A 57,671-nucleotide genomic window follows, 5' to 3' on the forward strand; every position below is an offset into this window, starting at 1 on the left:
GAGCCACTATGCGGATGTTCGGGTCGCACTCGCCTTGTCGCAACAGGAGGCGCGCGAACTGGTCGCCCGCGAAACCTTCCATTTTTTCGTGATTTCAGGCCAGTTGCCGGATGGCGATGGTATCGAACTGGCCAGAGCCTTGCGTGCCGATGGGCGGGCCAAGGTCGAACCGATCGTCTTGCTGACATCGAGTGCTAGTTCCGAATTGGCTGCGCAGGCGACCCGCTCTGGTGTGACCGAGCTTTTTCGCAAGCAGGATATCGACGAACTGCTCCGCTTCATGCGGCATTACGTCGAATTGCTGCAACCGATGCGCTGCCGGATTCTTTATGTCGAGGATGCCAGGGATCAGCGTGCCCTGCTGGAGGCCCAGTTGCGCGAATGGGGCATGACGGTCGATGCCATTGCCTCGGCTGACGAGGCGTGGCTGGCTTTCGAAGCGAACGATTACGATCTGGTGTTGTGCGATGTCGTTCTCGGTGGGCACATGACCGGCACACGGCTGATCAACCGGATTCGTCGCCTGCCTTTGCCCAAGGGCGGTACGCCGGTCCTCGCGGTGACTGCCTTCGATAATCCGCTGCGGCGGATCGAGTTGTTCCAGCTCGGGGTCGATGATTATGTCCAGAAGCCGATCCTGGCCGAGGAAATGCGTGCCCGCTTGCATAACCTGCTGGCCCGGAAGCGTGCCGTCGAGCGCAGCCAGATGTTGCTGGCAGCAACGGCGCTCGGTGTGGTGGTGGTTGGCACGGACGGGGTCATCGTGTCGATGGATGACAACTCCCTCGAGATGTTCCGGCCCAGAATGCAAACCATGCGCGGCCAGCCTTTGTCGGCGTTGCTGCCTGAAGAAAAGAATCCGGCCTTGCTCGGCCAGTTGATGCAGCGCGTCATGGCCGGCGAACGCGTTTCCGGCCTCAAGGCGGTGGGTTTGCATGGCGAAGGTGAGTATTTCCCGGTCGAATTGACGGTGGTCGAAATCAATTCAGGTGACGGGGTTCGTCATTTCGCCCTGTTGGCGCGCGACATCAGCGAAGAGCAGGCGCTGGCGACTTATCTGACGCGAGCCTCGGAGGCGGCTGAGCGGGCGGAGCAGATCAAGACGGCGTTCCTGGCCAACATGAGCCACGAAATTCGCACCCCGCTCAATGCCATCATCGGCATGGCCCATATTCTTTCGCGGACCGAACTGGATGATGCCCAGCGCAAGTATGTCGGGCATATCGATGCGGCGGGCCAGCACCTGCTCGGCCTGATCACGAATGTGCTTGATCTGTCCAAAATCGAGGCGGGTCGGCTGGAGCTGGAGCATATTCCGCTGGCGACCGAGAACATCGTTTGCGAAGTTCTGTCGATGATCGCCGAATCGGCTGCGGAGAAGGGGCTAGATGTACGGATTGGGGATCTGGATTCGCCGTCCGGTCTGGTCGGTGACCCGGTCAGGCTCCGGCAGGCTTTGCTCAACTATGTTTCAAACGCCATCAAGTTCACCGCCGAAGGCAGCGTTGAGGTCCGGGTTGTCACGCAGGAAGCCAGCGAGGATTCGGTCCTGCTCCGCTTCGAGGTGGCTGACACTGGCATCGGCATCAGTGCGGACGCCATGGATGAGATATTTTCGGCATTCCGCCAGGCCGACAATTCGACCACCCGTCGTTATGGCGGGTCCGGCCTCGGCCTCTCCATCACGCGCCAGCTGGCCGAGTTGATGGGGGGCGAGGCGGGGGTTTCCAGTACGCTTGGGCAAGGTAGTGTGTTCTGGTTTACTGCGTCCTTGAAGCGCAACACCGTACTTGCCGCACGGCCGACGGCACCCCTGCCGGCGACCGAGAGCGCCGAGACTGTTCTGGCCAGGGATTACGCGGGTTGTCGCTTCTTGCTCGTCGATGACGAGATCGTCAATCGACAGGTCGCCGAGGCCATCCTCTCCCGCTTGAACTGCGAGATCGATACCGCCAACGATGGTCGCGAGGCCGTCGATATGGCTGGGCGCAACGACTACGCGCTGATCCTGATGGACATGCTCATGCCCAACATGGGCGGCGTGGAGGCCGCGCAACGCATTCGGCTTTTGCCGGGGGGCGAGAGGGTGCCGATTGTCGCTCTGACAGCCAATGCCTTTGCCGACGAAAAGCAGCGCTGTCTGGATGCGGGAATGAACGACTTCATCTCCAAGCCGATCCGGCCCGAGGTGCTGTTCGAGACCATGCTGCGTTGCCTGGCTGGCTGAACTGCTCAGGCGTTTGGACGGTGGATCGCTAGCCAGATGGTCTGCGTGTCTGGCGCCGTCCATTCGACACGGTGCCGGCGACCGGCGGCGATGTCGATATAGCTGCCCGGTTGCAGCAGTCGGGCTTCGCTTTCGTCCTCGAAGCGCAAGCTTGCTTCGCCGCTGATCAACAATACCCATTCGGCTTCGGGCTGCTCGTACCAGAATCCCGGCGGGCTGGAGTGGCCGGTCGAGACGATGCGTTGAACAACCAGTCCGGGTTCGGCCAGCAAGGTGGCGAATGCTTCGTCTTCGGTGCCGAGGGGCGGGAGATTGGCGAACAGGTTGTCGAGCATGGTGGCTGATTACCGATAGAGCGGGAGGGTGTCCAGGCGGCGTTCGATCTCATGGGTCATGGCCTTGAACTGCGGGCTTTCATGGCTGGCGAAACGGCGCTTGAATTCAGGTTCGTGCAGGTATTCCGGAAGGTCGCCGACAGCCGGGAGAAGTTGCTCATCGGATAGCCCCCCTTTTATTTTTTTCTGCAGCGCTTCGGGGTTCCTGAGCAAGGTTTCGCCAAAGCGGGTGCCCGCCCGGTCGGCAGCCAGATCAATGAAGGAAAAGCCGCTACCGCGCCTGGCGTCTTCCAGTTCCTTATAGAGGCCGATGGCATCGGCCACCGGCTCGCCGGTCCAAGCGGCGAAGGCGGCCGAGATGACGAAATGCTGGGCCAGATCGTGGCGCCCGGCCAGGGTGATATTGACCCAGCGCACGCGCGGCCAGTTTCGGGCGGCGGGCACCAGGGCCGCCAGATCCTTGTCGGCCAGATGGCTGCTCAGAACCAGCAGAGTGGCTCGTCCCTGTTTGAGCGGGTCGCCGGACGCAGGAAGCATGGCCTTGAGAACGTCGGACAGGATGATTCGCGAGCCTGGCGCGCGATGGGCAACGAGCGCTGCCAGCGAGCCCCGGGCTTCGCGCAGGCGGGCAATGTCGTCCGGCGACAAGGCCACCGCACGCGCCCGGTCGAGGATGCCCGGTTCCCAGATGTAGGTAATCGATACCGTGGCTTGTGACTGGTTGAAGGAAATGTGCTGAATGGCGTTTTCGGCCATCAGCCATTCACGGTCGAAGCCAAGCGCAGCCACTGCCTTGGTGAAAACAAATTCGACCAAGGCGGGCGGCACAGCAATGGCGCCTAGCCTGGCATCGACGATGCGCAGCTTGCCATCGACCGTATGGGCCAGCGCGCGCAGGTTCAGGAAGCGCTTGCCGGGCAGCGTGAAGGTGATGCGAACCTCTCCGGTATCGTCGATCAGAGCCAGGGCGCCGCGGGCATGCAGATACCGGCTGGCCGCATAGTTGATGCCTTCGTCGATCAGGGCGGCGGGAATCGCCAGGGTGCGGATTTCGCCGGCTTGCTGGCGCCGCGGATCGTTGGCGGCGAGGAGGTGTTTTGCCTGAGCCACCGAAGCCGGAGAGATTACTTCGCCGCGGTCGACCAGCGCTTGCGGGTCGGTGGCAAAAAGAATCAGCGCTGCCGCTACGCTGAGCGGCAGCAACAGGGTGATTACCAGCCATTTGAGGAAGCGCCTCATCGGCTGGCAATCACTGCCTTAAACGCCTTGCTTCAGGCTGGCCTCGATGAAGGGATCGAGGTCGCCATCGAGCACGGCCTGGGTGTTGCCGGTTTCGTGGTTGGTGCGCAGATCCTTGATGCGCGACTGGTCGAGCACGTAGGAGCGGATCTGGTGGCCCCAGCCGATGTCGGACTTGGCGTCTTCCAGCTTCTGCTGCTCGGCCTGCTGCTTGCGCAGTTCGAACTCGTAGATGCGGGCGCGCAGCATCTGCCAGGCTTCGTCGCGGTTGCGGTGCTGCGAACGGTCGTTCTGGCACTGCACAACGATGCCGGTCGGGACGTGGGTCAGACGCACGGCGGAGTCGGTCTTGTTGATGTGCTGACCGCCGGCGCCGGAAGCGCGGTAGGTGTCGGTGCGCACGTCGGCCGGGTTGATGTTGATCTCGATCGAGTCATCGACTTCCGGGAAGACGAAAACGCTGGTAAACGACGTATGGCGGCGGGCGTTGGAGTCGAACGGCGACTTGCGAACCAGGCGATGGATGCCGGTTTCGGTGCGCAGCGTGCCGTAGGCGTAATCGCCGGTGAACTTGACGGTGGCACTCTTCAGGCCGGCGACGTCGCCTTCGGATTCTTCCATCACCTCGACGGTGAACCCCTTCTTCTCGCCGTACTTCAAGTACATGCGCAGCAGCATCGAGGCCCAGTCCTGGGCTTCGGTACCACCCGCGCCGGCCTGGATTTCCAGAAAGCAGGGCATCGGGTCGGACGGGTTGTTGAACATGCGGCGGAATTCGAGGGCGGCGACCTTGGCTTCGATCTCGGCGTTATCGGCCTCGACGGCGAGCAGGGTGTCTTCGTCGCCATCTTCCTTGCCCATGTCGAACAGCTCGCGGCCGTCGTTGAGGCCGGTGGCGACTTCTTCCAGCACCAGCACGATGTTTTCCAGCGATTTCTTCTCGCGCCCGAGCTCTTGGGCGCGCTTGGCGTCGTCCCAGATCTTCGGGTCTTCCATCTCCTGGGTGAGGAGGGTCAGGCGCTCGCGTTTCTGATCGTAGTCAAAGATACCTCCGCAGCTCGGCGGCGCGCTGCGCCAGATCGTCGAGCTTGTTGGAGATGCTGTTGATGTGTTCGGCTTCCATGATGGGGCGTCCAGATACTTGAAAACCGGACATTATAAAGGTTTAGGGCAGGTCATCGCATGGCAACATGCGGCCGCATATTTTTCATTCCGGATGGCTGAAATGCTTGCTGCGCGGGCGTAGAATCAAGGTGCTGCGCCGCAACAAAATCAAGTGGAAGCAATCACCTCCCAGGGCGGCACACCTTTCAGGGCAGGATTGAACATGAACAAGATGTTGACCATCGACGGTAACGAAGCCGTCGCCAACGTGGCTTACCGCGTTTCTGAAGTGATCGCCATTTACCCGATCACACCGTCGTCCGGCATGGGCGAGCTGTCCGATGAATGGGCAGCGCAAGGCAAGACCAACGTCTGGGGCTGCGTTCCCCGCGTCGTCGAGCTGCAGTCTGAAGGTGGTGCTGCCGGTACTGTCCATGGCGCACTGCAGGCTGGGTCGCTGGCGACGACCTTCACGGCTTCGCAGGGCCTGCTGCTGATGATTCCCAACATGTACAAGATTGCCGGCGAACTGACGCCGACGGTTTTCCATGTAGCGGCCCGCGCCATCGCTACCCACGCCTTGTCGATCTTCGGCGACCATTCCGATGTGATGGCGACGCGTGGTACTGGCTTCGCACTGCTTGCCTCGAATTCGGTGCAGGAGGCGCAGGACATGGCGGCCATCGCCTCGGCGGCAACGCTGTCCGGGCGCCTGCCGGTGCTGCATTTTTTTGACGGTTTCCGCACCTCGCACGAAGTGGCCAAGATTACGGCGGTGGGCGATGACGTCTTGCGCAAAATGCTGCCGCCGGAGTTGATCGCCGCCCAGCGCCACCGTTCGCTGTCGCCGGAACATCCGGTACTGCGCGGCAGTTCGCAGAATCCCGATGTCTTCTTTCAGGCTCGCGAGGCGCAGAACCCGTGGTTCGATGCCTTCCCGGGCATCGTCCAGCAGGCCATGGACGAGTTCGGCGCGGCGACTGGTCGGCAATACAGGCTGTTCGATTACGTCGGTGCGCCCGATGCCGAACGCGTCATCATCCTGATGGGCTCGGGGGCGGAAACCGCGCAGGAAACGGTCGAGCACATGAACCGGCAAGGTGAAAAGGTCGGCCTGCTCAAGGTTCGGCTCTACCGGCCGTGGGCGCCGGAGGCGCTGCTCGCGGCGCTGCCGACGACAACCCGGTCGATTGCCGTGCTCGACCGCTGCAAGGAGCCGGGTGCCGATGGCGAGCCGCTGTTCAAGGATGTGCTTGTCGCGCTGGCCGAGAATGCGGCCGGTGAGTCGCCACGTTTCGCCACGCTGCCCAAAGTGGTTGGTGGGCGTTACGGGCTGGCCTCCAAGGAATTCAACCCGGCCATGGTTTGTGCCGTGTTCGAGGCCTTGAACAAAACCTTGCCGCAACGTCGTTTCACCGTGGGCATCAACGACGATGTGACGCATCTGTCGCTGCCCTATGACTCGACTTTCCGTAGCGATGCCGTGCGCGAAACCTTCGGTGCGGTTTTCTACGGCTTGGGTTCGGACGGCACGGTGTCGGCCAACAAGAATTCGATCAAGATCATTGGTGACGAAACCGAACTCTTTGCCCAGGGCTATTTTGTCTACGACTCCAAGAAATCCGGCGCGATGACCGTCTCGCACCTGCGCTTCGGGCCGCAGCCGATTCGTTCGACCTACCTGACCGGCGAAGGCGATGCCAAGTTCATCGCCTGCCACCAGCCGCTCTTCCTCGAAACCCACGACCTGCTGGCGCACGCCGCACCGGGCGCGGTTTTCCTGCTCAACACCTCGGTACCTGCCGACGGGGTTTGGGCCACGCTGTCGGCTGCGATGCAGCAGCAGATGATCGCCAAGCGCATCCACTTTTACGTCATCGATGCCTATCAGGTCGCACTGGAGGCCGACATGGGCCGGCGCATCAATACCGTGATGCAGACCTGCTTCTTCGCCATCTCCGGCATCCTGCCGCAGGACGAAGCCATCGCGGCGATCAAGCATGCCGTCGAAAAGACCTATGGCCGCAAGGGCCGGCGCATCGCCGAACTGAACTACAAGGCCATCGACAAGACGCTGGTCTGCCTGCATGAAGTGCCGGTGCCGGCCGAGTTTGCTGCGTCTGAAATTCGCATCCCCCAACGCACCGTCCAGCAAGCCTCCGAATTCGTCCGCAAGCTGACCTTGCCGATGATCGCCGGCAAGGGTGACAGCCTGCCGGTCTCGGTCTTCCCGGTCGACGGCACCTTCCCGACCGGTACGGCCAAGTACGAGAAACGCAATCTGGCGCTTGAAATTCCGGTTCTCGAAACCGACCTCTGCACCCAGTGCGGCAAGTGCGTTTTTGTCTGCCCGCATTCCGCCATCCGCGCCAAGGCTTTCCCGCCCGAGCTGCTGGCCGAAGCGCCGGCCACCTTCAAGACCATGGCGATCCGCAGCAAGGATTACCCGGCCGGCTGGAAGATGAGCTACCAGGTGGCGCCCGAGGATTGCACCGGCTGCACGCTGTGCGTCGAGGTCTGCCCGATCCGCGACAAGTCCAACGTCTCGCGCAAGGCGATCAACATGGCCGAACAGCCGCCGCTGCGCGCGCCGGAAGCGGAGAACTGGGATTTCTTCCTGAAACTGCCCGCCTACGATCGCACTGTCGCCAAGCGCAACACCATCCCGGGTTCGATGCTGTTGCAGCCGATGTTCGAGTTTTCCGGCGCCTGTGTCGGCTGTGGCGAAACGCCTTACATCCGGCTCGCCACGCAGTTGTTCGGCGACCGCATGCTGGTTGCCAACGCCACCGGCTGCTCGTCGATCTACGGCGGCAATCTGCCGACCACGCCGTACACCACCGATGCCAACGGCCGCGGCCCGGCCTGGAGCAATTCGCTGTTCGAGGACAACGCCGAGTTCGGCCTCGGCATGCGCATTGCCACCAACCAGCTGGCCGAAGCAGCCCGCGTGCAACTGCGGGCCATGGCGCTGGAGATCGGCGATGCCCAGGTGCAAGCGCTGCTGAACGCCGATCAGAGCAGCGAAGCCGGCATTCACGACCAACGTGAACGGGTCGCCCAGTTGCAGGCCAAGCTGTCGGCGATCGGCACACCCGCCGCCGACCAGCTGGCTGCCGTGGCCGAATACCTGATCCGGCGCAGCGTGTGGATCATCGGTGGCGATGGCTGGGCCTACGATATCGGTTTCGGCGGCCTCGACCACGTGCTGTCGTCCGGCGAGGACGTCAATATTCTCGTCCTCGATACCGAGGTCTATTCCAACACCGGTGGCCAGAATTCCAAGGCCACGCCGCGCGGTGCCGTCGCCAAGTTCGCTGCTGGCGGCCAGCCGAACCGCAAGAAGGATCTGGCCCGCATCGCCATGGACTACGAGAACGTCTATGTCGCCCAAGTCGCCTACGGCGCCAAGGATGTCCATACGCTCAAGGCCTTCCTCGATGCCGAAAGCTACCCCGGCGTCTCGATCATCATCGCCTACAGCCCGTGCATCGCGCATGGCGTCGATCTGTCGAACAATCATCGCCAGCAGGATCTGGCCGTGAAATCAGGTCACTGGCCCTTGCTCCGCTACGACCCGCGCCGGCGTCAGCAGGGCGAGAATCCGCTAACGGTCGACAGCGCGGCGCCGAGCATTCCGTTCAGCGATTTCGCCCGCAACGAGGCGCGCTTTACCATCCTTGAGCGGCTGAAGCCCGACGCTTCGGTCTACTTCATGGCGCAAGCCGGCAAGGATGCCCGCCTGCGCCATCAGGAATATGTCGAACTGTCGGAAATGGTGCTGCCCGAAGCGGCCATCGACGAGAAAGTGAAAGAGGCCCAGGCGGCCGCAGACAACAAGGAAGAGCCCAATGCCTGATCTGTCAACGACCTACCTCGGCCTGTCGCTGAAAAATCCGCTGGTGCCGTCATCAACCCCGCTCAGCCACGATCTGGATGCCGTGCTGCATCTCGAAGATGCCGGTGCCGCAGCCATCGTCATGCATTCACTGTTTGAAGAGGATGTGCGCCACGACGAGCAGATGATCGACCGTTTCCTGGTGCACCCCGACACTTTCGGCGAGGCCGCCGGCCATCTGCCTTTCGGCCACGACTACCAGAGCCGGCTCGATAGCTATCTCGAACAGATCCAGCGCCTCAAGTCGCGCCTGTCCATCCCGGTGATCGCCAGCCTGAATGGCTCATCGCTGAGCGGCTGGGTTGAGCTGGGCAAGGAAATGCAGGGGGCAGGGGCCGATGCCCTTGAACTGAACGCCTGGTACATGCCGAGCGATCCGAAAGTTTCCTGCGAGGCCATCGAGGATCACCACCTCTCCTTGCTGCAGGAGTTGAAGACGACGGTCAGCATTCCAATCGGCATGAAGCTCTCGCCCTTCTTCTCTTCTCTGCCGCATTTCGTCCATCAGATCGAAAACGCCGGAGCGGCGGGGGTTTCGCTGTTCAACCGCTTTTTCCAGCCCGATATCGATCTCGAAACCTTGAGTGTGGTCGATCGCGTGCAACTGTCGTCGTCGGCCGACACCCTGCTGGCCATGCGCTGGATCGCCATCCTGCGTGGCAGCACCAGGCTGTCGCTTGCCGCTACCGGTGGCGTTCATGCCGCGGAAGATGCCTTGAAAATGCTGCTGGCCGGCGCCGACGTGGTGCACATGGCCAGCGCCCTGCTCAAACGCGGCCCCCAGGCGCTGAGCGAGGTCCTCGCGGGTATGGCGCGCTGGCTCGATGAGCGTGAATACACTTCGGTGGCGCAGATGAAAGGCTCGATGAGCCAGCAGAATTCACCGAACCCGAGTGCCTTTGCGCGGGCTGCTTATTTGCATGCGCTGGATTCGTTCACGCCGCCGGCGGGCGTGCGTTACTGATCGGATAAGGCAGTGATCCGCTACAAGGGGGCGTGCCGCCCCCTTTTTTATTCCAGATGCTCAACCATCAGTTGCGGGCTTTCGACGCCCATGTATTCGTTGATCGCCAGCCGGTAGGCGACGCGGGTGCGGCTGCCCGGTTGGGTGCTGAAGTTGAACTGGATGGCATCGATCCGGGTGTCGCCTTTGCGCAGGCGCAGCTTGAGGTGCTTTTCCTTGAGCACGCGCTGCTGTTCGACGTCGAAATCGTCCATGAACAACGGCGCCGGGAAGCCTTGGCCCCAGATTTCGTTTTCCAGCAGGCGGGCGGTTTCCAGCGAGATGTAGCCGCCTTCTAGGTTGCCGTCAGTTTCCAGCGTGCGGGTGAGGTCGGCCGGGGCGAGCAGTTCAGCCGCAACTTCCGCGAAGAGCTGGCTGAATCGCTCGAAGTCTTCTTCCTTGAGTGTTGCGCCGGCTGCCATGGCGTGGCCGCCAAAGCGGACGAGCAGGCCGGGGGCGCGCTTGGCGACGAGATCGAGCGCATCGCGCAGGTGCAGGCCGGGAATCGAGCGACCGGAACCCTTGACGATACCGCCTTCGCCCGGGGCGAAGGCGAAGACCGGGCGGTGCAGCTTGTCCTTGATGCGCGAAGCGAGGATGCCGACCACGCCTTCGTGCCAGCTCGCGTCGAACAGGGCGATACCGGGGGCGGCGTTGGCGACGTCCAGCGATTCGAGCAGGATTAGCGCCTGCTCCTGCATGCCGGCTTCGATTTCGCGACGTTCGCGGTTCAACGTGTCGAGTTCCTGGGCGATTTGCAGGGCGCGGCTCGGGTCATCGGTGAGCAGGCATTCAACGCCGAGGCGCATGTCGGCCAGCCGGCCGGCGGCGTTCAGCCGGGGGCCGAGCAGGAAGCCGAGGTCGAAGGCGGTGGCGCGCTTCGGGTCGCGGGCGGCGGCCTTGAACAGGGCGGCGATGCCGGGCTGCATCTGGCCAGCGCGCATCCGCTTCAGGCCCTGGCTGACCAGGATGCGGTTGTTGCGATCCAGTTTGACGACGTCGGCGACGGTGCCGAGGGCGACGAGGTCGAGCAGGTTGGCGAAATTGGGTTCCGGGCGATCGGCAAAATAACCGCGTTCGCGCAACTCGGCGCGCAGGGCGAGCATGACGTAGAACATGACGCCGACACCGGCGATGCATTTCGACGGGAAATCGCAGCCGGGCTGGTTCGGGTTCACGATGCAGTCGGCGTCAGGCAGCGTTGCCGCCGGCAGATGATGGTCGGTAATCAGCGTCGCGATGCCGTGCTGCTGGGCGCGGGCGACGCCTTCGAGGCTGGCGATGCCGTTGTCGACGGTGATGATCAGGTCGGGCGACTGCTCGGCGGCGACGTCGACGATTTCCGGCGACAGGCCGTAGCCCAGCTTGAAACGATCGGGCAGCAGAAAATCGACATCGGCACCCAGCGATTTCAGTGCACGTATGCCGACGGCCGTGGCGGTGGCGCCATCGCAATCGTAGTCGCCGATGATTAGCATCTTCGCTTCGGCCTCGATGGCATCGGCCAGTAATTGGGCGGCATCGGTGGCGTGAGTCAGCGCCGTGGGCGGAATCAGCGATTTCAGTTCGTAATCGAGTTCCGACTTGTCCTTGATACCGCGGGCGGCATAAAGCCGGGCAAGCAGCGGGTGCAGGCCTTGCTGCTCGAGCTGCCAGACGACGCGGGGCGAGCTGCTGCGGGTGGTGATATTGGTCACGTGGGGGTTCCTTCGGCCAGATCCTTGGCAAGCGTGGCGAGCGGGTGCGGCTTGCGCCAGAATTTCCAGCGGTCCTTGCCGTGCAGTGTCCAGGTCAACTGGCCGTAGATGGTCGGGGCAACGATGGTCAGTGTTTCGACCTGACGGCTGAGTGCAGCACGTAGCGGTACGAACCAGTCGCTGTCCAGCTTTTGCCAGGCATCCCGCCAGCCCGGGCCATCTTCGTAAAGCACGGGGGGCAACAGACTGTCGAGGACAACGAGCTGGTTTTGTTCGGCTGCAGCGTTCGCCAGGAGGGCGGCCAGTCCGTTCGGGCAAGGCTGGGTCGGCGTGCCACTGGCACAGGCCAGGCCGGTGGCCAGCGGGTTGCTGCTCCAGACGGTGGAATAGTCGGGTTTCGCCAAGGTCGGCAAAGTGCCGCCGCCCCACAGCCACAGGCTGTTGACGGCCGGTTTGCCTTCCGCTTGCCGCCGTTCGTTGACCGGGTGGCCGTGCAGGTACATCTGGACTTCGTTCAGCCAGCGCGTCAGTACGCCATTTTTGTCCGTCAGTTCGTTGTCCAGGCGACGGCCGGCGATGGTGGAAAGTGGCTCGGCATGGTGATCGACCGGCGTATTCAGCCGCAGATACCAGCGCCGGGCCGTGCTGACGTGAAACTGGCCGATGTCGGCAAACTCGGCATTGAGCGAGGCAACGATGGCGTGCGCTTCATCCTCTTCCAGATCGAAGGCGCCGGCATCGGCCAGAATTATCCGTTCGTGATGAAAGCGCAGGTGCACCGGGTCGGCGCACAGCCAGTGGCCGTCGCCGGCGGGCTGGCTAGCGGTTTCCCCGAGCCGGCGCAGGGCGCCAAAGGGGGCGTTGTCGAGACCAAACTGGCGGGCGAGGGCGGTTTCGAAAGGCAGTTTGGCCTGGCGCTCGAAAGCGGCACGGGCGGCCAGCCATTCGAATCCCGGGGCAGCGAGTTTCCCGAGCGTCAGTTGGTCATTCGGTTCAGGCCAGATTAGTTCTGGGACAAGCAGGGTGAGGCGCACGGGCAGCAGGCAAGGGGTTGGCAACCAAAAAGTGTACCATAGCGACTTTCCCCGCCCGGTGTTATACGCATGGCATTGCCTTACGAGCTGTTGATCGGCCTGCGCTATACGCGCGCCAAACGACGCAATCATTTCATTTCATTCATTTCGCTGATCTCGATGCTCGGCATTGGCCTCGGTGTGGCCGCGCTGATCGTCGTGCTGTCGGTGATGAACGGCTTCCAGAAAGAATTGCGGACACGCATTCTCGGGGTCGCTTCGCACATCCAGATCACGGGTATCAGCGGCGAACTGCCCAACTGGCCGGCGGTGGCCGAGCAGGCGATGAAGCATCCGGAAGTCAGGGCGAGCGCGCCTTTCGTGCAGTCGCAGGGGATGTTCACCGTTGATGGCACGGTCAAGGGAACGATCGTCCGCGGCATCCTGCCCGATCAGGAAGATCGGGTGGCTGATTTCCGCAAGACCATCCAGAGCGGCAGCCTCGACGATCTGCGGCCGGGTGAGTTCGGCGTCGTGCTCGGTGCTGATCTGGCCCGTTCTCTGCGTGTCTTTACCGGCGACAAGGTGACCCTGATTGCGCCGCAGGGCACGGTGACGCCGGCTGGCGTCGTGCCGCGCCTGAAATCGTTCAAAGTGGTCGGCATCTTCGAGGTCGGCATGTATGAGTACGACTCGGGGCTGGCGCTGATCAACCTTGAAGATGCGCAGAAGCTTTACCAGATGGAAGACCGGGTCAGTGGCGTGCGGCTGAAGGTTGACGATCTCTTCCAGGCGCCGCGTATTGCCCGCGAACTCGTCCGTTACATCGATGCCGATGCCTACCTGAACGACTGGACCAAGAGCCACGCCAATTTCTTCCGCGCCGTGCAGATCGAGAAGAACATGATGTTCATCATCCTGTCGCTGATCGTTGCCGTCGCAGCCTTCAACCTTGTGTCGACGCTGGTCATGGCGGTGACCGACAAACAGGCCGACATCGCCATCCTGCGCACGCTGGGGGCGCGGCCACTGTCGATCATGGGAATTTTTGTCATCCAGGGGGCGCTGGTCGGTTTCATCGGGCTGGGCCTGGGGATCGTTGGCGGCGTGCTGCTGGCGCTGAATATCGATGTCGTGGTGCCGTTTATCGAAAGAATGCTCGGCGTGCATTTCCTCTCGAAAGAGGTTTATTACATTTCCGACCTACCTTCCGAGTTGTTGTGGAGCGATGTCTGGGGCGTGACGCTGATTGCCTTCGTGCTGGCGCTGCTCGCCACGCTGTACCCCAGCTGGAAGGCATCGCGGGTCAATCCGGCGGAGGCGCTGCGCTATGAGTGAGCCCATTCTGATCGCCCGCGGGGTGTCCAAGGTGTTTCGCGGTGGCGGGCTGGAAGTGCCTGTCCTGTCCGGCATTGATCTGGTCGTTCAACCCGGCGAAACGGTGGCCATCATCGGCGCTTCCGGTTCCGGGAAAAGCACCCTGCTGCACCTGCTGGGTGGGCTGGATACGCCGTCGGCCGGTAGTGTGACGCTGATGGGGCGCGATTTTTCGTCGCTTGGCGAGGTGGATCGAGGCGACTGGCGCAACCGGCATCTTGGCTTCGTCTATCAGTTTCACCATTTGCTGGCCGAGTTTTCAGCCCTTGAAAATGTGGCCATGCCCTTGCTGATTCGCCGCATGGAGCGTCATGCGGCACTGGCCCAGGCGGCTGAAATCCTGACGGCGGTCGGCCTGGGGCATCGGCTGGAACACCGGCCCGGCGAGCTATCCGGTGGCGAACGTCAGCGTGCCGCCATTGCCCGTGCCCTGGTCAGCGATCCATCGTGTTTGCTGGCCGATGAACCAACAGGCAACCTGGATAGTCATACGGCATCAGTCGTCTTCGGTTTGCTGATAGAACGGGTTCGTCAGCAGCAGGTCAGCCTGATTGTGGTGACGCACGACCAGCAACTGGCGGCCAAGGCCGACCGGATACTCAATTTGAATGACGGCGTTCTCTGCGAATAATTTAATAAATGTTAGATTGAAGAAAACTGTTTCAAATTAAAATCAACTATCGCCACTAGCACCTCCAGGTGAGGAGACCGTAAATGCAAGCCTTATTTTCCCCAGCCGTCGCACTGATGAACCGCCTTCGCTACAACAGCAAGTTCCTGCTGCTTGGTGCAGCAGTCTCGGTGGTCATGCTTGTCTTGTTGTACTCCGTGTTTACGAATCTGAGTCGCGATATCGAAACTGCCCGGAATGAGCTGAGTGGTGTCCAGATGCTCAAGCCGATGAACCGCATGGTTCAGTACATCCAGCAACACCGTGGTCTTTCTGCTGGCGTTCTGGGTGGCAACGAGGCGATGAAGGACAAGCGGGGAGCCAAGGAAAAGGAAGTGCAGGAAGCTCAGGCGGCTACCGAGGCGGCTCTGAACGCTAACCTGCGCCAGATGCCAGCCTGGCAAAAGATTCGCACGGATATTGAAACTTTGCGGGCCCAAGGCCTGACATGGAGCGTCGCGGAAAATATCGCTTTCCACAATCGACTGATCGACCAAGTCCTTCTGTTCATGGTCGATGTGGCTGACAGCACCGAGTTGACCCTGGATCCGGTGATGGATACGTATTACATGATGGATACCGTGGTCATCAAGATGCCAGCGATGCTGGAGCGTCTGGGGCAGACGAGAGCACGGGGTACCGGTGTGCTGGCGAAGAAAGAAATTTCACCGGCGATGAAGATCGACATGGCTTCGACCTTGGCTGAAATGTCCAGCACCTTGCGTGCACAGAACATCAATCTGGATAAGGTGGCGCAATATGCGCCGACGATTCGGGGCAACCTCTCCGGCCCTCAGCAGGCATTTACTTCCGATGTTCAAAAGATATTCGCCCTGGTGCGCGAAGATATTCTTAGCGAGCGTTTCCAGACGCCAGCCCAGGAATATTTTGCCTCGACAACAGCGCTGATCGATCAGGGTTACAAGATGATGTTCGATACGCTGATCCCCCAGTTTGAACAGCAATTGCAGGGGCGGATGAATCAGGCCCGCAAGGTGTTGATGTTCGAAGTCGGCTTGTCGGTGCTCGTCGCCTTGGTCGTCGGCTATCTTGGTTTCGGCACCTATTATTCGGTGATCAACAGCGTCGGAGATTTCTCCCAGGGTGCCCGACGTCTGGCCGATGGCGATCTGACGGCTGAATTCGATGCCAACGGTGCCGATGAGCTGCATGCTGCCGGCAAGGATTTCAACGGCATGGCCGCTTCATTCCGCAAACTGCTTGGCGGCATTCAGGGCGATGTTCGGCAACTCAATCAGGCGGCCGAGCAACTGGCTTCTTCCAGCCAGCAGATTTCCGCCGGTACATCGGCGCAAAGCGATTCGGCATCGAGCATGGCGGCAGCCGTCGAGCAGATGACGGTCGGCGTCGATCACATTGCCAAGAATGCGCAGGATGCGCAGATCTATTCTCGTGAGTCCGACCAGCTGGCAGCGCATGGCGGTCGTATCGTCGAGGGCGTGGTCAATGAAATTCAGGGCATCGCCCAGACCGTCAATCAGTCGGCGGCGGCGGTCGAGGCGCTGGGCCAGCAATCGGAACAGATTTCGGCGATCGTCGGCACCATCAAGGATATTGCCGACCAGACCAATCTTTTAGCGCTCAACGCGGCCATCGAAGCGGCGCGGGCCGGTGAGTCGGGGCGCGGCTTTGCCGTTGTTGCCGACGAAGTCAGGAAGCTGGCCGAGCGGACTGCGAAATCAACGCAGGAAATTTCTGCCATGATCCTTGCCGTCCAGACCGGTACGGCCACCGCGGTGTCCAGCATGAAAGAGGGCGTCCACCGGGTATCTTCCGGCGTCGAGCAAGCCCAGCTGGCTGGTGAGGCGATCAGTCAGGTGCAGGCGCAGTCGCGTCAGGTGCTGGATGCCGTGTCCGAAATCTCCGTTGCCTTGCGCGAACAGGCGGCGGCCAGCACGGAAATTGCCCAGAACGTCGAGCGCATTGCGCAAATGGCCGAGGAGAACAGTGCGGCTGCCAATGGCAACGCAACAACCGCCGACACCCTGCGCACTCTGTCGAACGGCCTGACTGCTGCTATCGCCCGTTTCCGGACCTGAGTGCCCTGCGCCGCCGCCAGGCGGTGAGCAGGTAGATACGCCAGGCGGCTCGAGTGGCGACGTAGCCGAGAGCCGCCAATGCTGCCGCGAGCAGCACCAGGCCAATGCCCAGCGGTTTGGCGACAGCCAGCATCCAGGTTTGCATGGCTGTCGTCCACGCCACCATATCGGTGGGGTTGAATGCCGGTGGCGTGATGAAGCCGTTGCCATCCCCCAGAAACAGCCGTCCGATTTGATACGCCAGCAAATACAGCGGCACGATGGTGAATGGGTTGGTGTAGAGCGTCACCAGCATTGCCAGCGGCAGGTTGACGCGGAAGACCGAGGCGCAGATCGCCGCACCGAGCATTTGCAACGGCCCCGGGATCAAGCCGCAAAACAGGCCGGCGGCTACCGCGCCGGCGGCCGAGTGGCGATTCAGATGCCATAAACGCGGGTGCAGCAGCGACGACTCGAACGGCTTCAGCCAAGGGTTCCGGCGTATCGTTTCGTGATCGGGCAGGTATTTTTTCAGGGTGCGGCGCATGCCCTTATTATTGCAGCATGCGCCTGAATATTCTCGCCTTTGCCATCGGTGTGCTCGGTCTGCAGATGCAGCCGGAACTGCCTGCCTGGATGGCTTGGGCGATGGCGGGCCTGCTGTTGGTGCTGCCGGCATTGCGCTGGAAAAACTGGTCGGTGCATCTGCTGGCGATGCTCGGATGCTTCGCGCTCGGCTTCGCCTGGGCTGGCTGGCGGGCTGATATTCGGCTGGCAGATCATCTTGATGCGGGCTGGGAAGGGCGCGATGTCGAGGTGATCGGCGTCATTGCCGGGCTGTCGCAGGATTTCAGCAACGGCACCCGTTTCGAGTTCGACGTATCCAGCGTGTCGCCCAAGGCGGCCATCGTGCCGCAAAGAATCATGCTGTCCTGGTATCAGGGGCGGCGCGATGAAGAGCTGTTCGCGCGCCTGCCGGTGCTGCCCGGCGAGCAGTGGCGCTTTACCGTGCGCCTGAAACGGCCGCACGGCAACGCCAATCCCGGTGGCTTCGACTACGAAGCCTGGTTGCTCGAACGCAATATCCGGGCAAGCGGTTATGTTCGGCCCAATCCTCCGCAGCGACTGGCAGACATGGTCTGGCAACCCGGCTACGCGATCGAACGCTTGCGTTACGCGGTCCGCGCTTCTTTCGCCCGCCTGCTACCTGAGGAGAATCATCCATGGGCCGGTGTCCTGGTCGCCCTGGTCATCGGCGACCAGAAGGCGATCAACGGAGATCTATGGACGATCTTCAACCGGACTGGCACCACACATTTGATGTCGATATCGGGTTTGCATGTAACGATGGTCGCTGCCTTGTTTGGTTGGCTGGTCTCTTTCGGCTGGCGGCGGGTTCCCGCTTTGGTGCTGCGCCTGCCGGCGCAAAAAGCGGGTTTGCTCGCGGCCTGCCTGGCCGCGCTGGCTTATGCCCTGCTGGCGGGTTTTGCCGTGCCGGCCCAGCGCACGCTCTACATGCTGCTGGTTGCTGCCGCCGCCATGCTGTCCGGGCGCCTCGTTGCACCGAGCCGAACCTTGGCGCTGGCCCTGCTGGTGGTGCTCTTGTTCGATCCATGGGCTGTTTTGGCTGCCGGTTTCTGGCTGTCTTTCGGCGCCGTCGGTGCCTTGCTCTATGTCGGATCGGCGCAGGTGGGCGTAGCGCAGGGCTGGCGCCTCCATTTGCAGTCGTGGGGCACTGTCCAGTGGGTGGCGACGCTCGCTTCACTGCCGATACTGTTGCTGGTCTTCCAGCAATTCTCGCTGGTCTCCCCGCTGGCCAATGCACTGGCCATTCCGGTGATCAGCTTTGTCGTCACGCCACTTGCCCTGCTCGGTGCGGTCATCCCGTGGTGGCCCATCCTTGGGTTGGCGCATCAGGTCATGGCCTGGCTTATGCTTTTTTTGGAATGGTGCGCCAGTTGGCCGGTCTGGCAGGTTCCGGCGCCCCCGCTCTGGTTGGCGATTGCGGGCGGCCTGGGGGTTGGCATCTGTTTGTTGCCACGTGGTCTGCCCGGGCGCTGGCTGGGCATGTTTCTGATTCTGCCAGCCCTGTTTGGGAGCACGGAAAAGCCTGCTGAAGGTGAAGCCTGGATCGATATTCTCGATGTCGGTCAGGGCTTGGCGACGGTAATCCGGACCCGCGAGCACACGCTGATCTACGATCCCGGGCCGCTCTACAGCGCCGAGTCGGATGCCGGGCAGCGGGTCGTCGTGCCCTACCTGCGTTTTCTCGGCATCGACAAGGTCGACATGCTGATGGTGACCCACCGCGATACCGACCATTCCGGCGGAACGACCTCGGTTCGCGCCGCGTTGAATGTGGGCGAACTCCGCTCCTCGGTGGTCGGAATGGATGGTGATCGTTGCGTTGCGGGGCAGCGCTGGGTATGGGATGGCGTGGCTTTCGAGGTGCTGCATCCGGCTGCGGAGGCCTATTCGGTCGATACGAAATCGAATCACCTGTCCTGTGTGCTGCGCGTTGAAGCCGGTGGCCGGCGGATGCTTTTGACCTCGGATATCGAGGCGCCCGATGAGGCCGAATTGCTCAAACGCTATCCGGCCGGGCTGCAGGCCGATGTCCTGCTGATGCCGCACCACGGCTCGAAAACTTCATCGACACCCGCTTTCCTGCAGGCCGTCGGCGCCAGCGAGGCGGTCATCCCGGTGGGCTATCGCAGTCGTTTCGGCCACCCGAAACCTGAGGTGGTGGCGCGCCACGAGGCGATGGGCAGCCGTATCTGGCGGACTGATCGGGATGGCGCCGTGCAGGTGGTGTTGGGCGAGCGGGATGTCGCCATGTCGGCGTGGCGGCAAGCGCGCGCCCGTTATTGGTTCGGCCGGTGATACATTGGCGAGGAGGAGGCAATATGCAATTCAAACAACAAACCGTGCAGTGCATCGGACCATCGGGTTTGCACCGGATGGCCTACACCGAGTGGGGCGCCCGCGATAATCCGCGCGTGCTGGTCTGCGTTCATGGCCTGACCCGCAATGGCCGCGATTTCGATGCGCTGGCCGAGGCCATGTCGGCGCATTACCGGGTGATCTGCCCGGATGTCGTCGGCCGTGGCAAGAGCGCCCATCTGCGCGACCCAGCCGCCTATGGCATCCCGCAGTACGTCGCCGACATGGTGACGCTGATCGCCCGGCTGAACGTTGATACCGTGCATTGGGTCGGCACCTCGATGGGTGGGCTGATCGGCATGGCGCTGGCGGCGCAGGACGGCACGCCGATCCGCAAACTGGTGCTCAACGACGTCGGGCCGCTGATCACCGTCGAATCACTGCAGCGCATTGCCACCTATGTCGGGGTTGATCCGGTCTGGGCAACTTTCGACGAGGCGCTGGCCTTCGTCAAGCTGGTCAGCGCCCCGTTCGGTGCGCTGACCGAGGCCCAGTGGCACCATCTGACCGAAACCAGCATTACGCAGCGGGCTGACGGCCGCTGGGCCTTCCGTTACGATCCGCGGATTGCCGAGCCGTTCAAGGCGGCATTCGTCGACAAGGACATCGACCTGTGGCCGGTCTACGAGCAGATTGCCTGCCCGACGCTGGCGATCCGTGGCGCCGAATCCGATCTGCTGACCCGCGCTACCTGGCAAAAAATGTCGTCCTGTGGCCCGCACGCCAAGCTGGCAGAAATTCCCGGCGTTGGCCATGCCCCCATGTTCCAGTCGGATGAGCAGATTGCCGTCGTCCGCGAATTTCTTTTGAGCGCATGAAACACGTTACTGTCAAAGGCCTGAAACTCGAATATCGCGATTACCCGGCTACCGCCGAAGGGCGGCCGACATTGTTGCTGCTCCATGAAGGTCTGGGCAGCGTCGTCATGTGGCGGCATTTTCCGGAAAAGCTGGCGGCGGCAACCGGTTGTCGACTCATCGTCTGGTCACGGGCTGGCTATGGTGGTTCGGAACCCTATCCTGAGCCACGCACGCCACGCTACATGCACCGCGAGGGCGAGGAAATGTTGCCGGCCTTGCTCGCAGCGTTGAATATCGAGCGGCCAATCCTGATCGGCCATAGTGACGGCGGCAGCATTGCGCTGATTTTCGCCGGGGCTTTTCCCGAGGTGCCGCTCGGTGTGGCCGTCATGGCGCCGCATGAATTCGTCGAGGCCGAAACGCTGGCCGGAATCCGGGTCGCCCGCCAGGTCTGGGACGACACCGACTGGCCGCACAAACTGGCCCGCTACCATCGCGATGCACCGCGAGTGTTCAGCGACTGGAACGATTGCTGGCTGTCGCCGCCATTCCGCGACTGGAACATCGAGGAATACCTGCCGAAAATCCGCTGCCCGGTGCTGGCTATCCAGGGCGAGGACGACGAGTACGCGACGATGCGCCAGATTGAGGTGATTGCCGAGCAGGTGCCGGGCACTGAGCTGTTGAAGCTGCCGAAATGCGGCCATTCGCCGCAGCGCGATCAGGAGGCGCTGGTACTCGATGCGTTGGCGGCCTTCGTCAGCCGGGCCAGCGGGTCCTGCCGGTAGTAGCGGCTGAGCAGTTCGTACAGGGCCGGGTATTCCTCGGTCACCACATCCGGGATTTCGAAGAAGCTCTCGGTCAGTACCGCGAAAAATTCGGCCGGGGCTTCGCTGGCATAGGGGTCGATGGCGGTTTCCTCGCCGCTGTCGACCCGCTGGCAAAAGTCCTCGTAGGCCGCGAAAAAGATTTCCTCCCACTCGGCCTCGGTCATGCCGCTGTGCAGGGCCGGCATGCCGTCGGCGTCACCGTTCAGCATGTCCAGCTTGTGGGCGAATTCGTGGATGACCACGTTGTAGCCGTCACCGGCCATCTGGATGTCGTGCCATGACACGATCAGCGGGCCGCCTTCCCAGGCTTCGCCGGAAAGCACGTCGTCGTATTCGTGCACGATGCCGGATTCATCCTCGATGCGGCGTGGCACGACGAACTCGTCGGGATAAACGACGATACCAATCCAGTCGCGGTAGGCGGTGAGACCGAGCTTCAGGATGGGCAGACAGCCCTGAGCGGCGATGGAAACGCAGATTTCGTCGCTCAGTTCGAGCCCGCCGGCCGTGCTGAATTCCTTTTCGGCGAGAAAGGCCTCGGCCAGCGCCTTCAGCTGTTTCTGCTCGTCGAGCGACAGGACATCGAGAAAGGGTAGTGACGTGACGGTCACTGCCCACAGGGTGTCGGGGATCAGCGTTTGCTTCTTGCCGCGCAGGCGGTCGAGCAGTTCTCTCATTTTTTCGTGGTCAGCCAGATGCCGGTGAAAATCAGTCCGATGCCCAGATAGTGGTACCAGAACGGTATTTCGCCGAGGAACATGAAAGAGAGCAGGGTGCCGAAAACCGGCATCAGGTGGATGAACAGACTGGCCTTGTTGGGGCCGACTTCCGCCACGCCCTTGTTGTAGAAAATGTAGCCGAGGAAGCTGGGGAAGATGCCGACGTAGGCCAGCGCCGAAAGCGAGCCGAAGTTAACGTTCATGAACCGCCCCTGGGCCATTTCCCAAGCGTAGGCCGGGGCCAGTGCGCAGAGGCCGATCACGGTCGTTGCGCCGAGCATCAGCATCGGATGGACACCGGCCGGGCGCCAGGCGAGGGCGACGGTATAGATCGCCCAGTCGAGCACGGCAACCAGCATCCAGACGTCGCCGATGTTGAGATTGAGGTGGGCCAGAACAGCGGGGTCACCCCGCGAGATGATGGTCATCGCGCCGCACAGCGAGACGACGACCCCGATGCCTTCGATCCGACGCAGGTGCTTGCCGAGAAAGGCCCACGAAATGGCGATAGTGGCGATCGGGATGAAGGAATTCAGCAGCGCGGCGTTGGTTGCCGTGGTGTCCTGCAGCGCGATGTAGGCGAAGGTGTTGTAGCCGCCGACACCAAGCAGGCCGAGCACCAGCAGGGGTTTCCAGCCTTTTTTCAGCAGCGGCCACTGCGCTTTCAGGTGCGGCAGGGCCAGCGGCAGGATCAGGGCGAAGGCAATGACCCAGCGCCAGAAGGCAAAGGTCAGCGGCGGAATGTCGCCACGAACGCCGCGGCCGATGACCATGTTGCCGGACCACGAAAGCACGGTCAGGGTCAGCAGCAGATAGGGATTGGCGAACAGATTTTTCATGGTCGCCGGATTATGCCTGAAGGCGTACTGCTTGCTGCGTCGGCTTTCCCTAACGCGCTGCCGTTGGCGAATTGCTGTTGGCCGAGCCGATGTCGGCATGGATCACGGCCTGTCTTAGGGCCCCCAGGCTGGCAAGGAGTTTGTCGCGGAGCTGGAATATTTCGCCCAGCCGCTGGCGGGCAGCCGGTGGGTTGTCGGCATACAGGTGCACCAACTCAGCGCCGCAGCGATGGACCTCGTCGTGGATGGGAACAATTTTCTGAACCGCCTGCAGATGGGCGTAGCGCAGGAAATCGTCGCTATCCAGCCATTGTCCGAAACGGCAGGCGTGTGCATCAAGCGGCGGGACCGGCAGGCCGCTGTCCGGCTCGGCGTTGATCAGCGCTTCGAACTGGCGCACCCAGCGAATATGATCGACCTCGACCGTCAGCAGCGGCAGGTCTTCCGGCGGCCAGCGGATGGCGTCGTGCCATTCGGGCGGGGCACGCCAGCGCTTGATCCAGGCTGGAAGGTCGGCGGCTGGCATCGGCCGGGAAATTCCGTAGCCCTGGCCCCATTCGCAACCGAGATGCAGGAGCAGGGTGCCGTGGGCGACCGTTTCGACGCCTTCGGCAATGACGCGGCGCCGGAAGGCCGAGGCCAGACCGACCACGCCATCGACAATGGCCAGGTCGTCCGGATCATCCAGCATGTCATGAACGAACGAGCGGTCGATCTTCAGCGTCTGCATCGGCAGTTGCTTGAGATAGGAGAGCGATGAATAGCCGGTACCAAAATCGTCGATGGCAAACTGCACGCCGAGTTTGCGGCATTCCGAAATGCGCTCGGAAACCTGCGACAGATCCTGCAGGGCGGCAGTTTCGACGATTTCCAGCTCGAGCAGTTGTGGCGAAACGGTCGGGTGGCGTTGGAGTATGTCTTGCAGATGGCAGGCAAAATCCGGGCGTTGTAGGTGCTGGGCATCGATATTGACGCTGATGGCCAGGTGCAGCTGCTCGTTGCGAGCCCAGGACGCCATCTGGGTCAGGGCGGCATCGATGACGTATTCGCCCAACTCAAGGTGCAAGCCGGTTTGCTCGAACATGAACAGGAAACTGTCGGGGTAGAGCAGGCCCTTGTCGGGATGCTGCCAGCGCAACAGGGCTTCGGCGCCGATGATGCGACCGGCGCGCATGTCGGCCTTGGGCTGGTAGTGGAGCAGGAATTCCCTGTTCTCCAGGCCGCGCCTGAGTTCGCTCAGGTGTTCGCGATGCTGGCTGGATGAAAAATCGCTTTGCTGGTGATAGAGCTGGAAGCGATGCCGGCCGGCCTGCTTGGCAGCGTACATGGCCTGGTCGGCATGGCGGAGCAGGGTGTCCGGGTCGGTGCTGTCGGCCGGGTAGATGGTGACACCAAAGCTGGCGGTGACCCCGGCCTGTTCCGAGTCGATGATGAAAGGCACGTTCAGCGCATCGCCGATCCGCTGCAATGCCTGTTCGCATTCGGCAAAACTGCCCAGTTCGCTGATCAGCAGAACGAACTCGTCGCCGCCCAGGCGGCTCACCGTGTCGTGCTGGCGGAGGCATTGCGTCAGGCGCCGGGCAACCTCGACCAACAGGCGATCGCCGGCCTGATGCCCCCAGCGGTCATTGATCGGCTTGAAGTTATCGAGGTCGAGGTAGCAGACGGCCAGCAGGTCGCCGCGTCGGTTGCTTTGGGCGATGGCCTGCTTGAGGCGGTCGGCCAGCAGTAGGCGATTGGGCAGGCCGGTCAGTGCGTCGTAGTAGGCCAGTTTTTCCAGCTGGTCCTGGCTCTGCTTGAGTTCGGTAATGTCGTAGAAAAGACCGATGAAATGGGTAATCATCCCGTCGCGGTCGCGAATCGACGAGATGCTGGTCCGCTGCGCATAGATCGTCCCATCCTTGCGCTGGTTCCAGATTTCACCCCGCCAGGCACCGTTGGAGAGCAGTACTTTCCACAGCTCGTCATAAAAATCGCTGCTCTGGCGCGACGAGCGGAACAGGCGAGGTGTCTGGCCGATCAGTTCGGCGTGGCTGTAGCCCGTCATGCTGCAGACGCTGTCGTTGGCCCGCACGATGTGACCCGCTGCATCGGTGATCAGGATGCCTTCCTCGGCATGCTTGAAGACACCGGCAGAGAGGCGTGACGAGGCTTCGCTGTCATGCAGTATCCGGTTGCTGCGCAACATCAGGCCGAGTGCCAGCAGGAGGGAAAGAAGCGCCGCGATGGTGCCGCCCATCAATTCCACGCCATGCCGGGCCATGATGTCGGACCAGGTGATGTCCTGCCTGGCGTAGGGGCCAAGGCGGGCCTCGCGGAAAAGGTCGAGTACCGGCTGGTAATTCTGCGGCAGGGTCCAGCCGGCAATATGGGCCTGTTGCGCTGCCGCATCGTCGGGACTCATCGCCAGCAGGGCGACCAGAATGGCCTTGCTGATGTCTTCCGGAAAGTCTCCAACCCGGGCCAGCGGCCATTCCGGATACAGTCGCGTGCTGTGCAGGTAGGGATAGCCGGCTGTGTTGCGGGCGTCGATCACTTTCAGGGCGCCGGGCTGGAGTGTGCCCTTGGTAATCATCGCTTCGATCAGGTCCGAGCGAACGAAGCCGGCATCGGCATCGCCGGCCAGGACGCCATGCACCACCTTTTCATGGTTGGCGGTTTCGATCAGCGCTGAGACTGTGTTCTCCAGTTGAATCTTCTGGTCCAGCGCTTCACGGAGGTGGACCTGCCAGCCGCCAAGACTCGATTTGTCGGGAATCAGCAGGCGCTTGCCCTTCAGGTCGCGATAGTGCGCGATGTCCGTACGGCTGGCGAGGGTGATGGCGGTACCGCCAAAACTCTTGAGCGGTCCACTCGGGCTGGCGATCAAGCGGGTAGCGATGCGCGAGACATTGCCCGTGGTTTCGAGTTCGGTGTAGTGACCGGTGTTGGTGATCAGCAGTTCGATCGAGCGGGTACGAACGGCTTCGTCGATTTCAGCATAACCAAGCGGGACGATTTCGAAGCGCCTGCCCGGGAGTCTGGCACCGAGATAATCGGCATGTCCTTGCCATTCCTGAATGGCCTGCTGGGTGCCTCGGTAGGCCAGGACGCCGATGCGGACCGACTGAATTCGATCACTCTCGGCATGGGCTGTACCGGTCAGGAACAGGACAAGCAGAAATCCGAGAAAGCGGCGAATGATGGGGGGCACCCAATCCATGAGGATCGCATCTATTTTTAGTAAGAACATCATATAGCAACAATCGCCGATCAGGCATGCCTTGCCGAATGCTGACTGGATGTTCGGTGGTTTTTGCTAGCGTTACCGGATGCTGATCCGCCTTATAATCGCTTCCATGGTTTCCGTCGTCCATTCCGTCGCCGCCACGAGCGACTTCGAACAGTTCCTCGTCACGCTGACAGACGGGGTGCCTCCTGCAGATGCCGAGCGCCTGAAAAAGGCCGTCGAATACGCCTGGGAAGTCTATGGCGACCGAACGCTGGGCAGTGGCGAGCGCATCTGGTCCCACGCCTTGGGCATGGCCGTCATCATTGCCGGCCTCAAGCTCGATGTGGAATCGCGCATTGCCGCCGTCCTATTCGCCATTCCGGCCCACGACGAACACGGCATTGCCAGCATCGAAACCCGTTTCGGCAAGCCGGCAGCGCATCTGGTGCATGGCATTTCGCGGCTGAACCGCTTGCGGCCGATCACCAAGGGCTTCGTCGCCACCAATATCGAGGCCGGCGAGGTCAATCCGGCCGAGATGAAGGCCCAGGTCGAAGTGCTGCGCAAGATGCTGCTCGCCATGGTCGAGGACATTCGCGTCGTCCTGCTGCGCCTGGCCAGCCGGACGCAAACCCTGCGCTTCTACGCCGCCAACCCGGACGACCTGCGCGTGCAGGTGGCCCGGGAAACGCTGGAACTTTATTCGCCGCTGGCCAACCGGCTCGGGGTCTGGGAACTGAAGTGGGAACTGGAGGACTTGTCCTTCCGCTTCATCCACCCGGATATCTACAAGAAAATCGCCAAGATGCTGGACGAGAAGCGTAGCGAGCGCGAACAGTTCATCGTCGATGCCGTGGTGCGGGTTCGTGGCGAACTGGCGCTGGCCGGCGTGCTGTCGGCCGAGGTCTATGGCCGGCCGAAGCACATCTATAGCATCTGGAACAAGATGCGGAAGAAGGACGTCGAGTTCTCCGAGGTCTACGACGTGCGCGCCCTGCGCATCATCGTCGATGACCTGAAGGACTGCTACACGGCGCTCGGCATCGTGCACAACCTGTGGCAGCCGATTCCCAAGGAGTTCGACGACTACATCTCGAATCCCAAGGGTAACTACTATCGCTCGCTGCATACGGCCGTGCGCTGCCCGGATGGGCGCAGCCTGGAGATCCAGATTCGTACCGTCGAGATGCACAAGCACGCCGAACTCGGCGTCGCCGCGCACTGGCGCTACAAGGAAGGCAGCAAGCGGACGAGCGAGGACGATTACGACGAGAAGATCGCCTGGCTGCGCCAGCTGCTGACCTGGAAGGACGAAGTCGCCGACAGCTCGGACTGGGTCAAGCATTACAAGCAGGCGGCGCTTGACGAGACGATCTACGTCATCACCCCGCAGGGCAAGGTCGTCGACCTGCCGGCCGGCTCGACGCCGGTCGATTTCGCCTATCGCGTGCATACCGACCTCGGTCATCGTTGCCGGGGCGCCAAGGTTGGTGGCCAATTGGTGCCGCTCAATACCTCGCTTGAAACCGGGCAGGAGGTCGAGATCGTCACCGCCAAGGTGGGCGGACCGTCACGCGACTGGCTGAATCCCGGCCTCGGCTACATCCATACCAAGAGCGCCCGGGTCAAGGTGCGGGGCTGGTTCTCCAACCTGGCCCTGGAAGAAACGCTGTCCGAAGGACGCGGCCTGATCGGCAAGGAGTTGCAGCGGGCCGGGCAGACCGGGGCGAATATCGAGGAACTGTCGCACAAGCTGGGCTTTGCCAAGGCCGATGACCTGTACATCGCCGCGGCGCGTGGCGACCTGAACCAGCGGCAATTCCAGGCCGTGGCCAAGGGCGGCGACCTGCTGGCCGAAACGCAATTGCCCGATGAAGTGATCGCCAAGCCGAGCAAGCCGGTGGCCGGCAATCAGGGCATCCTGATCGTTGGCGTCGACAAGCTGCTGACCCAGTTGGCCCGTTGCTGCAAGCCGGCCCCGCCGGACGAGATCCAGGGCTTCATTACCCGGGGCAAGGGTATTTCGATCCACCGCATGGATTGCCCCAACTTTGCCAATCTCGCTGCCCTGCATCCCGAGCGGGTCATCGAGACCGACTGGGGCCTGCAGACCACCGGTGTTTTTGCCTGCGACATCATTGTCGATGCACACGATCGCCAGGGCCTGCTGCGCGATATTTCCGAAATCTTCACCCGCGAAAGACTCAATGTCGTCGGCGTCAACACCCAGTCCAAACAGGGCAAGGCGCACATGAGCTTTACCGTCGAAATTACCAACCTGCAGCAATTGCAGCGCACGTTGACGCTGGTCCACGACGTCGAAGGCGTCGTCGGCGTGCGCCGCGCCTGATTACCGGAGAGAACGCATGAAAGGCCATTTCGCTGCCATTGCCCTGATCGTCATCGGCGCCATTGCTCTGGGCGTCAATCTCGACCTGTTCGAACTCGATCTGGTCGCGCTGATCCGGAAGTGGTGGCCGCTGGTGCTGATTGCGCTGGGTGTTGGGCTGTTCTTTACGCCGGACGATTCGGCTCGGCGCAACTGACCTTGTTGCGGCCCGAGTTCTTGGCCGCGTAGAGCGCCGTGTCGGCCTGATGCAGCAGGTTCTCCAGGTCGGTTTTCTGATCTGTCATGGTGGCGACGCCGATCGACAGGGTGCAGTTCAAGGTGCTGCCATCGCCAATGTCGAGCCATGTTTCCGCGACCTGCTTGCGCAGGCGCTCAGCCACGATACTGGCTTGTTCGAGATCGGTTTCCGGTAGCAGGACGGCAAATTCCTCGCCGCCCATGCGCCCGGCAATATCGCTGTCGCGCAAGGCGTCACCGATCTGTTTGCCAACATTGGCGAGTATCAGATCACCGGTTTTATGACCGTGGTGATCATTGATCCGCTTGAAGAAATCGATGTCCAGCATCATGACCGACAACTTGCTGCCATAGCGTGAACTGCGGTTCAGTTCATGCTTGGCGAGGCTGATGAAGTGGCGTCGATTGAACAGATTGGTCAGCTCGTCAAATTGCGACAGGCGTTCGAGTTCCTTCTGGTAGTTCTTGATCGGCGTGATGTCGGTGGAGATGCCGCAAATGCCGGTAATTTCGTTTGAACTGTTCCGCGTCGGGAACTTGACTGACAGGAAGAATGTCTCGCCCTGCTCGTCGTGCAGTGCCTCTTCGGCCTCGATGGTGCTTCCGCTGGCCATCACGTCGAGGTCGACGCGCCGGTAGGCTTCGGCGGCGGCGGCCGGAAATATTTCAGCGTCCGTCTTGCCCAGCGTCTCTGCCCGCAATTTGCCGGTCACCTCTTCATGTTTACGGTTCACCAGCAGGTAGCGTCCTTCGCGACTCTTGACGTAAGTGGCCGCAGGGCTGTTTTCGATGACGTCGGCCAGGAAGTTTCGGCTTTCCGCCAGCCGCTTGCGCAGCGTCTTTTCGACGGTCAGGTCGCGGATCAGTCCGACAAAAAACCGGTCGTCCGGGGTCTCGACATCGGTGACGCCCAGATGCATCGGGAATATCTCGCCATTCTTGCGCTGTCCGCTGACCTCGCGGCCCATGCCAATGATCTTGCGTTGGCCGGTCGCCGCATAGTTGCCCAGATAGTCGTCGTGCTCTTCCCGGTAAGGCGAAGGCATCAGCATGTTCACATTTTTGCCCAGCACCTCGCTGGCCGCGTAGCCGAAAATGTTCTCGGCCGCTTTGTTGAAGGCCGAGATTCGGCCAACGCGGTCGATCCGGATGACACCTTCGATCATGTTGTCGATCATGGCGGCCGACGAGCGCTGCACCGAGACAATACGCATCATCGCCTGGATACGGATATCGAGGAGCAGGGGCTGGATCGGCTTGATGATGTAGTCGTCAGCGCCGGCCATGAAACTGCTTAGCAGGCTGGTTTCATCGGTGTGGCTGGTGACGGTGATGATCGGCACCCTGAGCGGCGCCGGAATTTTCCGGATCTGCTTGATCGCTTCGAGGCCGCCCATGCCGGGCATTTCGATGTCCATCAGAATCAGTTCGGGCAGCGATTCCCGATAGGAGGCAATCGCATCTTCGCCGCTGCGCACAAAAGTGACGAGGTGCCCGTTGCTTCGGAGTTGTTCGCCGATCAGCGTGCCAACGGCAAGGCTGTCGTCGACCAGGAGTATCCGTAGTGGGTTCATTGATTTTAGTTTGCTGACTTTGGCAAGAAATCCAAATTTAGCCAAAACTATAACCGGAACACGCGGGAAACGGTGGGTCGGGGCGTGTTATTCCGCCCGATTTGAAATGCGGGTGGCCATCTTGACGGGCCACACCGCATTTTTCCGGACTGACTGGTTCAGCTGTTGCCGACGGTAACCATCAGTTCGCCTTGCGCGTTGTGCGGCTTGCTGCGGGTCGAGCGCCGCCGCTGGTAAACGCCTTGGCTGTTCATTTCCCAGCCCTGCTGGTTGTCGGCCAGATAGAACTTGAGACCTTCGGTAATGACGCGCTTCTTCAACTTGGGGTCGAGGATGGGGAAGGCCAGCTCGATGCGCTTGAAGAAATTTCTGTCCATCCAGTCGGCGCTCGACAGATAGACGTTTTCCTTGCCGCCGGCCAGGAAGTAGAAAATGCGATGGTGTTCGAGGAAGCGGCCAATGATCGAGCGGACGCGGATGTTGTCGGACAGGCCGGGAACGCCGGGGCGCAGCGCACAGACGCCACGCACGATCAGGTCGATTTCGACGCCGGCCTGCGAGGCCTTGTACAGCGCATCGATCACTTCGGATTCAAGCAGCGAGTTCATCTTGGCGACGATGCGCGTCTTGCCGCCGGATCGAGCGATTTCCGCTTCGGCCAGAATGCCGGCAACCACGTTCTGCTGCAAGGTGAAGGGCGCCTGCCACAGGTGCTTCAGCGTGCGTGCCTTGCCCAGTCCGGTCAGTTGCTTGAATACTTCGGCGACGTCGTGCGTGACTTCCTCGTTGGCGGTCATCAGGCCAAAGTCGGTATAGAGACGGGCGGTGCGCGGATGGTAGTTGCCGGTGCCGAGGTGGGCATAACGCTTCAGGCCGCCATCCTCGCGGCGCACGATCAGCAAAGCCTTGGCATGCGTCTTGTAGCCGACGACGCCATAGACGACATGAGCGCCGACCTGTTCCAGCTTGGTCGCCCAGCTGATGTTGGCTTCTTCGTCGAAACGAGCCATCAGTTCGACGACGACGGTCACTTCCTTGCCATTCTGGGCGGCGCGGATCAGCGATTCCATCAATACCGAATCGGTACCCGTCCGATAGACGGTCATCTTGATGGCGACGACGCTCGGGTCGGTGGCCGCCTGGCTGAGAAACTCGATAACCGGTGCGAAGGACTGGTAAGGGTGGTGCAGCAGGATGTCGTTCTTGCGGATGCTGTCGAAGATATTGGCACCCTTGGCCAGTCCCTTCGGCGTGCCGGGGACAAAGGGGCGGAACTTCATGTCGGGACGGTCGACCCAGTCCGGCACCTGCATCAGGCGGACGAGGTTCACCGGGCCATTGACGCGGTAAAGATCGGCTGGCTTGAGGTCGAACTGGGCGAGCAGGAATTCGGTCATCGCCTCCGAGCAGTTGTTGGCGACTTCGAGGCGGACGGCGTTGCCGAAGTGGCGCTGCGGCAGTTCGCCCTGCAGCTTGGTGCGCAGGTTGGTGACTTCTTCCTCATCGACGAAGAGGTCGGAATTGCGCGTGGCGCGGAACTGGTAGCAGCCGAGCACGGTCATGCCGGTGAACAGTTCGCCGACGAACTCGTGCAGGATGGACGACAGGAAAACGAAGCCGTATTCATAGCCCGCCAGTTCTTCCGGCAGGCGAATGACGCGCGGCAGGACGCGTGGTGCCTGGACGATGGCAGCGTTGGAACTGCGGCCGAAGGCATCCTTGCCTTCGAGTTCGATGGCGAAATTGAGACTCTTGTTCAGGACGCGCGGGAAGGGGTGCGAGGGGTCGAGCCCGATCGGTGTCAGCACCGGCACCATTTCGCGGATGAAGTAGTTGCGTATCCATTCGCGCTGCGCTTCGTTCCAGGTCGAGCGGCGCAGGAAGCGGATGCCCTCTTCGGCCAGGGCCGGCAGGATGACCTCATTCAGATGCTGGTACTGCTCGGTGACCATGGCGTGGGCTTCGGCCGAAACCAGGCGGTAGGCCTCCTGCGCGGTCTTGCCGTCGGTCGTGACCACGGTAGCATGCGCCTTGACCTGTTCTTTCAAACCGGCCATGCGGATCTCGAAGAACTCGTCGAGATTGCTCGAAACGATGCACAGGAAGCGCAGTCGTTCGAGCAGGGGCATCCGTTCGTCTTGCGCCTGGGCAAGAACGCGGCGATTGAAAGCCAGCAGGCCAAGTTCCCGGTTGAGATAGTTCTCGGGCGGGAAGCGGGGTTTTAGTTGGGGGTGGGTCATCGCGCGCGCTCCATGTGATCCTTGAAGTATAGGCTTTAAGACCATCATTTTGTTGCACTAATGTTTCAGCGGGATGACAGTGAGCCGCTCTGGCTGTGCCGGAAAATGGCAAAACCGGGCAGGTTTTCAGGCGCTGATACTGTTGCTGGATTTTTTAGTGGAAGAAATCGCGGCGAGCAGGGTGCCCAGCTTGGCTTCGGTTTCGGCCAGTTCATGCTGCGGGTCGGAACCGGCGACGATGCCGGCGCCGGCCTGCAGTTCGGCAAGCTTGCCGTCGATCAGGGCGGAACGCAGTGCGACGGAAAATTCGCCGTCGCCCTCCGGTGTCAGGATGCCGAAACCACCGCTGTACCAGCCACTGCGTATTTCGCCATGAGTGGCCAGCCAGCTTTGGGCAGCGGCAGACGGAAAACCACCAACGGCGGGTGTCGGATGCAGGGTGCGAACCAGATCGAACAGGCTGGTCCCGGCCTGGACATCGGCGGTAATCCGGTTGCGCCAATGCGCCAAGCGGCCGGCCAGGTGTTCCTCGATTGGACCGACGCTCGGCGCCGCTTCGCACAGCGGGGAAAGCGCATCGCAGATCGCGCGGACGACGAGGGATTGCTCGTGCCGGTTCTTGCTCTCGGAAAGGGCCAGCGAGCCGGGCCACGCCGTGCCGGCCAGCGCATCGACATTGATTTGCCGGCCATGCAGGCGCACCAGCCGTTCCGGGGTGGCGCCAAGGAAGGTCTGCTGGCCGTTGCCGTAGGCGTAGATCAGGCCGGATGGTTGTTGTTCGATCAGCCGGGCCAGGATGCCGGCTGGCGAAAATGGCCCGTCCGCTTCGAATTTTCGGCTGCGGCTGAGCACGACCTTGTCGACACTGCCTGCTGCGATGTCGCGCAGGGCGCCGTTGACGCGGGCGATCCAGGCACGTTCGGCGAGCGGCTCGGGGCGAGCGGGCAACAGACGCGGTGTTTCGATGGCCGGCGAGGGGTTCAGCCAATTGGCCCATTCCGCCGCTGCCTGGGCAAGCCGGCCGGCGGCACCGGTCAGCGTGACCGAACAGTCGCTGGCAACGTTTTCGAGCAGGATGGCAGGGATGGATAGCAGCGCGTTGGGCAACGGGGTGTTGTTGGCGGCGTCAAAGGCAAATCCGGCAAAGGCCAGGGCCGGGCCGTTGCGGCGCCAGTGCTGGCAAAAGCCGCTGAAGGCATTGTCCAGTGCGGCAAAGCGGTTGGGACCGGCGGTGCCGACATGCAGGGCATGACCGATGCCCAGGCGGAATTCATGGTGGTCCGGCCGGGCCCGGTACCAGTTGGGCAAATGGCCGGGCAGGAGGTGCAGCCAGTCGGTGCTGGAACGGCCAAGTTCAAGACGCAGGCTGACCGGTGCCGAGGCCGGGGCACCCTCGGCGAGTGCCTGAAGTCTGGATAGCGTATCCGGCGAGGCCAGACGACTGCGCAGCGCGTAGATCATGGTCTGAGCTCGGCGGCGAGGCGCCGCAGGGCAGCGCGTTCCAGCTTGCCGGTGGCGTTGCGCGGCAGGTGGGCGAGATGGCGAATCTGGCGCGGCAGGGCAGCCGACGGCAGATGAGCGCGGGCGTGGGCGAGCAGATTTTCCGGTGCGACCGGACCAACCACCAGGGCGACGATCAGATCGCCCCAGACCGGGTCGGGCAGGCCGGTGACGGCAATATCTTCGACCCCTGGGCAGGCGGCGAGGCAGGATTCGATTTCCTGCGGATGAACGTTGCGGCCACCGCTGATCAGCATGTCGTCGGCACGACCAAGCACGGTCAGATTCCCGTTTGCATCGATCGTGCCGAGGTCGCCGGTGAGCAACCAGCCATCGCCATCGAGGCCGCTGCCGTCGAGATAGCCGAGCATCACTTGCGGGCCACGTATCCGGATTCGGCCGTCGTCACCGACGCGGATTTCGTGGCCGGGCATCGGCCGGCCGACCAGGCCTTCATGCCACGGACCATCGGCCGGGTCGAAGGTGGCGCATTGGGCGGCAGTCTCGCTCATGCCGTAGCTGGGATAGAGCGGCCAGCCAGCCGCCGTCGCCCTTTCGTAGAGTGGGCGGGAGAGCGCGGCGCCGCCGATCAGCGTGACGCGTAGCGTCGGCGGCGGCCGGATGCCGAGATCGAGCAGGCGGGCGAGCATGGCCGGGACCAGCGAGATGTGGCTGACCGGCTGGCTGGCCAGATCGCCGGCCACGCTGGCGGCGTCGAAGCCGTCGTGCAGCCGTACCGCGGCACCGGCGCTGGCGCAGCGCCACAGGATGCTCTGGCCGCCGATGTGGTAGAGCGGCAGGCAGTTCAGCCACAGGTCGCCGGGGCCGAGCGGCAGGAGCAAATTCGAAGCGGCCGCTGCGGCGTCGAGTTGCGCCTTGCCGAGCAGCACGGCGCGTGGTTTTCCCTCGCTGCCGCTGGTCGAAATGATCAGCGCAACGTCGTGACGCGTCCGATCAAGCTCGAAGGAAGTCTTTTGCAGGGATGAGCTGCGATCAATCGGGAAAAAAGCCAGATTCCGGATACTGCAGGCGCCCGCGTGGCGGGCAAGTTCAAGGCTATTCCCCGACCACATGAGCGGGGAGTCCCTGGGGGGTAGCGTGCTGGCTAGCAGCCTAATCTCGGCCAGCCACTCGGCAAAGCTCCAGGTTTGCTCGCCGTAGTGCAAAGCCAGGCTGGTTGGCGTTTTTCGGGCGGCTAGCTGGAGGTGGTCGGCGAGTGAGGCGGGGATGCTCATAAGCCGACGATTATACGCAGCGGCGAGTTTTCATCCGGGTGAGACAAATCAAGAATGGAAAAATTTTAGCCGGGAGGCGGCCGGCCGTGTTCCGCCCGGCCGCCTCCCGCTCAAAGCACCATCAGACGCGGAAACCGGATACCGCCGCTTTCAAGCGATCCGATACCGAGACCAGGGCGCTCGCCGTGCTGGCCACCGAAGCGACGGCGGCCGAGTTTTCCTCGGACATCTGGGCGATCGATTCGACATTGCGCGACAGTTCCGTCGAGGCACTGCGCTGCTCGCGCATGGCTTCGGAGATGCCGGTGATCGCATCGCACACCATTTCGGTCGCGTCGCGGATGCCTGACATGGAATTGCTGGCGGATTGCGAGGCGACGACCACTTCGGCGACCTGCTTGCAGTTTTCCTGCATGCTGGAAACCGTGTCCGAAACCCCTGCCTGAATGGTCGAGATGACAGAGCTGATTTCGCGGACGGACAGGGTGGTTCGTTCTGCCAGCTTGCGTACTTCATCGGCCACCACGGCAAAACCGCGGCCCTGTTCGCCGGCTCGTGCCGCCTCGATGGCGGCGTTGAGGGCAAGCAGGTTGGTCTGGTCGGCCACATCGCGGATGACGGTGGTGATGTTGCCGATCTGCTTGACGTGCTCGGACAGGGTCTGAATTTTTTGCGCCGTTTCATCAACGCTGGCAGCCACCTTGTTGATTTCCATGGTGGCCGTTTCGACACCCGAACCGCTTTCGATAGCCAGTTTGCCGGCCTCGCCGGCCTGGTGACTGGCATCGTCGGCACTGGAGCCGACGTGGTCGATGCTGACCGTCAGCTGTTCAACGGCAGCCGCGGAAGCCGACGTGGCGCTGGACTGACTCTGGGTGCTGGCCGAAACCTGCTGGGCCGTGATCGACAATTGGGCGGCCGACGAGGAGAGCTCGTCGCTGCTGGCAACGATCTGCCCAACCGTCCTCGCCAGGTCCTGGCGCATTTTTTCCATGGCCTGGATGAGTTGCCCGGCCTCGTCACCGGAAACCGATTTCGGCGCATTGCGGTTGGAGAGGTCGCCGGCGGCGATTGCAGCGGCCAGATGATTGGCTTCCTGCAGGCGGGATGTCAGGCTGGCGCGAATCTGCATCGCCAGGCCACCAACGATCAGGATGGCCAGCCCGGAGATTCCCAGCGAGAGCCAGATGGCCAGCTGTTTGGTGGCGGCTGCTTCGTCAGCGGTTTTTTTGCCGAGTTCGGCGTTGAACTTCATGTGCGCTTCGAGCGCTTCGTTCAGATGCCGCGCGATACTGCCGACCTCGTCGAGCTTTGTCTTGGCTTCTACGTTGCGGTTCTGGCGGGATAGCTCGAGCAGCGGCCTGATGGCTTCCGAATACTTGGCAAACATGGCCTTTTCTTCGTCAAGCAGGCGCTTGTCCTCGGCATTGATAAGCAAGGGCTCGTAGGCCTTGAGCGCGTCAGCGAACCCGGTTTTTGCCTTTTCGATGGTGGTTTCGATCTCCGCCATCGCTTTTTCGTCAGTATTGAGGATGTGACGGTAGATGCGGATGCGCATCTGGCTGAGTTTAAGCAGCGCGTCATCCAGTACCAGGATGCTGGGGACAACATTCTCGTTGCCAAAATTTGCCGCCGTGTATACCCGCCCCATTTGCAGCAGGTTCAGACCGGCAACGAGAATCAGGGCCAGGACGGAGGTGGCCATCAGAAGCAGCATACGTTTGGACAGGGTCATTGGATTCTCCAGTTATTCCCCTGCAATATATTACCAAGCTGCGACAAAGTATATATGGTAAGTGTAAAAAAAATGGTAAAACTATGTGCTGGTGTAAAAAAGCCACAGGGCTTGCCATCGTGATGGAAGGGGTCAGTCTACTTTTTTGTCCTGGCGCCCGACCCACAGGCCGTGCAGGCCCGCTCCGGCAAAAATGCTGGCCAGCGCCGGGCCTGGGCAAATGCCCCTGCCCAGGCCGAACAGCAGACCGCCGATCAGGTAGCGTTCCAGGCCGTTGGGGAAGTATTCCGAAATCATTTTGCAGGGAAATCGTAAGCGATGAACGGGGGCGGGTTGTCGCACCTACTCGGCGGTGTGGCACCCGGGATGTGGCCGGGGGCTTACGTTTTTCTGCCGCCGGTCCAGGTGCTTGCCCGTTCAGGTGGGCAACGGGTTATCGGCTTTTCCGGATGTCGGGAAAAGCCCGGGAACGACTGAGCTGCGGCCTACGCCGGCAGATGGCAGGGGGTCAGTGGTGCCCGGCCGGTGGCCAGGTAGTTGGCGCAGCGCTCGATGTATTCGCGGGTGCTTTTGGGCATCGCGGTGCGGGCCCGGGAAATGTAGAAAATCAGGTCGCGGCCCTGGCGGATCAGTTGCAGGCCGTCGTGCAGGTTGAAGGTGAAGGGAACGGTGTTGGCGCCCGGGGCGGTGTGCCATTCGATATCGGCCAGTCGCTCGCCGGCAGTGACCATGCGGGCCCAGACGTCGAAAATGTCTTTGTCGGTGCGCAGGGTTTCAGTCTTGATCTTGGCGGCGGTGGCGAGGTCGCAGACCGGCCCCTCGATTTCAGCAAAGGCCGGAATGCCGCTGAAGGTATCGATCATGACCTTGGAAATCTTGTCGATGTCGCGCAGGGTCTGACCGATCTTGATGTAACGGCTCTCGTAGAAATCTTCGAGCGGAATGGAGAAGGCACGGAAAGGTTCGCCCCACAGTTCGTCGATGCCTTCTTCCCCGCTCCGGTGCAGCACGCAACGCCCGAGTTCCATGGCGTCGAGCAGGCATTTGCCGCATTCGCGCATCAAGGGGTTGTCGCTGAGAATTTCGATGCCGCAGGCCTGCAGTTCGACCAGCTTGCGGAAAATGTCGGCCGCCCGGTTGAACAGTGCGCCGGCCAGCATGGCGCCCTTGACCCGCTTGCGGGCCGGGTCGGTCTCGCTTTGATAGCTTTCGCGCGCTTCGCTGAGCCGGGTGCCGGGAATGTTCAGGCCATGTTCGGTGTGGTTGAACAAGCGTCGCGTCAGCGCCTCGATCAGTTTCTTCTTGGCCTCCAGCGTGTCGGCTGGTACCGGGTAGGTCTTGATCCAGTAGCCGTCGTACATGACTCTCTCCAGGCCGTCGATCATCCGGCGCGTGCCTTCCGGCGGAGTGTCCGTGGCAACAGGGGGGGAGGCCAATGTTTGAGCTGTGTTCATGTTGGTGTTACGCCGATGCTTGAATCCGGGTCGGCTTGTTGCTGCCGATCGTTCGCTGCAATGCTATGGTCATGCCGTAGTGCAGCGTGCGGCGAATTGTACTCCTACATCTAGGCCTTTGGTTATAGGTGAACTATCTAGACATAAGGTCGTGCCATGTAGTTCCGCAATGCGGGCGACGATGGCTAAACCCAGGCCGCTGCCCGGCTGGATTCCCTGGTTCAGGCGGTGAAAGCGGCGGAGGACGGATTCGCGTTCTTCAACCGGAATGCCGGGGCCGCTGTCGCTGACCGAGAGGTTGATCGTGCTGCCGTGACGACGGATGAGGACGCGGACCTGACCACCCGCCGGGGTATAACGCACGGCGTTATCGACCAGATTGCGGATCAATACCCGCAGCCATTCGGCTTGCCCGGTGACCACGGTGTTTGGGTCGGCTTCGAGATCGAAATCAAGGTTCCTGGCCAGAATTTGCGGGCCGAGATCGGCACAGACCGCTTCGGCCAGCGCGGCCAGATCGACTGCCTGTGGATCTGGCAGGCCGGATTCAGGATCGAGGCGGGCCAATTGCAGCATCTGATCGACAAGGTGGGAGGCGCGAGTCAGGCCGCTCTGCAGCTGATTCAGCGAGCGGTTGCGCTCATCGTCGTCGCGGGCGCGCAGGGCCACCTGCAACTGGGCCTGCAGCGCGGCGAGTGGCGTACGCAGTTCGTGCGCGGCATCGGCCGTGAAGCGGCGCTCGGCTTCCAGCGTATGTTCGACGCGCTGGAACAGGCCGTTCAGGGATTCGAGCAGGGTGCGGATTTCTTCCGGCGCGGCGGCCGGGTGCAAGGGTTGCAACTGCTGTGGGTCGCGGCTGGCGATCTGGCGGGCGATACCATCCAGCGAAGCAAAGCCGTGCCGGGTGGCGAGCCAGACCCAGAGGCCGATCAGCGGCAGGCCGAAAAGGGCCGGAAAGAGCAGGCGCCAGGCGATATGGCCGATCAGATCGTCGCGGATATGGTGGTTTTCGCTGACTTGAACCTGCAGGCTGCGATCATCATTCCACTGGCTGAAGTGGCGCCAGTGGCCTTCCTCGCCGCGGGTTTCGGAAAAACCGGTGGCCGTCGTCAAGGGCGTTTGCGGCGCATTGTTGGAACGCATCAACAGCTTGCCGTCGGCTCGCCAGATCTGGCAACGCAGGCGGCGCTGGTATTTGTGGGCGGCATCGCCAAGATCCGAAATGTCATCGCCTTCGTCATGGCCAGCCAGGGCGAGCAGGGTCTGGCCGGCCTGGGCAAGCTGGGCATCGAACAGTTCATCGACCTCATGGTGAGCGTCGATGTAGCTGAAAACCATGGTGACCAGCCAGGCTGCCGCCACGCCGCCGAGCAGCAGGCCGAGCAGGCGGCGGCGCAGCGAAAACCAGACAGTCGTTCCCGAGTTGCTCATTTCGGGATGGTGTAGCCGACGCCGCGCAGGGTGCGGATCAGCTCGCTGCCCAGTTTCTTGCGCAGGTGATGGATGTGCACTTCGAGGGCATTGCTGTCCGGTTCGTCGCGCCAGCCGTAAAGCGACTGTTCCAGCTGGGTGCGGGTCAGCACGCGGCCGGCGTTTTCGAGTAACTGCTGCAACAGCGAAAACTCACGGCTGGAGAGTTCGACTTCCTGGCCTGACAGCGTCACGCGGTGGGCTGCCAGGTCAACGCTCAGTTCGCCATGCGTCAGCAGGGGGGCGGCCCGGCCGGCGCTGCGCCGGGTCAGGGCGCGAATGCGGGCGGTCAATTCATCGAGGTCGATCGGCTTGACCAGATAGTCGTCGGCCCCGGCGTCAAGGCCGGATACCTTGTCGCCGGTCGCATCGCGGGCGGTCAGGATCAGAATCGGCATGGCCTGCCCCCGGCCACGGGCGCGATTAAGCACCTCCATGCCGGAGAGGCGAGGCAGTCCGAGGTCGAGCACGACAAAGTCGAAGCTCTCGCTCTGTAGTGCCTGATCCGCACCATGGCCATCGCGCAGCCAATCGACGGCAAAGCCGGCCTGGCGCAGGCCGACGGTCAGGCCGTCGCCCAGTTCGGGGTCATCTTCGACAAGCAGGATACGCATGGCGGGATTCTATCAGCTAGCCAACCACCCGCTGGCCGCGACCACCCAGGCGATCAGCACGATGGCAGCCAACGGCCGGGCCGAGGGAATGGCTTCGTCCGGCGAGCCCTGCTTGTGGCCGGTCAGCATGGCGCGGAGCAGGTTTTCGCCGTGCAGCAGGCTGCCGGAGATGACGCCAGCGACGTGCACGATAACCACCGTCAGCATTGTTGCCGCCAGGCCTTCGTGCAGATCTTCCAGCCACTCGCCGCCGAGTTCGTTGTACATCGCCCAGCCGACCACGCCGGTCAGGATGCTGAGACCGAGCAGCAGCATGATGGCCCAGCCACCGGCCGGGTTGTGGCCGACGTGGTGCGTCGGTTGCAATTTGAGCAGGCTGCCAAGGTAGTCGATGACTGAGGTCGGGCCACGGACGAAATCGGCAAAACGGGCATAGCGCGAACCAATGAAGCCCCAGGGCAGGCGAAACAGCGCCACGGCAATGACGACCGAGCCGGCAAAGGCATGTACCAGCCGGAAGGTTTCGCTATCCGAGGTCAGCCAGGCGAGGCTGAAACCAGCGACCATTAGCCAGTGACCGAGTCGGACCGGCCAGTCCCAGACGAGGATCTTTTGCATGCTTGCTTACTCCCGCAGTTCAGGAATGGCGATGTCGTGCTCGCTGTAGTTGCCGCTGGCGGCGCCACGATGGCAGGCCTCGCAGTTGGCCGCCGATTTGACACGGGGATCGCGCCAGAACCTGGCCGGCACCTCGCGGTGCTTCCGGATGAAACGCTGGGTCTGCGTGATGCGCGGCGGATTGCCGGCGCTGCCCAGGCGACTGAGGTCGCCAGCATTGCGCGTCAGAAAGTTGGTGATTTCCAACCCGGTTTTGCTGTCGACCGTTGCATCGCTGCCGAAGTGGCCTTGCAGGCCGGCCATCAGCTTTCGCCAGTCATCGGCGGCGAGCAAGGCAGGCTGATAGGCGATGTGGCAACTGCTGCATTCCGACTTGAAGCTGGCCGGTGCATTGCCGGGCATCGGCAAACGATCAGCCAGTGCAGGCAGTGAGCAAGCCAGCAGGGTCAGCAGAATCAGTTTTTTCATTTCAGCGCACCTCGCTCATGTAAGTGACGAAATCAGCCTTTTCTGCAGCCATACAAGCCCGGCCAACCACCTCCTTGCAGTTGCGGCCGAACCACTTTTCAACCTTGGCCGGGTCGCTGAAGCGTTCCGCATTGGCGGCAACCGCCAGCGGCCGGATGGTCTTGCCGGTGACCGCATGTTGTCCGGCAGCGAGCGGGTTATCGGTATGGCAAGCGGTGCAGCCCGGCATCTTGTCGTTGAGGGCAAAGCGCTGGCGGAACAGGGCCTCGCCCCGTTTGGCCGACGGGGTGAAGCCGGCCTGCTGGCTACCTGCTTCGGCGGTGTAGGTCTGGCGGATCTGTTGCGGGGTTTCAGCGTAACAGGCCAGGCTGGCGAGCAGCAGGGCGACAGTGCTTGTTGTTCTCATCCTTGTTCTCCTTGGGGTGTCCATGGAAAACAGTGTAGGGAGCGTGTCTTAATGGGGCCTTAGACGAAACTTAAGCGCACATTAAGCCTTGTGATCAGATTGCTGCCCCCCTCGATCAAGCTTGGAATTATAATTTCCAAGGTTTTTGTAATATTCATCATTATTGGCATTGAGAGACTGGCGTGACGTTCGACAGCAAAAAAACCGCATTTTCAAGCAGTCTGGTGCTGACTGTTTTGCTGCTGGTGGTGCTTGTCGCTGCCTTCGGCATCTATGTCAGGGCCGAAAAAGAGATCGATCGAGCCAACGAGCTGCGTTACCAGTCGCTGCATCTGGCCGCCGAGTTGCGCCAGTCGTCGGACGATCTGACACGGATGGCCCGGACCTATGTCGAGACCGGCAAGCCGATCTACAAACAGTATTACCAGGACATTCTCGATATCCGCGACGGCAGGAAGCCGCGGCCGGCGGATTATCACAACGTCTATTGGGATCTGGTCCTCGGGGGGCAGATCAAGCCCTCGGAAGATGGCGGGCAGGGCATCGCCTTGCTGAAATTGATGCAGCAGGCAGGCTTCGGTGACGATGAGTTTGCCAAATTGGTGGGGGCCAAAGCCAACTCGGATCGCCTGACCGCCATCGAATTTGACGCCATGCGCTTGTTCGAGAGGGGTGGGCCGGCGCATGAAGCCAACGTGGCAAAGGCTCGCCTGATGCTGCATGACGAGGCTTATCACGCGGCCAAGATGGGCATCATGCAGCCCATTGGCGAGGTTGGTGTCCTGACCGACAAGCGGACGTCCAGGGCGGTGCAACTTGCCGAGGAGCGGGCGCTATGGCTGCGTGGTTTGCTGATTGTCTGCGGGCTGGCGGCGATCTTCATGCTCTGGCGAGGCTATGCGGCGTTGCGCAAGACGCTCGGCGGTTCGGTTGACGATGTCCATGGCCTGATTGTCCGGCTTGGCAAGGGCGATTTCTCGATCGATGACACCGCCCCGTCCGGCACGAAAAATAGCGTGATTGGCTGGCTGGCGGAGACCCGCCTGAAACTGAATAGCCTGGCCGCAGCTCGCCTGTCGGCAGAGGAGCAACTGGCACGGCGTACGCGCGAACTGTTGCTGAACAACCAGATTTTGAAGCGGATCACGCAAGGCGGCTGCCTCCACGAGATTCTCAACGATCTGGCCCTCGACGTCGAAGCGCTGCATCCCGGCATGCTTTGCTCGATCCTGCTGGTTGATGAAGACGGCAAGCGCCTGCGCCATGGCGCCGCGCCCGGCTTGCCGGATTTCTATTGCCAGGCCATTGAGGGGGTAGTCTTTGGTGATGGTGTCGGCTCCTGCGGCACCGCTGCCTATCGTGGCGAGCGCGTCATCGTCGAGGATATCCAGCAGCATCCCTACTGGACCGCTTTTCGCGATCTGGCCCGACAGGCCGGCGTCCAGGCCTGCTGGTCGCAGCCCTTCAAGAACCGGGAGGGGCGAGTGCTGGGTACTTTCGCCATCTACCATCGCCAGCCGACCAGCCCATCGGCCAACGAAATCGCCCTGATCGAAGACTATGCCAGCCTGGCTGAACTGGCCGTCGAGCGGGCGCAAACAGAAGCTGCCCTGGAGAAGAGCCGGGAGCTCTATCGCCTGATCGCCGAGAACAGCAATGACGTCATCTGGCTGATGGATATCCCGGTGATGAAATTCACCTATGTCAGCCCCTCCGTCCTGCGCATGCGCGGCTGGACTGCCGAGGAAGTCATGGCCCAGCCTGCCTCGGCGGCAGCCACGCCGGAATCGGAGCAGCTGATCAACGCACGATTGAAAAAGAGCCTGGATCGCCTGGCGGCTGGCGACATGTCGCGGCGCTTTGCCGTCACCGAGGTGGATCAGCCATGCAAGGATGGAAGCATCATCCACACCGAGGTGGTGACTACGGTCCTGCTGGATGAGGCCGGTAAGCCCCGGCAGATTCTCGGCATCTCGCGGGATGTGACGGAGCGGAAGCGGAATGAGGCGGAACTGGAGCAGCACCGCCATCATCTCGAAAAAATGGTCGACGAGCGGACCTCGGCCTTGTTGCTGGCCAAGGATGCAGCCGATGCGGCGAATCGGGCCAAGAGCACTTTCCTGACCAACATGAGCCACGAACTGCGGACGCCGATGAACGCCATCATGGGGATGACCGACCTGGCCCTGCGCCGGGCGATCGACGACCGGCAGAAATTGCAGCTGGAGAAAGTGGTGCAGGCATCCCGGCATTTGCTCGGAGTGATCAACGATATTCTCGATCTGTCAAAAATCGAGGCTGAGCGTCTGATGCTTGAGCGCATCCCGTTCCGCTTGTCCGAGGTCGTCGATAACCTGAGCAGCATGGTCAGTTCGCGGGTGGCCGAGAAAGGCCTGGCCTTCACCGTCAAAATTGCCCCCGAACTGGCCGCTTGTACATTCCAGGGAGATCCCCTGCGTCTGGGCCAGATTCTCCTCAATCTGGCCGGCAACGCCATCAAGTTCACCGCGGAAGGCGCGATTTTGGTCACGGTTTCCCCGGCGGAAACGGAGGGGGCGAATGTTCTGCTGCGTTTCGAGGTGCGTGATACCGGCATCGGTATTGCGGCTGGCGATCAGGCAAGGCTATTCACCGCCTTTGAGCAGGCCGATGGATCAACCACGCGGCAGTATGGTGGCAGCGGCCTGGGCCTGGCGATCAGCCGCCGTCTGGCCGAAATGATGGGGGGACAGATCGGGGTGGAGAGCGCGCCTGGCGCGGGCAGCACCTTCTGGTTTACGGCAAGGCTTGAAAAAGCCGAGGCGATGGTCGAGGCCGCCAGCTTGCCATCCTGGCTGCAGGCCGAAACGACGATCATGTCCAAGTATGCCGGTGCCCGTGTCTTGCTGGTCGAGGATGAGCCGATCAACCAGGAGGTGGCGACCGAATTGCTGACGGAAGTCGGGCTGGTCGTCGATCAGGCCAATGACGGAGAACAGGCCATCGAGATGGTTAAAAGCGCTCGCTACGACCTGGTCCTGATGGATCTTCAGATGCCCAGAATGAACGGAATAGAGGCGACCCTGGCAATTCGCCGCTTGCCGGAATGCCAGGAAGTACCGATCCTGGCCATGACGGCGAATGCTTTTAACGAAGATCGGCAGCGCTGCCTGGCGGCGGGGATGAACGATCACATCGGCAAGCCGGTGGAACCCGGCATGTTGTTCGAAACCTTGCTCAAATGGCTGGGCGGAACGAGCGGCGATCAGTCGGCCCGTGCTCCGGAAAAACCGGCTTCGTAAAATGAAACAGGAGCCTGAGGCGCAAGCCTGGCTCCTGTTGCCGTGAGTTGTGCTGCCGGATTACCCGAAGGCAGCGTTGGCGAGGCTCACAGCCCCAAATGCTGCAATACGGTGTGCAGGCGTTCAGCTGCCTTGGCCGCTTCCGGATCGTTCTCCGTCAATTTCAGCACATCCGACCAGCTGATGTAGCGATCAATTCGAGCAAGGGCTTTGGCGCTGACTGCATCCAGCTTGATGTCCAAAGTCAGATCATCTCCGTTACCGTCGAGCTTGTACTCAAACAAACCTTGCATGTTTCGTTCTCCAAATTGTTATGGGATAAGCGCAACCAGTTTATAGATCAGACGCGGGAAATGAAATGCCGGATCGCTTGTCGGGAGAGGTTTTTCTCGATCGATGGCGCTGGTTTTCCCCTCGCGGGGACGGAAGCCCGGAGTGCGTGATAAAATTGACCGCTTTTTCCGGAACAAGCGGAGAGCAAGATGAGCACCCTAACCTCAGGCGATCGTGTGATGCACCCAAACCAGAAGGAATGGGGACTCGGGAAGGTGCTCAGCGCAACCCCCGAAAATCTTGATGTGTTCTTTGTCGGCGCCGGCCGCAAAAAACTGTCGCGGTCATTCATCCAGCTTGAAAAAGCCGAAGGGGCCGCCTCGAAACACCGCCTTCTCGATAATCTGATCGAGACATCGGAAATTGCCAACGATGGCTTCGTGACGCTCCCGATGGCGATCGAACGCTTCGCGGAGACCTACCCGGATGGTTTCGAGGACGCTGCCTTCATCAAGGCGACACGCGATGCCTGCAGTCGTGCTAACAAGTTCTGTGCCCAGTTACTGAGCCAGGAAGAAATCTCCAGCCTTATTCAGGCGGGCAGCTTTGAAGCCGTCTGTGATCGCGCCCGGCACGTCGAGTCGACCGCCAACCTGTTGACGAAGAGCGAGCGCAAGGTTCTGCACGATGCCCTCGATCTGCCGGCGAGCCAAAAGATGTTTGCGCTGGCCTTGGCCGACCTGTTTTATGGCAGCGAAACAGAGGAAGCCCGCTTCAAGCACTTTCTTCGTACCCTGGGCATCCTGCGTCTGAACAAATGGCAGTTTGCGACGCTCTTCAGTTTCATTCGCTTCCCGCGGCAGCATGCCTACCTCAAACCTACCGCGATCCAGAATTCGGCCAAGGCGCTTTGCTGGCGAATCGGCTACAAGCCGGAGCCGAACTGGAAAACCTACGATGCGGTGCTGCGGCTCTACAGCTACGTCCGCACCAATTTGCTCGAAGAAGGCATGATGCCCCGCGACCTGATCGACGTGCAGTCCTTCGTTTGGTCCGTCGGCCAGAAATAAGGCCCGGCCACCGCTGAATCGCCAGCCAGGCCACGGAATATCGTGGTCTTCTCTTGGTGGCCGCCTGTCGCCAGGCATGACGCCGGAATTCAGGGCTTATTGTCGGCAAGCTCGGCCAAGCAGCCGCCCCTTCATTCATAGTGAATATGAGCTGTCCGGCCGGGCCAGATGCCAGCTTGGCGCGCTCAACACAGTCAGGCTCCAACGCGGTATCGTTACGCCAAGGGAGCCTTTCGATGTTGAACAACAAGAATAATTCGCTGCAATATGGGTGGCAGAGACAGTGGTAAAACTCACCGATCTACTCGACATCAGCGAGCTTCAAGGGCTGTGTGAGAGCTATACGGCAGTCACGGGGGCGGTGACGGCGCTCCTCGATCTCGAAGGCAAGATCCTGGTGTCTACCGGGTGGCAGGACATCTGCTCCCGCTTCCATCGAGTCAACCCGCTGACGGCGAAACGCTGCCGGGAGAGCGATACGCTTCTGGCCGGAAAGCTGGCGCATGGCGAACCCTACAACGTCTATAAATGCAAGAACGGCCTGGTGGATGTGGCGGTTCCCATCATCATCGGTGGCGAGCACGTTGCCAACTTTTTCACCGGCCAGTTTTTCTTCGGAACGCCGGACAGGAATTATTTCCAGCAGCAAGCCCGGGAATTCGGGTTTGAGCAGGTCGCTTATCTCGATGCGCTGAATCGGGTACCGACTTTTTCCGAGCAACAGGTCGAGTCGATGATGGCGTTTTTCACCCGGCTGGCCAGGATGATGGGGGAAATGGGGCTTGCCAAGCTGCGCCTGCAGCAGGCCAACGAGGGATTGCAGGCGGGGGCCGCGATCATCCAGTCATCGGAGGACGCCATCATCGGCGAATCAGTCGATGGGATCATCACGATCTGGAATCCCGGGGCGGAAGCCATGTTCGGGTACAGCGCCGGCGAAATGATCGGCAACACGATGCAGGTCCTGCTTCCCCCCGAACGGCTGGGTGAGGAAAGCCTCGTTCTGGCGAGAATTCAGGGCGGCGAGGTGGTCAAGCATTTTGAAAGCGTGCGCTTGTGCAAGGACGGTCGGCGAGTCGACATTTCAGCCACCATTTCGCCGATCCGCGACGGACGCGGAAATATTGTCGGGGTGTCGAAAATCGTGCGGGATATCAGCCTCCAGCGTCAGGCTGAAGCGATCCAGGCCCATGAACGGGCGGTTCAGCGGGCGCTGATCGACACGCTGCCGGATTTGATCTGGCTGAAAAGCCCGGAAGGGGTCTATCTCGGCTGCAATCCGCGCTTCGAGCAGTTTTTCGGTGCCCGCGAAGCGGAGATTCTGGGCAAGACCGACTACGATTTCGTGAGCCGGGAAATGGCGGATTTCTTCCGGATGCATGATCGCCGGGCCATGGAAAAGGACGGACCATCGATCAACGAGGAAAAAATCGCTTTTGCCTCCGATGGCCATCAGGAATTGCTCGAAACCACGAAAATCCCGATGCGCGACGCCCAGGGAAAGCTGATCGGTATCTTGGGTATCGGCCATGACGTTACCCAGCGCCGGGCGGCTGAACAAGAACTCGAACGGCACCGGCAGCACCTGCAGGAACTGGTCGACGAGCGCACTGCGGCCCTTTCCGTGGCCAAGGATGCCGCCGAGGCGGCCAACCGGGCGAAGAGCACCTTCCTTGCCAATATGTCGCATGAACTGCGCACGCCGATGAACGGCATCATGGGCATGGTCGGCATTGCGCTGCGTCAGGTCAGTGATCCGAAACTGCGCCATCAGCTGGAAACCATCGACCATTCATCACAACACCTGCTCGGGGTCATCAACGACATTCTCGATATTTCAAAGATCGAGGCTGGGCGCCTGCCTCTTGAGCAGATCGATTTCAAGTTCGGGGAGGTTCTGGAAAATCTCCAGGCGCTGATCGGCAACAAGGTGGCGGACAAGTCTCTTGAACTGCGCTTCGATGTGCCGGATTCGCTGCGAACGCTGCCGTTGTCGGGCGACCCGTTGCGGCTCGGCCAGGTTCTCCTGAATCTCTCCGGGAATGCCGTCAAATTCACCGAGCACGGCGCGATTGTCGTTTTTGCCCGCATCTTCGACGAAACGGCTGATCGCGTGCGCCTTTGCTGCGAGATCAGGGATTCCGGGATCGGTATTGGCGCGGAGGACCAGAAGCGACTGTTTTCAGCTTTTGAGCAGGCCGACAGTTCGATGACGCGAAAGTATGGCGGTACCGGTCTGGGCCTTGCCATCAGCAAGCGGCTGGTCGAGATGATGGGCGGCGAGATCAGCGTGGAGAGCATGCCGGGGCAGGGCAGCACATTCCGCTTCAGCATGCAGTTGGCGAAGGGGGGCCAGGCCGGGCTGGCCGACGCGGGCAGCGGCTTGCCCGCCGATGTCGCGTTGCTGGCCAGCCATGCTGGCAGCCGCATACTCATGGCGGAAGACGAACCGGTCAATCAGGAGGTTACCTGCAGCCTGCTTGAAGATGTCGGGCTGCTCGTCGATGTCGCCAACGACGGGGTCGAGGCGCTGGCGCTGGCAAGGCAAAACCGCTACGCACTGATCCTGATGGATATGCAGATGCCTAAAATGAACGGGGTCGATGCCACCCGGGCGATCCGCCTCGACTCGCTCAATGTCGATACGCCTATCCTGGCCATGACGGCCAACGCTTTCGAGGAAGACCGGCGGAGATGCCTTGCCGCCGGGATGAACGACTACATCGGCAAGCCGGTCAATCCGGACCTGCTTTTCAGCAAGCTGTTGAGCTGGCTCGAATCGACGCGTCGCTGAACGGATCAGGGTTTGCGCAGCAAATCCACCCGTTGCGGATTGAGAAAAGTGGCGCCTTCCGGGGTCAGGTGGGCCGTAAACTGCGCCCGAACCTGCTGGTAGAGTTCCGGCGAAAGCTGGTGGTTGCTATGGGTGACGCGGATCATTCTGGCGTCGAATTGCTCGAAATCATCGAACTGGCTGCGGGTGTTGAAGAAATACTGTTTCTCCAGCCCCAGTAAACCTTGCTCGACCGCGTGGCTGACGGCGGCGAAGGCTTTTTCCCGGACCACTTTTTCGTCGTGGAACAGGCGAAGAATGTCGTTGAAGTCACCGGCGTAAACCGGCTCGGAAATCCAGGCCAGGCCGCCCGGTTTGAGCACGCGGGCAATTTCCTTCAAAGCCTGGTCCATCTGTTCGACGGGAACATGGTGCAGGGACTTGAACATCAGCACGATGTCGAAGCTGTTGTCGGCGGCCGGAATGGCCTCGGCGCCGCCCTGGCGGAATTCGACATTGGGCAAGGCCGGCGCCGCCAGGTTGCGGGCGTGCTGGATGAGATCTACTTCCAGCGCAACGATATTCCTGACGCGCCCGGTTTCGGCCAGGCTGCGGGTTTTATCGGCCTTGCCGCAACCCAGTTCGAGCACGCTGGCGCCGTCAAGTGGCAGCTCGCCGAGCATCAGCTTCAATTCATTCAGCAGTGTGGTTTGCGTTGGGTCGGCGATTTTCATGGCGGTATCCGAAAGGGTGGTCAGCCGCGAATATTAACAAAGACCGATGTACAGGAGTTTTCAAGCCGGCGGGGGTGCGTGGCCGCAAGGCGCGTTCAGGCGAACTGGAAAACGTGGCTTTCCGGGGCCAGGTCGCGTTGCCAGACGGTCAGGCCGGGCGGCTTGAGCCATAGCGTCCAGCTGTGCTGGACGTTGCGGAAGGCTTCGTCGACGCCTTTGAAGACCTGCGGCGTCAGGATGGCCAGGCAGGTGCCCTCGGGGTGGCGGACGGACTGGTAGCGGATCAGTTCAACGCCGGCCTGGCGAGCGGCGCCGGCGATTTGCTGGGTGGCACTGTAATCGGCCGGGTCGGTCCAGCTGGCGCGGTCGGTGACGAGCGGGGGCTGGGTGAGGTCGAGGGCGTGCGAAGTACTGCCGTGGAATTCGAACAGCGTGATCGGAATCGACGCTTCACGCTCGGCCAGGCCGGCGCTGTCCAGCCAGAAACGCAGGCGCCAGAAGCCGCATTCGGCGCAGGCGGTTTTTTCATCGTCGGCACCGTAGAAGACGCCGGGATCGGTCCGTGCCCGAAAGCGTGAGCCAGCCGGTGGTTTCGGCCAGTAGCGGAAGGGCGTGGCGAGCAGCCAGTGCAGGCCTTCGGCGTCGCGCGGCAGGCGGGGCTTGGCTTCTTCAAGGATGTCTTCAAGCAGGGATTGATCGCCGAGGTCGCCGTGCACCAGCGTCATCGTCGCGACTTTGTGCTGCGCTTCGACGGCGCGCCAGCCCTTGCCCAGCCAGGGCCGGGCTTCAGACGCGAGCGCGGTGGGCGTCCAGGTATTCACAGACATGGAGCAGGCCATCGACGCGTTTGACGACTTCCAGCGGGTGGCGGTTGTCGAAAGCCTGGTTGCCGGACTTGAGCCAGCTGCGGGCGAGTTCGTCGTTGCCGCCGACCAGCGAGGAAATCGAGCGGTAAAGGCGGATGAAATGGGCCGAAAGCTCCCAGGTCTTGCTGCCTTCGGGAATGAAGTATTTGCCGTTGAGCAGCCGCGAGGCCGAGGGCTGGCTGGTGCCGATGATGGCGGTGAGTTCGGTGGAACCCAGCCCGAGGCGTCTGGCGGCTTCAACCACGGCCGTCGACAAAACGCGGGATCGGTCGGAGAGCGGATTGGGTTTCAGGGCGAGGGACATGGCAATCTCCAGAGGCTTTTCTTATTCTATAGAATAAATTAATAAAATATCAAGCCACTTGAATAATTTTGTCGCAAGGGAGGCGAGGCTGCCCCCGTGCCTCCTGATCAGATCAGGCTGGGTTTGTTGGCCTGCTGCGCATAGCACGCGTGGCCAGGAATTCCCCATTGCCGACCGGCACGGTGCAATGGCTGAAGTCGTTATCGGCGCTGATCAATGCAACGAAGGGCGCCATTTCACTGGCATGGGATGTTGCGTTATCGACGACGAGCAGACCTCCTGCGTTCAGAATCCGTTTCAGATGGGCTTGCCAGGCCGGATATTCGGCACGTTCCGAATCCAGGAAAATCAGGTCGTAGCTGGCGTCGGGGTGGGCGTTCAGGAAATCCGCAGCATCTCCTTGTACTTGTGTGATGGCGTGGGCGATACCGGAGCGCTCGAAGTTATTGGCCGCAAGTTTCTGTTTGAAGTCTGATCGTTCGATTGTCGTGACATGCCCGCCAATCGCTATGGCTGCCTGGGCCAGCCATAGGGTGGAATAACCGTTCGATGTGCCGATTTCGAGTACTCGCTTGGCGTTTGTTGCGCGGACAAGTACCGAAAGAAATTCTCCGGTATCGCGCGTGATGTTGAGCATGCGACGAGGACGCTCTGTATTGACCGCATCGTTATGGCTGCCAAATTCCTCCAGTTCCCGAAGCAGCGCATCAAGTGTTTTGTTCATTTCTATCTCCTGTCGTGAATTTGACCTTGGTGGGTGAGGGATTTCATTTTGAGGAGCAGCAAGGTATAAGACAAATACCAAATTTAAAGCCCATCCATCTCATTTCGGCATGCCAAGTTTTAGACAAATCCATTACTTCCTGACCGTCGCCGACCTGGGGGGATTCACCCAAGCGGCTGGTGCTCTGTTCATCGCGCAATCAGCGCTGAGCCGGCAGGTCTCGCAACTGGAAGAAGAACTGGGCTTCTTGTTGTTCGAACGAGAACCGCGCGGTGTGCGCTTGACGCCGGCGGGAGCGGTCTACCGTGAGCGGGTTTCGTCAATTCCTGCGACCCTGGCCTTTGCCGCTGACGAAGGTCGGCAACTGGCACGAGGTGAGGCGGGTTTGCTCAGGTTGCTTCATTCAAGCACGATTCCGGCTGCCAGCCTGATGCCGGTTCTTGACCGCTTCATGGCGGCAAGTCCAAAGGCACGAATTGACTTGGATCGCGCATCGTCCGAGCAGCAGGTTTCGTTGGTTGCCAATGGCAGTGCGGATGTCGGGGTTATCCGATTACCGGTCTTGCGGCGCGATTCGCGAGTCCATTTTGTCGAACTGGTGGCTGAACGCCTATGGGTCGCTTTAGCGGATGACCATCGCATGGCGAAACAGGAAAGTATCGTCGTTGCACACTTGCAAGACGAGCGTTTCGTCTCGGCGGTTTACCGGGAACGGGGCGGTTTGGCTCGGGTCGTGACCGATCTTTGCCTGAAGCGGGGATTCGTCCCCAATACGGCGCAGATTGTTTCGCCCAAAACATCCATGCTGAATCTGGTGGCGGCCAAGAAAGGCATTGCGATTGTTCCCGAACGGATGACGACGCTGGGTGGGCATGGTATTGCCTATGTGCCGTTGAGCGATGAGGATGCGAGATCAACCTGTGCCCTGGTGCTTCCGCTAAAACCGACATTGCTCGGGCAGAAATTTGCCGACATCCTGATTCAGGAAAGCCAACCCATTACTTGATTGGCCACAGCCCCATGATCAGATGCCGAATGAGTTCAATCCAGATCCCATAAACGATGTGCATCAAGCTGCAGGCGATAGCGCAGTTCCAGCGCTTCAAGCTGCATCAGGCGGGCCGCTAGCTGTGCTTCGTTGGCCAGCCGGCGGGCGGCGAGCAGGTCGTTGAGGCTGCCTTCGCCGAGCTGGTAGGCGCGGGCAGTCATCTCGGCAGCGCGGGTCAGGCGTTCGGCCGCGGTGCGGCTGGCTTGCCAGGTGGAGAAGGCGGCGCTGGCCGATTGGTAGAGCATGGCCGATTCGGCGGCAATCTTTTGCGTCGTGGCAGCTTCACGTCGGCCGGCCACATCGGCCTGGGCCAGTGCGGCATCGGAGCTGGCGCGACGGGCGCCGCCGGGCAGCGGGATGCTGAGGTAAGCACCGAAAATCTTGTCCTCGCCGGCCCGTTCGCGGGAAACCTGCAGGCCGACGGTGGGGTCGGGCAGGCGGTCGCGGCTGCTGCGGCCGGCGACGATCTGGGCGCGTTTGGTGTCGCCGCGGGCGAAGTCGAGTTCGTGGCTGTGTTCGAGGATGGCGTTGATCCAGTCGGCTTCGTTGCCCTCGATCGGCGTCGGTTCGGCAATCGTATTCTGGGCGATGAGCGGCAGGCCGGGGAAGCGCCGGCGCAGGTCTTCAGCGGCCGTTTGCTGGCGGACTTTGGCCTGGGCCAGTTGTGCGGCGCTCTGGGCCAATGCCGCTTCCGCCTGGATCGCTTCGAGGCGGGCGGCGTCGCCCAGTTGCTGGCGGCGCTGAACGGCCTTGGTTTGTTGGTCGAGCAAGCTGAATTGCTCGGCCCATTGCAGGGCAGCGGCGTTTTCCTTGAGCCAGATGAACCACGATTTCAGCAGGTTGCGGCTGCCTTCGTGCAGGGCGTCGCCATGCGCTGTTTCGGCCAGCGCGACGCCGGCCGCACCAAGTTCACTGTCGAGGCCAGCCTTGCCAGGCAGGCGCAGCGGGCGCTCGATGGCGGCATTCCATTCGTTGAAGCGTTCGTCCGGGCTGGTGGCCGGACTACTGCGGCGCTGCTGGGCGCCGAGGCGGACGTTCCATTCGTATTGCCCGGCTTCGAGGCGCGTGCGGTTCGCTTCTTCAACGCGAACCTGGCCGGCGGCGGCCTGAATCGACGGATTGGCCTGCAGGACACGGGCGACGATTTCGGCCGGCGGCAGGTTGGGTCTTGCTTCGCCGGCAAAAGCCGTGCCGCCAATGCTGCTGATGCCAAAAGCCAGGCTCAACCCGAAAAAATGGCTAAATTTCATAGGTGGCCTGACTCGATGAGCGGCATCAGCCAGTAAAAAACGTTGGCGTGCGGCAGTTTGTGCTTGATCAGCGCCAGCACCTCGCGCTTGGCTTCTTCCGGCCCGACGGTGCGGATGACGGTGCGCGGGGCGTGGCCGGCGACCAGTTCGGTATCCTCGACCAGCGGAATCACCGCGCCGTGTCCTTCGGCGGCGCTGACGGTGAAACCGGGCACCAGGTCGGGGCGCGAGAGCAGCAGGTCTTCGACGTGCTGGGCAACGTCGTCGGGCATGATCAGGGTGAGCAGGACATTAGCCAAGGCGTTTCTCCTGAAGGGCAAGGGCCGGCGCGACGCCGAAGCGGCGGAAGAGGATGGGCAGCAGCACCAGCGTCAGCGCCGTCGAGGTGACCAGTCCGCCGATGACGACGATGGCCAGTGGGCGCTGGACTTCCGAGCCGGGGCCGCTGGCGAAGAGCATGGGCACCAGGCCGAAGGCGGCGATGCTGGCGGTCATCAACACTGGTCGCAAGCGGCGTTTGGCGCCTTCGACGACCACCTCGCCGACGGACATGCCGCGGGCCAGCAACTGGTTGAAGTAGGTGACCATGACGACGCCGTTGAGCACGGCGATGCCGAGCAGGGCGATGAAGCCGACCGAGGCCGGTACCGACAGGTATTCGCCGGAAATGAGCAGGCCGAAGATGCCGCCGATCATGGCGAACGGGATGTTGGAGAGGACGAGCAGGGCTTGCCGGACCGAGCGGAAGGTGGAGAAGAGCAGGAAGAAGATCAGCGCCAGGGCGACGGGCACGACGACCATCAGGCGGGCGGCGGCGCGTTGCTGGTTCTCGAATTGGCCGCCCCAGGCCAGGCGGTAGCCGTCCGGCAGCTTGACGTCGCGGGCCACCGAGGCCTTGGCGTCCTCGACGAAGCCGACCAGATCGCGGTCGCGCACATTCGATTGAACGACGACGTAGCGCTGGGCGTTTTCGCGGTCGACCTTGACCGGTCCGTCGATGCGCTGGATCTTGGCGACGCTGGCCAGCGGCACGCTGCCGCCGCCGGGCAGGCTCAGGCGCAGGGCTTCGAAATCGGCCGGCGAGGCGCGCAGACTGTCAGGGCCGCGCAGGACGACCGGCACGCGCCGGCCTTGCTGGATCACGGTGCCGACGTTGCGGCCTTCGAGCAGGGCTTTCAGGTCGTTCTGGATGTCATCGACGTTGAGCCCGAAACGGCCGGCGGCCAGACGGTCGATGGCGATCTTCAGGTATTGCACGCCATCGTTTTTCAGCGTGAAGGTGTCTTCGGCGCCGGCCACCTTTTTGACGGTATTTTCGATATCGACCGCCAGCTTGTTTAGCGTGGCCAGATCGGGGCCGAAAATCTTGATGGCCAGATCGCCGCGCACGCCGGTCAGCATTTCCGAAACGCGCATGTCGATGGGCTGCGTGAAGGAAAAACCGACGCCGGGGAAGTCGGCCATTACGGCGCGCATCTGGTCGGCCAGCCAGGCGGGGTCGGGCTGGCGCCAGGTATCGCGTGGCTGCAGCACCATGAAGGTATCGGTCTGGTTGAGGCCCATCGGGTCGAGGCCGAGTTCGTCAGAGCCGGCCCGGGCGACGATGGCCTTGACCTCCGGCACCTGCGCCAGAATGGCGCGCTGCACGGCGCTGTCGATGGCGATGGTCTGGTCGATGCCGATGGAGGGCAGCTTTTCCAGCTGCATGATGATGTCGCCTTCGTCCATGGTCGGCATGAAACTCTTGCCGAGCAGCATGAAGGCGCCAGCGGCAGCGGCCAGCGCAATCGTCGCGCCGAGCAGGTAGGTCCGGCTGTGGGTCAGGGCCGACGTCAGTACGCGGTCGTAGATGGCGGCCAGCTTCTTGACCAGCCACGGCTCGTGATGCACGCCGCGCTTGATCAGGTAGGAGGCGAGTACCGGCACCACGGTCAACGACAGCAGCAGCGAGGAAGCCAGCGCGAAAACGATGGTCAGCGCTACCGGCCCGAACATCTTGCCCTCCAGCCCCTGCAGCGTGAGCAGCGGCAGGAAGACGATGATGATGATGACGATGCCGGAGGTGACGGGGGCAGCCACTTCACGGGCGGCGCGGAAAATCAGGTGCAGGGTCGGCAGGTTTTCCGGTGCCTCGGCGAGCTGGCTTTCGACGTTTTCGACAACGACCACGGCGGCATCGACCAGCATGCCGATGGCGATGGCCAGACCGCCCAGGCTCATCAGATTGGCCGATAGCCCGGCCGAACGCATCAGGATGAAAGTGGCCAGGGCCGACAGCGGCAGCATCAACGCGACGACCAGCGCGGCGCGCAGGTTGCCGAGGAAGGCGAGGAGGAGCAGCACGACCAGCACGATGGCTTCGAGCAGCGCTTTCGACACCGTGCCGACCGCGCGTTCGACCAGATTGCTGCGGTCGTAGAAGGCTTCGATCGTGACGCCAGCCGGCAGGGTCGGAGCGATTTCGGCCAGCCGCGTCTTGACGCCGGCGACCACGCTCTGCGCATTGGCCCCGCGCAGGCCGAGGACCAGACCCTGCACCGCTTCGCCCTGACCGTTCTTGGTCACTGCGCCGTAGCGGGTGAGGGCGCCGAGGCCGACGCTGGCGACATCGGCGACGCGCACCACGTTGCCGTCCTTCGCCTGCAAAACAATGGCTTTTACGTCGTCGACCGTGGCGATTGCCCCTTCGGCCCGCACCAGCAGCGCTTCTTCGCCATCGTTCAGGCGGCCGGCGCCGTCGTTGCGGTTGTTGGCTTCGAGCACCGCCTGCAAATCCTTGAGGGCCAGTCCGCGCGCTGCCAGCAATTGCGGGTTGGGCGTCACCTCGAAAGTGCGAACCTCGCCGCCCAGACTGTTCACGTCGGCGACGCCGGGAATGGTCCGCAGTTGCGGCCGGATCACCCAGTCGAGCAGGGCGCGCTTGTCGGCCAGCGAGAGGTCGCCCTCGATGGTAAACATGAACATCTCACCGAGCGGCGTGGTGATCGGTGCCATGCCGCCGGTGGCCCCCGGCGGCAGGTTGCCCATCGCCGCGGCCAGTCGTTCGCCGACCTGCTGGCGCGCCCAGTAAATATCGGTGCCGTCCTCGAAATCGATGGTGATATCGGTTAGCGCATATTTCGAGACCGAGCGCAGCAGGCGCTGGTGCGGAATGCCGAGCATTTCCTGCTCGACCGGCACGGCGAGGCGGGTTTCCACCTCTTCCGGCGTCATGCCGGGGGCCTTCAGGATGATCTTGACCTGGGTCGTCGAAACATCCGGGAAGGCGTCGATCGGCAGGCCGAGAAAAGCCTGCACGCCGGCCCCGATGAGCATGACGGTGAGGACCAGCAGCAACAGTCGCTGGGTCAGCGAAAAACGGATCAACGCGGCGAGCATTATTCTTTACCGACGCCGGTGAGCATGGCTTTCAGGCCGGAAACGCCCTTGATGGCGACCTTTTCGCCCGGTTTGATGCCGTCGACCGTGACGCTGTCGCCGCCCTGGCTGATAAGGCGCACCTG

The 57,671-nt window shown here is 61.8% G+C and carries 45 protein-coding genes (2 of these 45 cut by a window edge); 15 read left to right on the forward strand and 30 right to left on the reverse strand.

Annotation, left to right across the window (positions count from 1 at the left end; all coding sequences use genetic code 11):
* Window positions 1–2,227, forward strand: partial view of a response regulator gene (locus KI617_RS06990; protein ID WP_226451290.1) — the 3' portion only. It extends 59 nt beyond the left edge of the window; only the last 2,227 of its 2,286 coding nucleotides appear in the window; its start codon lies off the left edge, out of view; it ends in the stop codon at window positions 2,225–2,227.
* Window positions 2,228–2,232: 5 nt separating this feature from the next.
* On the opposite strand, the gene KI617_RS06995 is transcribed toward KI617_RS06990, so the two are convergent.
* From KI617_RS06995 to prfB, 3 genes are all read right to left on the reverse strand, one after another.
* Window positions 2,233–2,562, reverse strand: a complete 330-nt coding sequence (locus tag KI617_RS06995) for a cupin domain-containing protein (protein WP_226451291.1) — start codon at window positions 2,560–2,562, stop codon at window positions 2,233–2,235.
* 9 nt (window positions 2,563–2,571) lie between these two features.
* Window positions 2,572–3,801: a hypothetical protein gene (locus tag KI617_RS07000; protein WP_226451292.1), complete on the reverse strand. Its 1,230-nt coding sequence runs from the start codon at window positions 3,799–3,801 to the stop codon at window positions 2,572–2,574.
* Between the two features lie 18 nt (window positions 3,802–3,819).
* A protein-coding gene (gene prfB / locus KI617_RS07005) for a peptide chain release factor 2 (RefSeq protein ID WP_226451293.1) occupies window positions 3,820–4,924 on the reverse strand; the annotation gives its coding sequence in 2 pieces (ribosomal slippage) (window positions 3,820–4,842 and window positions 4,844–4,924; 1,104 coding nt in all).
* A 204-nt stretch (window positions 4,925–5,128) separates the two neighbouring features.
* Between prfB and nifJ the strand changes: the two genes are divergently transcribed.
* Both nifJ and KI617_RS07015 read left to right on the forward strand, forming a co-directional pair.
* Window positions 5,129–8,764: a pyruvate:ferredoxin (flavodoxin) oxidoreductase gene (gene nifJ, locus KI617_RS07010; RefSeq protein WP_226451294.1), complete on the forward strand. Its 3,636-nt coding sequence runs from the start codon at window positions 5,129–5,131 to the stop codon at window positions 8,762–8,764.
* On the forward strand, window positions 8,757–9,767 hold the full coding sequence (locus KI617_RS07015) for a dihydroorotate dehydrogenase-like protein (protein WP_226451295.1): 1,011 nt from the start codon (window positions 8,757–8,759) through the stop codon (window positions 9,765–9,767). The genes nifJ and KI617_RS07015 overlap by 8 nt, the downstream gene beginning before the upstream one ends.
* A 47-nt stretch (window positions 9,768–9,814) precedes the next feature.
* Here KI617_RS07015 and recJ read toward each other — a convergent pair whose 3' ends face one another.
* A complete protein-coding gene (gene recJ, locus KI617_RS07020; protein WP_226451296.1) occupies window positions 9,815–11,503 on the reverse strand; it encodes a single-stranded-DNA-specific exonuclease RecJ in 1,689 nt (562 codons plus the stop codon).
* Window positions 11,500–12,537 (reverse strand): hypothetical protein, encoded by a 1,038-nt coding sequence (locus KI617_RS07025; RefSeq protein WP_226451297.1) that lies wholly within the window; start codon window positions 12,535–12,537, stop codon window positions 11,500–11,502. The genes recJ and KI617_RS07025 overlap by 4 nt, the downstream gene beginning before the upstream one ends.
* A gap of 69 nt (window positions 12,538–12,606) precedes the next feature.
* On the opposite strand from KI617_RS07025, the gene KI617_RS07030 reads away from it, so the two are divergent.
* The 3 genes from KI617_RS07030 to KI617_RS07040 all read left to right on the forward strand — a co-directional run bounded on the left by KI617_RS07030 (window position 12,607) and on the right by KI617_RS07040 (window position 16,623).
* Window positions 12,607–13,854 carry a lipoprotein-releasing ABC transporter permease subunit gene (locus KI617_RS07030; RefSeq protein WP_404826798.1) on the forward strand — a complete coding sequence of 416 codons (1,248 nt, stop codon included), beginning with the start codon at window positions 12,607–12,609 and terminating at the stop codon, window positions 13,852–13,854.
* The gene (gene lolD, locus KI617_RS07035) at window positions 13,847–14,524 is read left to right on the forward strand and encodes a lipoprotein-releasing ABC transporter ATP-binding protein LolD (RefSeq protein WP_226451298.1); all 678 of its coding nucleotides are present in this window, start codon (window positions 13,847–13,849) and stop codon (window positions 14,522–14,524) included. The genes KI617_RS07030 and lolD overlap by 8 nt, the downstream gene beginning before the upstream one ends.
* A gap of 83 nt (window positions 14,525–14,607) precedes the next feature.
* Window positions 14,608–16,623: a methyl-accepting chemotaxis protein gene (locus KI617_RS07040; RefSeq protein ID WP_226451299.1), complete on the forward strand. Its 2,016-nt coding sequence runs from the start codon at window positions 14,608–14,610 to the stop codon at window positions 16,621–16,623.
* Here KI617_RS07040 and KI617_RS07045 read toward each other — a convergent pair.
* Window positions 16,601–17,149, reverse strand: coding sequence for a DUF2062 domain-containing protein (locus tag KI617_RS07045; protein ID WP_226451300.1), 549 nt, complete (start codon window positions 17,147–17,149; stop codon window positions 16,601–16,603). The two genes, KI617_RS07040 and KI617_RS07045, sit on opposite strands and share 23 nt — an antisense overlap.
* 17 nt (window positions 17,150–17,166) lie before the next feature.
* Here KI617_RS07045 and KI617_RS07050 point away from each other — a divergent pair, with 17 nt between their 5' ends.
* From KI617_RS07050 to KI617_RS07060, 3 genes are read left to right on the forward strand one after another with little or no spacing between them, the layout of a single operon-like run.
* Window positions 17,167–19,485 carry a DNA internalization-related competence protein ComEC/Rec2 gene (locus KI617_RS07050; protein ID WP_226451301.1) on the forward strand — a complete coding sequence of 773 codons (2,319 nt, stop codon included), beginning with the start codon at window positions 17,167–17,169 and terminating at the stop codon, window positions 19,483–19,485.
* Window positions 19,486–19,508: 23 nt separating this feature from the next.
* On the forward strand, window positions 19,509–20,363 hold the full coding sequence (locus KI617_RS07055) for an alpha/beta fold hydrolase (RefSeq protein WP_226451302.1): 855 nt from the start codon (window positions 19,509–19,511) through the stop codon (window positions 20,361–20,363).
* Window positions 20,360–21,133, forward strand: a complete 774-nt coding sequence (locus tag KI617_RS07060) for an alpha/beta fold hydrolase (RefSeq protein ID WP_226451303.1) — start codon at window positions 20,360–20,362, stop codon at window positions 21,131–21,133. The genes KI617_RS07055 and KI617_RS07060 overlap by 4 nt, the downstream gene beginning before the upstream one ends.
* Here the strand turns inward: KI617_RS07060 and KI617_RS07065 are convergent.
* From KI617_RS07065 to KI617_RS07075, 3 genes are read right to left on the reverse strand one after another with little or no spacing between them, the layout of a single operon-like run.
* Window positions 21,067–21,852: a M90 family metallopeptidase gene (locus KI617_RS07065; RefSeq protein WP_226451304.1), complete on the reverse strand. Its 786-nt coding sequence runs from the start codon at window positions 21,850–21,852 to the stop codon at window positions 21,067–21,069. The two genes, KI617_RS07060 and KI617_RS07065, sit on opposite strands and share 67 nt — an antisense overlap.
* Window positions 21,849–22,733 carry a DMT family transporter gene (locus KI617_RS07070; protein WP_226451305.1) on the reverse strand — a complete coding sequence of 295 codons (885 nt, stop codon included), beginning with the start codon at window positions 22,731–22,733 and terminating at the stop codon, window positions 21,849–21,851. Before KI617_RS07070 ends, KI617_RS07065 begins: the two co-directional genes overlap by 4 nt.
* Window positions 22,734–22,782: 49 nt before the next feature.
* Window positions 22,783–25,935 (reverse strand): EAL domain-containing protein, encoded by a 3,153-nt coding sequence (locus KI617_RS07075; protein ID WP_226451306.1) that lies wholly within the window; start codon window positions 25,933–25,935, stop codon window positions 22,783–22,785.
* 136 nt (window positions 25,936–26,071) lie between these two features.
* Here KI617_RS07075 and KI617_RS07080 point away from each other — a divergent pair, with 136 nt between their 5' ends.
* Window positions 26,072–28,294: a RelA/SpoT family protein gene (locus KI617_RS07080; RefSeq protein WP_226451854.1), complete on the forward strand. Its 2,223-nt coding sequence runs from the start codon at window positions 26,072–26,074 to the stop codon at window positions 28,292–28,294.
* Between the two features lie 16 nt (window positions 28,295–28,310).
* Window positions 28,311–28,490 carry a LiaI-LiaF-like domain-containing protein gene (locus KI617_RS07085; RefSeq protein WP_226451307.1) on the forward strand — a complete coding sequence of 60 codons (180 nt, stop codon included), beginning with the start codon at window positions 28,311–28,313 and terminating at the stop codon, window positions 28,488–28,490.
* Here KI617_RS07085 and KI617_RS07090 read toward each other — a convergent pair.
* From KI617_RS07090 to KI617_RS07145, 12 genes are all read right to left on the reverse strand, one after another.
* Window positions 28,459–30,105: a GGDEF domain-containing response regulator gene (locus tag KI617_RS07090; protein ID WP_226451308.1), complete on the reverse strand. Its 1,647-nt coding sequence runs from the start codon at window positions 30,103–30,105 to the stop codon at window positions 28,459–28,461. The genes KI617_RS07085 and KI617_RS07090 overlap by 32 nt on opposite strands.
* Window positions 30,106–30,263: 158 nt before the next feature.
* On the reverse strand, window positions 30,264–32,345 hold the full coding sequence (gene ppk1 / locus KI617_RS07095; RefSeq protein WP_226451309.1) for a polyphosphate kinase 1: 2,082 nt from the start codon (window positions 32,343–32,345) through the stop codon (window positions 30,264–30,266).
* 126 nt (window positions 32,346–32,471) lie between these two features.
* Window positions 32,472–33,806, reverse strand: coding sequence for an isochorismate synthase (locus KI617_RS07100; protein WP_226451310.1), 1,335 nt, complete (start codon window positions 33,804–33,806; stop codon window positions 32,472–32,474).
* A complete protein-coding gene (locus KI617_RS07105; RefSeq protein ID WP_226451311.1) occupies window positions 33,803–35,080 on the reverse strand; it encodes a class I adenylate-forming enzyme family protein in 1,278 nt (425 codons plus the stop codon). The genes KI617_RS07100 and KI617_RS07105 overlap by 4 nt, the downstream gene beginning before the upstream one ends.
* Window positions 35,081–35,201: 121 nt before the next feature.
* Window positions 35,202–36,815: a methyl-accepting chemotaxis protein gene (locus KI617_RS07110; RefSeq protein WP_226451312.1), complete on the reverse strand. Its 1,614-nt coding sequence runs from the start codon at window positions 36,813–36,815 to the stop codon at window positions 35,202–35,204.
* 132 nt (window positions 36,816–36,947) lie between these two features.
* A complete protein-coding gene (locus KI617_RS07115; protein ID WP_226451313.1) occupies window positions 36,948–37,112 on the reverse strand; it encodes a hypothetical protein in 165 nt (54 codons plus the stop codon).
* Between the two features lie 188 nt (window positions 37,113–37,300).
* The gene (locus KI617_RS07120) at window positions 37,301–38,269 is read right to left on the reverse strand and encodes a hypothetical protein (RefSeq protein ID WP_226451314.1); all 969 of its coding nucleotides are present in this window, start codon (window positions 38,267–38,269) and stop codon (window positions 37,301–37,303) included.
* Between the two features lie 69 nt (window positions 38,270–38,338).
* Window positions 38,339–39,700, reverse strand: coding sequence for an ATP-binding protein (locus tag KI617_RS07125; protein WP_226451315.1), 1,362 nt, complete (start codon window positions 39,698–39,700; stop codon window positions 38,339–38,341).
* Window positions 39,697–40,353, reverse strand: coding sequence for a response regulator (locus KI617_RS07130; RefSeq protein WP_226451316.1), 657 nt, complete (start codon window positions 40,351–40,353; stop codon window positions 39,697–39,699). Before KI617_RS07130 ends, KI617_RS07125 begins: the two co-directional genes overlap by 4 nt.
* Before the next feature lie 12 nt (window positions 40,354–40,365).
* Window positions 40,366–40,971, reverse strand: a complete 606-nt coding sequence (locus KI617_RS07135) for a cytochrome b/b6 domain-containing protein (RefSeq protein ID WP_226451317.1) — start codon at window positions 40,969–40,971, stop codon at window positions 40,366–40,368.
* A gap of 6 nt (window positions 40,972–40,977) precedes the next feature.
* Window positions 40,978–41,439 carry a diheme cytochrome c gene (locus tag KI617_RS07140; RefSeq protein ID WP_226451318.1) on the reverse strand — a complete coding sequence of 154 codons (462 nt, stop codon included), beginning with the start codon at window positions 41,437–41,439 and terminating at the stop codon, window positions 40,978–40,980.
* Between the two features lies 1 nt (window position 41,440).
* Entirely contained in the window at window positions 41,441–41,845 is a 405-nt protein-coding gene (locus tag KI617_RS07145) for a DUF1924 domain-containing protein (protein ID WP_226451319.1), read from the reverse strand.
* Between the two features lie 182 nt (window positions 41,846–42,027).
* On the opposite strand from KI617_RS07145, the gene KI617_RS07150 reads away from it, so the two are divergent.
* On the forward strand, window positions 42,028–45,126 hold the full coding sequence (locus KI617_RS07150) for a hybrid sensor histidine kinase/response regulator (protein ID WP_226451320.1): 3,099 nt from the start codon (window positions 42,028–42,030) through the stop codon (window positions 45,124–45,126).
* A gap of 86 nt (window positions 45,127–45,212) precedes the next feature.
* Here KI617_RS07150 and KI617_RS07155 read toward each other — a convergent pair whose 3' ends face one another.
* Entirely contained in the window at window positions 45,213–45,419 is a 207-nt protein-coding gene (locus KI617_RS07155; RefSeq protein WP_226451321.1) for a hypothetical protein, read from the reverse strand.
* Between the two features lie 189 nt (window positions 45,420–45,608).
* On the opposite strand from KI617_RS07155, the gene KI617_RS07160 reads away from it, so the two are divergent.
* Complete coding sequence (locus KI617_RS07160) at window positions 45,609–46,469, forward strand: DUF3553 domain-containing protein (RefSeq protein ID WP_226451322.1); 861 nt, start codon at window positions 45,609–45,611, stop codon at window positions 46,467–46,469.
* Window positions 46,470–46,752: 283 nt separating this feature from the next.
* The gene (locus tag KI617_RS07165; RefSeq protein WP_226451323.1) at window positions 46,753–49,263 is read left to right on the forward strand and encodes a PocR ligand-binding domain-containing protein; all 2,511 of its coding nucleotides are present in this window, start codon (window positions 46,753–46,755) and stop codon (window positions 49,261–49,263) included.
* 5 nt (window positions 49,264–49,268) lie between these two features.
* On the opposite strand, the gene KI617_RS07170 is transcribed toward KI617_RS07165, so the two are convergent.
* The 4 genes from KI617_RS07170 to KI617_RS07185 all read right to left on the reverse strand — a co-directional run bounded on the left by KI617_RS07170 (window position 49,269) and on the right by KI617_RS07185 (window position 51,870).
* Window positions 49,269–49,976 (reverse strand): class I SAM-dependent methyltransferase, encoded by a 708-nt coding sequence (locus KI617_RS07170; RefSeq protein ID WP_226451324.1) that lies wholly within the window; start codon window positions 49,974–49,976, stop codon window positions 49,269–49,271.
* A 95-nt stretch (window positions 49,977–50,071) separates the two neighbouring features.
* On the reverse strand, window positions 50,072–50,803 hold the full coding sequence (locus KI617_RS07175) for an RES family NAD+ phosphorylase (RefSeq protein ID WP_226451325.1): 732 nt from the start codon (window positions 50,801–50,803) through the stop codon (window positions 50,072–50,074).
* Window positions 50,763–51,146, reverse strand: a complete 384-nt coding sequence (locus tag KI617_RS07180; RefSeq protein ID WP_226451326.1) for an MbcA/ParS/Xre antitoxin family protein — start codon at window positions 51,144–51,146, stop codon at window positions 50,763–50,765. The genes KI617_RS07175 and KI617_RS07180 overlap by 41 nt, the downstream gene beginning before the upstream one ends.
* Window positions 51,147–51,258: 112 nt before the next feature.
* Window positions 51,259–51,870, reverse strand: a complete 612-nt coding sequence (locus KI617_RS07185; RefSeq protein WP_226451327.1) for an O-methyltransferase — start codon at window positions 51,868–51,870, stop codon at window positions 51,259–51,261.
* Between the two features lie 109 nt (window positions 51,871–51,979).
* Between KI617_RS07185 and KI617_RS07190 the strand changes: the two genes are divergently transcribed.
* Entirely contained in the window at window positions 51,980–52,876 is an 897-nt protein-coding gene (locus KI617_RS07190; protein WP_226451328.1) for a LysR family transcriptional regulator, read from the forward strand.
* 35 nt (window positions 52,877–52,911) lie between these two features.
* On the opposite strand, the gene KI617_RS07195 is transcribed toward KI617_RS07190, so the two are convergent.
* The 4 genes in view from KI617_RS07195 to KI617_RS07210 are tightly spaced (each overlapping or abutting the next) and all read right to left on the reverse strand, a layout consistent with a single transcriptional unit that may run on beyond the window.
* Window positions 52,912–54,168, reverse strand: coding sequence for a TolC family protein (locus KI617_RS07195; protein ID WP_226451329.1), 1,257 nt, complete (start codon window positions 54,166–54,168; stop codon window positions 52,912–52,914).
* Window positions 54,165–54,467 carry a DUF3240 family protein gene (locus KI617_RS07200; RefSeq protein ID WP_226451330.1) on the reverse strand — a complete coding sequence of 101 codons (303 nt, stop codon included), beginning with the start codon at window positions 54,465–54,467 and terminating at the stop codon, window positions 54,165–54,167. The genes KI617_RS07195 and KI617_RS07200 overlap by 4 nt, the downstream gene beginning before the upstream one ends.
* Window positions 54,460–57,546 carry an efflux RND transporter permease subunit gene (locus KI617_RS07205; RefSeq protein ID WP_226451331.1) on the reverse strand — a complete coding sequence of 1,029 codons (3,087 nt, stop codon included), beginning with the start codon at window positions 57,544–57,546 and terminating at the stop codon, window positions 54,460–54,462. Before KI617_RS07205 ends, KI617_RS07200 begins: the two co-directional genes overlap by 8 nt.
* Window positions 57,546–57,671, reverse strand: partial view of an efflux RND transporter periplasmic adaptor subunit gene (locus KI617_RS07210; protein ID WP_226451332.1) — the end only. The gene runs 951 nt beyond the window's last position; 126 of the gene's 1,077 nt are visible here — the last part of the coding sequence; its start codon lies beyond the right edge, outside the window; its stop codon occupies window positions 57,546–57,548. The genes KI617_RS07205 and KI617_RS07210 overlap by 1 nt, the downstream gene beginning before the upstream one ends.

The organism is Ferribacterium limneticum (assembly GCF_020510625.1).
Lineage (GTDB): Bacteria > Pseudomonadota > Gammaproteobacteria > Burkholderiales > Rhodocyclaceae > Azonexus > Azonexus limneticus_A.

Coding starts and splice junctions, on each gene's coding strand:
- KI617_RS07110 (WP_226451312.1), bottom strand. CDS start 36,815: ATGACCCTGTCCAAACGTATGCTGCTTCTGATGGCCACCTCCGTCCTG.
- KI617_RS07175 (WP_226451325.1), bottom strand. CDS start 50,803: ATGTCTGTGAATACCTGGACGCCCACCGCGCTCGCGTCTGAAGCCCGG.
- KI617_RS07115 (WP_226451313.1), bottom strand. CDS start 37,112: ATGATTTCGGAATACTTCCCCAACGGCCTGGAACGCTACCTGATCGGC.
- KI617_RS07055 (WP_226451302.1), top strand. CDS start 19,509: ATGCAATTCAAACAACAAACCGTGCAGTGCATCGGACCATCGGGTTTG.
- KI617_RS07130 (WP_226451316.1), bottom strand. CDS start 40,353: ATGCGTATCCTGCTTGTCGAAGATGACCCCGAACTGGGCGACGGCCTG.
- KI617_RS07085 (WP_226451307.1), top strand. CDS start 28,311: ATGAAAGGCCATTTCGCTGCCATTGCCCTGATCGTCATCGGCGCCATT.
- KI617_RS07120 (WP_226451314.1), bottom strand. CDS start 38,269: ATGAACACAGCTCAAACATTGGCCTCCCCCCCTGTTGCCACGGACACT.
- KI617_RS07100 (WP_226451310.1), bottom strand. CDS start 33,806: ATGATCTACGCGCTGCGCAGTCGTCTGGCCTCGCCGGATACGCTATCC.
- KI617_RS07070 (WP_226451305.1), bottom strand. CDS start 22,733: ATGAAAAATCTGTTCGCCAATCCCTATCTGCTGCTGACCCTGACCGTG.
- KI617_RS07000 (WP_226451292.1), bottom strand. CDS start 3,801: ATGAGGCGCTTCCTCAAATGGCTGGTAATCACCCTGTTGCTGCCGCTC.
- KI617_RS07180 (WP_226451326.1), bottom strand. CDS start 51,146: ATGTCCCTCGCCCTGAAACCCAATCCGCTCTCCGACCGATCCCGCGTT.
- ppk1 (WP_226451309.1), bottom strand. CDS start 32,345: ATGACCCACCCCCAACTAAAACCCCGCTTCCCGCCCGAGAACTATCTC.
- KI617_RS07015 (WP_226451295.1), top strand. CDS start 8,757: ATGCCTGATCTGTCAACGACCTACCTCGGCCTGTCGCTGAAAAATCCG.
- KI617_RS07030 (WP_404826798.1), top strand. CDS start 12,607: ATGGCATTGCCTTACGAGCTGTTGATCGGCCTGCGCTATACGCGCGCC.
- KI617_RS07125 (WP_226451315.1), bottom strand. CDS start 39,700: ATGAGCAACTCGGGAACGACTGTCTGGTTTTCGCTGCGCCGCCGCCTG.
- KI617_RS07205 (WP_226451331.1), bottom strand. CDS start 57,546: ATGCTCGCCGCGTTGATCCGTTTTTCGCTGACCCAGCGACTGTTGCTG.
- KI617_RS07135 (WP_226451317.1), bottom strand. CDS start 40,971: ATGCAAAAGATCCTCGTCTGGGACTGGCCGGTCCGACTCGGTCACTGG.
- KI617_RS07105 (WP_226451311.1), bottom strand. CDS start 35,080: ATGAGCATCCCCGCCTCACTCGCCGACCACCTCCAGCTAGCCGCCCGA.
- KI617_RS07045 (WP_226451300.1), bottom strand. CDS start 17,149: ATGCGCCGCACCCTGAAAAAATACCTGCCCGATCACGAAACGATACGC.
- KI617_RS07050 (WP_226451301.1), top strand. CDS start 17,167: ATGCGCCTGAATATTCTCGCCTTTGCCATCGGTGTGCTCGGTCTGCAG.
- KI617_RS07040 (WP_226451299.1), top strand. CDS start 14,608: ATGCAAGCCTTATTTTCCCCAGCCGTCGCACTGATGAACCGCCTTCGC.
- KI617_RS07185 (WP_226451327.1), bottom strand. CDS start 51,870: ATGAACAAAACACTTGATGCGCTGCTTCGGGAACTGGAGGAATTTGGC.
- KI617_RS07145 (WP_226451319.1), bottom strand. CDS start 41,845: ATGAGAACAACAAGCACTGTCGCCCTGCTGCTCGCCAGCCTGGCCTGT.
- KI617_RS07195 (WP_226451329.1), bottom strand. CDS start 54,168: ATGAAATTTAGCCATTTTTTCGGGTTGAGCCTGGCTTTTGGCATCAGC.
- KI617_RS07140 (WP_226451318.1), bottom strand. CDS start 41,439: ATGAAAAAACTGATTCTGCTGACCCTGCTGGCTTGCTCACTGCCTGCA.
- lolD (WP_226451298.1), top strand. CDS start 13,847: ATGAGTGAGCCCATTCTGATCGCCCGCGGGGTGTCCAAGGTGTTTCGC.
- KI617_RS07170 (WP_226451324.1), bottom strand. CDS start 49,976: ATGAAAATCGCCGACCCAACGCAAACCACACTGCTGAATGAATTGAAG.
- KI617_RS07075 (WP_226451306.1), bottom strand. CDS start 25,935: ATGGATTGGGTGCCCCCCATCATTCGCCGCTTTCTCGGATTTCTGCTT.
- KI617_RS07060 (WP_226451303.1), top strand. CDS start 20,360: ATGAAACACGTTACTGTCAAAGGCCTGAAACTCGAATATCGCGATTAC.
- KI617_RS06995 (WP_226451291.1), bottom strand. CDS start 2,562: ATGCTCGACAACCTGTTCGCCAATCTCCCGCCCCTCGGCACCGAAGAC.
- KI617_RS07155 (WP_226451321.1), bottom strand. CDS start 45,419: ATGCAAGGTTTGTTTGAGTACAAGCTCGACGGTAACGGAGATGATCTG.
- nifJ (WP_226451294.1), top strand. CDS start 5,129: ATGAACAAGATGTTGACCATCGACGGTAACGAAGCCGTCGCCAACGTG.
- KI617_RS07160 (WP_226451322.1), top strand. CDS start 45,609: ATGAGCACCCTAACCTCAGGCGATCGTGTGATGCACCCAAACCAGAAG.
- KI617_RS07190 (WP_226451328.1), top strand. CDS start 51,980: ATGCCAAGTTTTAGACAAATCCATTACTTCCTGACCGTCGCCGACCTG.
- KI617_RS07080 (WP_226451854.1), top strand. CDS start 26,072: ATGGTTTCCGTCGTCCATTCCGTCGCCGCCACGAGCGACTTCGAACAG.
- KI617_RS07065 (WP_226451304.1), bottom strand. CDS start 21,852: ATGAGAGAACTGCTCGACCGCCTGCGCGGCAAGAAGCAAACGCTGATC.
- KI617_RS07090 (WP_226451308.1), bottom strand. CDS start 30,105: ATGAACCCACTACGGATACTCCTGGTCGACGACAGCCTTGCCGTTGGC.